Source organism: Pseudoxanthomonas sp. P4_B2, assembly GCF_056402315.1.
Genome location: NZ_JBFUHQ010000007.1, coordinates 1 through 57671, shown reverse-complemented (window position 1 = coordinate 57671; position 57671 = coordinate 1). Strand labels below are relative to the sequence as shown.

Below are 57671 nucleotides of genomic sequence, written 5' to 3'. Positions count from 1 at the left end.
ACAAGCCGGATCAGGGAAGACTTGCGGCACCCAATGGCAGTGCTTGGTGATCTGCTTCGACTCAATGGGCGAACCCGGCCCGCTCAATCTGATTCGACCCTGGTCCGATATACCGCGAACAGCTTTCTGTCCCCATTACTGGGAATGGCCTCAAGATCACCCTTAGGGGTTTGGACGATTTGCACTGAGCTACGATGCGGCGACGGAGTTCTTTTCAAGTACGCTCCAAGTTGAAACTTGCTCGTTCATTACCCACATTTGCATAGACTTGTTACCTTGTTATGGCTCCAGCAATTTGTGGGCCGAGACAGCCCATGGTGGTATCGGAATGCGCCCAGTGGCGACTAGCCACGCCAACCCGAGAGCATTGGCATTTACCAGGGCGTGATGACGACAGGCTCGTTGTTCAGGATGGCTATAGAACCATTCCTCGACAAGCATTCTGGCCGAGCTACGTAAATATTTCACAGCCTTGACGAGGCCGTTTTCGGACAGAAGTGGACTTTAGATTCCCGTCGATGAGGCGCTTGAGTAGGTGCGTAGTAGTTACGTCTGCCTTTTTGGTAGCCGAACTCCATTCCCTGCCTGCATTACTTCTCTGGCGGTTGCTTCAGGCGACCTGATTCGTCCAGCACGTGTCCGTATGCGTCGGTTCCTGTCGTTAGGTGGTAGGTCTGTCGCACAAGCACAGCGGGTCTGGGACCTGCATGGGTTGTAGCACCTGATGGATCGACGCCAGGAGAGGCACGATGATCGAGCATGACAAGGGACCACCACAGGCGTTCGCCAAGGTCTTCGCTGCTTGCCCTGACTATGGGCCGCTGAAACAGCATTTCTGGTACGACTGGGGTCCGGTCTTCTATCGTGGCCGCCTGGATGGCAGTGCCCGTGTGATCTGCGTGGCCTCGGACCCTGGAGCCACTGAGCGCATAGCGGGTCGTACGCTGGTGGGAGATGCGGGGCAGCGGGTCCAGGGTTTCCTTGCCAAAATCGGACTTACGCGTTCCTACCTGTGCCTCAACGCATTCTCCTACGCGCTATTTCCTTCGCAGGCCGATCTGGGAGACGCCATTCTCAGTGACCCGGCCCAACTGGCGTGGCGCAACAAGCTGTTTGATCTAGCGCATACCCCTGCATTGCAAGCCATTGTTGCCTTCGGGGTTCAAGCACGTAAGGCCATCGATCTCTGGCCGGGTAAAGGGACCACGCCGGTGGTGGTGATTCCTCACCCGAGCAGTCATGACGAACTCGAGCTACTTACGCGCTGGCGCGCGGCGGTCGTGCAACTGCGTGGTCTGGCCACCCCGGACGCTGATGCTGCCGCGGGTCTGCCCAACTACGGGCAAGCGTTCCGCGAAAGCGACTACATGCCCATCCCTCGACGTGACCTGCCCTATGGCGCACCGGCTTTCCTCGGCAATGATGCCTGGGGCCGTGCGCAACAGCCGCCACGCCGCACGAGCGCGAAACGCCCGCAGCCCGATGATCGACACACGCTGATCTGGACGGCACCAGCGTTGTGAGCGCGACATGGCTACGGTAGCGAAACTTGCTTTGAGGGGCCGCGTCGTCACCATGGACGCAGGCGATCACGTTCTAAGGAACGCCACTGTCTATCTCAAGGGAAACAAGATCGAGGCTATCGGCAAGGCCAATGCAGCTCCCCCTGCTGGGTTCGAGAATGTCAGCGTGCTCAATACCGGCGGCACGTTGTACCCAGGGTTGATGGATCTGCACAATCATCTGAGTTACGACGCGTTAGCCCTGTGGAAAGTGCCCAAGCAGTACACCAATCGAGATGACTGGGGTGGACATGCGGACTATCGACTTCTGATCAGCGGCCCTATGAACGTGCTGGGCCAAACAGCCGGCTACCCGGAGGCTATTGCACGTTTTGCTGAATGCAAAAGCCTTTTGGGTGGTGTCACTACTTCACAGGGCATTGCATTGTTCAGCAATACCGGTATCCGGCGTTACTACCACGGGCTACTGCGCAATGTGGAAATCTCAGATGGTCCGGACCTGCCTGCAGCCAAGGCTCGCATTGGGGACGTCGAAGCCAAATCGGCGAGTCAGTTTCTTACCCATTTAAAGAGGTGCAGCTGCTTGCTATTGCACCTGAGCGAGGGCACCGACGAACGTGCACGCAACCATTTCCGAACGCTCAGCCTGCCTGATGGCCAAGTGGCCATCACCGACGCTCTGGTCGGCATCCATTGCGTGGCGCTGCAACGCAGCGACTTCAAGCTCCTGGCAGCGCATGGCGGATCCATGGTCTGGTCGCCGCTCAGCAATCTGCTGCTCTACGGCAAGACGGCCGATATTGTTGCGGCCAAGGCAGAAGGAGTCACCATCGGTTTGGGCTCGGACTGGTCCCCAAGCGGCAGCAAGAGTTTGCTGGGTGAGCTCAAGGCCGCCTATGCATATAGCCAGCAGAATGGGAAACCATTCTCTGCCAAGGACATCGTGGCCATGGCTACGCGTAATGCAGCCAAGATGCTCAAATGGGATCAAGGCCTCGGCTCTCTGGAAGCAGGCAAACGCGCTGACCTGATCGTACTGCGTGGGGACAACGGCGATCCGTACCTGCAGTTGATCAAAGCCAAGGAAACCGACATTAGCCTTGTCATGATCGACGGAGTAAGGCGTTACGGCTTACGCCGGATTATGCCCGAGGAAGGTCCGTTAGAAGACTGGACCGTGGGCGGACTGCGCCGCCGCATCGACCTGCGGATCCCTGAGACCCTGACCTCGGCCTCTCGACTGAGTTTACGGCAGGCCGTTGATCGCTTGCGGTCAGGCATGAAAAATCTGCCGGCATTGGCGCATGCGTTGGAACATCCCACGCGCATCCGACGTGCGGCTGCCAAGGCAAAGCCGCAATGGTTCTTGGAGCTTGAACACGAAGAGCCTGCGGGGATGTCGATCCGTACGCGCTTTAACAGTGAGCCCGATGCCCCTAGAAAGATATCGAGAATGGTGAACCGTTCAGCAGCCGCTATTCCCCTGTCCAAACTGCTCAAGCCATTGGCGCTGGATCCCTTGACGGTGGTGGACGACCGCAGTTTTCTCAAGCGTCTAGAGGTGCAGCCGAACCTGCCTCCAACCTTCATGACCGCACTTCGTAATCTGTACAAATAAGACCCGGATTAACTACTGTTGGAGGATTCAGCGCTATGAGTACCACTAAGCCATCCAAAGGGGCAACGGCGCGCACGGCAGCTGCTGTCTCCAAGAAGAAGCAGGCTGTTGAATCCGCAAATGGGTTGAGTGGCTTTTCCCTGGACATGTCGGCAGCCGGAAGCCAGGTCAAGTTCGCTGCCCTGCCCAAGACTCGAAGTGCGTTGCGCCAATTCTCCGGCCCTGCCCTCCAGGTTGGCAGGATCGATCCCGAAACGGCCGCCAAGAGCTATCTGGATCAAGCACTCGAAAGCAACGAGGTACGCCGGTTCTCACGCCCGGTTACCGACGGCGCACCCAGCGACTTCAAGAGCCTTGGGACCGAGGTGAGTCCCCTGACGGAAACGACGTTGGTCAAGTTCCGCCAGTATCTCAACAAGATTCCTGTGTACGGCTCCCTTGTCGTGGTGGAGTTGGGGAGCGACAACGAGTGCCTCGCTATCAATTCTTCCCTGGGTAAACCTGAGGCAGTGGGCAACGTGGCCAAGGTCGCTCCCGCCGAAGCCTTGGCTATCGCCGCTAAGGCTGCAGGGAGCCCGCTTGGAAAGCTGCAGCAGACACCGCGGCTCAACTACTACTTCGATCAGAAAAGCAAAAAATGGAAACTTGCCTACATTGTGGAGAATGTGAAGCAAGGAAAATCTAAGGCGGCACAGCGCAGCGGTGATGCGAGCCTGAAGGACTATGTGGTCGATGCGCTCACCGGAAAGCTCTTGGCCGCCCTGCCGCGCGTTCCTACCATGGCAGCTGTGCAGGAAACTGTCGTCGATGCCCTCGGCCGCTCACGCAGCATCGTCGTGGAAAAGGCGGGAAGTAAACGCAAGCTCCATGACAAGGCACTAAACGTCAGCACCTACGGATTCCGCTTCCGTGATCCTACTGTTGAGTTCGACAAACTGCCTGGCACGCTCTATACGAGTCCGCCCAAAGCCTGGCCATCGGAAGCCATTGGTGCACATGCCAACGTTACACAGATCGTCCATTTTCTACGTGATGTGCTCAAGCGCAACAACATCGACAACCAGGGTGGAGAAATAATATCGACTGTCAATTGCTGGGATCGTGCGGACGGCAAGGATGTCGACCGGGAATGGCGCAACGCCTACTGGAATGGCGAGCAGATGGTATACGGTCAGGTCGTGTTTCCAGACGGCACTATGCTCTCAGTGGCCTCAATGCTCGATGTAGTGGCACACGAGCTATTTCATGGTGTGACCGAAGTGACCTCACGCTTGGAATATCAGACCCAAGCTGGCGCTCTAAACGAATCGTACTCGGACATCTTCGGGGTGATCATAGCCAACTACGGCAAGCCGATTAATAAGTGGACTTGGGAAATCGGGCGTGACTTCAATGGGCCTGGCACCTTTCTGCGCAGCTTCTCGGATCCGCCAGAATTCGAACAGCCCAAGCATATGCGGGACTATCGCACATCTAGTCCGCCCTATACATACGAGCGTAATGATTATGGACACGTTCATGACAACAGTGGGATCCACAACTTCGCTGCCTACAAAATCTTGACCGCAAAGAAAGGAGCGAAGCTTCTGTTCACTGTAGAGCAGGTGGCTGCAATGTTTTTCGTCGCCTTAACCGTACATTTGTCGCGTACCTCTGATTTTTCTGACAGTAGGCGCGCTCTGGTCGCTGCAACGCACTCTATATTCCGTAAAGATTCTCCAGCCACTTTGAAACTGAAGGTCGTCGCAGTTGAACAGGCTTACACGGCTGTCGGAATCAGCTAGTTCGCTAACTAGCATGGGTCGCCAGCAGGCATACGCCCAACCCGCTGGCGGTGACCGCTATCGGCCAGAAGCGGCCATCCGATTCCTGAGATTTACCACCGATTCTGGTCGATTGGAGCCACTCGCATCGCTAGATTAAGGCGACGGGCATCCGAGCGTTATCAACTTCGCTTTGTTCAGATTCAGCGCAGACAAGCTGGGGCCCAACACTCGCGCTCAGCATGCGGCGTTGCCACCAGAGAATCGAGACGCGACGCTACCTCTATTGCTATGTTCGCGACCCTGAAAGCTGGTTCTACAGCACGTCCAATCTTGGTGGTTTCCGCATGCATGACGAATTCCCAATCCTCTCCGGCGGCAGCGGCGCCGCTTTTCTCCTCGATGCGCCTGCGACGGTCTCTTTGACACTGAGCTTTCCCGATGGCCTAGTCTCCATTCGACAAGACGCGCCGTTCGCGACCGTCTCTCTGGTCGAGCATCTGAACCAAGAGGACGCTAAGAACGACGCTTGGCGGGTGCTGCAAGAAGCTTTGGACGTTCTCGCAGCACGAAGGCAGGCCACGCTCCAGACAGCCGAAGGCGATTGCACGTATCTGGTTTGGGTTAAGGACGACGCCGGTTACGAACTCGTATTTGTCGACACGGCCAACGTGCCTTGGTCGATGAGCACGAAAGTCGAAGCGACTGGAACTGTTACACCCACGCCATCGCCGCCACCGCCCCGCCATCCTGCTTTGCGGTTCTACCGCTTGGCCCATGCGTCTGATGACCTGTTCGACGCTTATCGCAACGCATACTTGGCGCTGGAGTGCCTGGTGAGTGAGGCCACTCCGAAAGCTGCCAATGAGAGTGAGCTGAACTGGTTGAAGCGCGCGCTTGCCGGCCCACTGTCGGCCGGCCTGCCGTCGGGCGTAATAGGGCCCGATACCGTCGACGACATCTACAGGGAAGGGCGACTGCCAACCTTCCATGCAAAAATTGGCTCCACATTCTACGCGCCGCACGGCCCCGAGCGTCAGTCCATGCAGGCGCGGTTCGACACGCTCGCGCTGCTAGTTAACTGTCTACTGCAACATTGCCTCGGCGTTACCTTCGTAAGCCGAGGCGCTTCGATGTCCCAGTCCGTATACGACAGCATGGCCTCAACTAGCCTCATGTACGACGAGATCGTATTCCTGGATGGCGAACTGCGAGCATCGGTCCCTGCTGTCGTCCAGGTGGTGTCCTCGCCGCGACGGTTCAATCAATTGTGGGGCCGTACGACCATAGCTCGGCCGGCGAACCTTCAAGGAATCGACACCATTGAGACCCGAAAAGCGGGCGTCCGCTGGATGTCGTCGGTTCTTGATGAGCGTGTGCCGCTGCAGGGTGTGAACAAGATCTCTGTCGAACTCAACCTGCTCCAATACCACAGCCGGTCAAAGCGGCCAGTCCACCGACGCTGAAAACGAGAGTGACCTCGGTGCCAGTAAGAACCGAGCGCTAAAGCCGATATTCCGGGGAAACTAAACGCAGAGCCTGCTCCCCCTACCGAGCGCCTGATTTGCCGAGCCAGAATCAGTGTCGATGTCGGCCGATCTCAGAGCTACCGTTCACGACCAACTGTTTGTGGCGAGGTACCGAAAGACGACCGGAGGTCTGCGACCGGCGGCAATCGGCCAGAAGCGGACGTTCGTGAAGTAGGCATCCGAAGCTGGTCCATTTGCGTCGGACGACCGATGATGCGGGCATGTCCGGATTCACTATCCAGCCCCTGCTGAACACGCCGAGCCGATGCCAGCGGCTCCGCCTGTGATGAGAATGGTGTTTGCTGTTAGGTTCATGTCGACTTTCCTTCTGAATTGGAGATGAGAAGGTGCGCCGACGAAGACCTTAGAGTTCCGGCAGGCACACCTGGACCGCCGGCACAGCCGGCGCAGGTGTCGCGGATACCCTATGGGAGAGCTGCCGCCCGGGTTGGGGCGGTGTCCGGGCTACCATCCGGGCTGCGCTCTTTCGACCCGATATTTGTAGCGCATAACCTGGTGTGTGGCAACGAGTCAATAGCTGCAGCCAGGCACCTAGTGGCGTCATTTCAACAAAAGGAGAGCCCGCTCGCTGGCGGCAATGCATACGCATTCGCGCGGTGCTACGTAGGCGGCACAGGTGAGCTTACTCGCCCGACGCGAAGCTATGCCAACAGCAACCGTGTATGACGGACGGTCAGCCAGGCCAGGCGTTAGCGAGACGATCCAGATCAATAATCCAACGGCCGGGACATGGTTTATAAAGGTACTTGGCGTGTCTGCGTACTCAGGCGTCTCGCTGAGCGCCCGGGTTTTGCCCTGAGCTGAGCGACAGCTAAAAAAAGCCCCTGACCCGCCGTCAGGGCGTTTCTTGGTCAAGTTGACCCACCTAGTGGCCGCCAACCACGGGGACGCACTTGTGGCAGCCTCATGACCGCTTTGGGTCGAGAGCGGACAGCATTGACACTCGATGCAGCTCTGCGCGCGGATGCCCAGACTGCCTGCCTGCGGTTGCTTCCGGCTAAGCTTGCTGGACGTCCATCGAAGTTTGGCCGAAATGGCCAAACTTCGCTGGATCGCGCACCTTCATGTGTGGGAGGAACCATAAGTTGGCCGCCCTTGTGAGGCACAAGTTGGCCGCCTAGCGAAGAAGCTGACGTCCCCTTCACGGACCCGATAAGTAGTAAACCCGACCCCGTTCTTGAAGACGCCCATAAGCGGCCGCTCAATCCTGCGTTCGGCCCGGTTGCAACGAAACGGCTGACCGTATCGCAGCCTCATGCATCCGTGCCGGCCAATAGCCAGCAGCCGAACGCTGGGCCGGCGCTGAAGCCGGTTTCCGGCTCGATGCGCACGCGCAAGATCTTCCCTTTCGTCGTGGCGGCAGGCAACGGGTAGTCGGCATCGACGAAAAGGATGCCGCGGTCGCCGTCCAGCACTTCGTCGGCCACCGGATATCCGTTGGCGAGGATGCGGAAGCGTCGCCGATGCTCGCCTCCCCAGTAGCGCAACCGCAATTTCAACGGACCGGGCCGGCTTTGCAAATCGAATTCGACGAATCCTCCGCTGCGCGCATCACGTCCTTTCCGTCGCCGGTACTCGACGCTGTAGGACAGCTCGCTGCGCAGTGCATGCGCCTTTTCCGAAGTCTCTTCGCCCAGTTCGATCCGATCGACCGCGTCGGCATCCAGTTGTGCCATGGCCTTGGCCTCGGCCGCTTGCCTCGTTTGTTCTTCCCGCCACGCCTGTGGAGCGAGGCGTTCGAAATAGACCGCGCTGCGTCGGTCGTGCTGTGCATAGAACGGCGCGAAAGCCAACGGTCCCGGATGCGCCACGCCGGTCGCCAGATAGCGCCCGGCCGCATCCTGCGGCGCGAATCCGGCCAGGACGTCGCCTTCGGCCACTAGGACCGGGTCGGCCCCTGTCCCGTAGGGTTGTTCCGCAGAACCCAGATCGGCGGCCATCACCAACGGGCCGCGCATCACCGACACAACGTCCGGATCGTCGCTCGGTTCCAGGCGCAACGGCATCGGCAATTCCAGGGTCAGCATGTCGCCTGCGCGCCAGCGGCGGCGCAGGCGCGCGTAACCGTCGGCCAATTCTGCGCGGACGGGCTTGCCGTTGAGCGTAAGTCGCCACGACTGCGCCCAGCCTGGTATCCGCAGCGCAATGCGCTGCGCCGCGTCCGGCGCCGCCGTTATGCGCAGGCGGGCCTCGCCACCCAAAGGCAGGTCGCTGTCCAGCTCCATTTGCAGACCGGAAGGGCCGTCGTCCAGGCTCGAAGGAATAAAGAGATTGACGAACAAGGTTCCGTCCTTGTCATCGCGCCAATAGATCGAATCGCCGAACTGGGCGTGGCTCTCCATGCCGGAACCGACGCAGCACCAGAAATCGCCGAACGGAGTGGAAAACTCGCGCTTGGCCCCTGCCATCAGCGGCATCATGTAGGCGAACATGCCGGTGCCCGGATGCTGCTGCGCCATGATGTGGTTGAGCAAAGTGCGTTCGTAGTAGTCGAAATAGGCGGCCCGTGGCGTCCAGCGATACAGGTGCCGGGTCAGCTTCAGCATGTTGTAACTGTTGCAGTGCTCGCAGGTCTGTTCGGTGACGAACTTGGAGATCGTGTCCGGCGCCTGGAAGTATTCGCGGTCGGCGTTGCCGCCGATCACATAGGTATGGTGCGCGGTGACCGTAAGCCAGAAGAAACGCGCCGCCGCCGCGGGCTCCGGGTCGCCGGTCAGTTCGAACTGGCGCGCCATGCCGATCAGTTTCGGAATCTGTGTGTTGGCGTGCAGCCGGTCGAGTTTGTCCTGCTGCGCGGCCAGCGGGTCCATGACCTCGCGGTGGCGCAGGCGTTCGGCCAACCGGAGCCAACGCGGGTCGCCGGTGCGGCCATAGAGTTCGGCGAAGGATTCGTTGAGCCCACCGAACTCGCACGACAGCACCCGCTGCATCTGCGCATCGTCCAGTTGCGCGAACACCGCATCGAGGTAATTGCCCAAACGCACCGCTACCTCGAGCGCATGCGCATTACCGCAATGCACGTGCGCGTCCAGCAGGCCCGCGAACAGCTTATGCCAGGTATACAGCGGCGCCCAACTTCCATTCAGGCTGAAGGGCTGAGTTTCGACCCTACCCTGCCTGAGGTCATCGAAGACCGCGCGCCCGCTTTCGATCTTTCCATCGCGGTTCTTGCGGGTGAAACCGGCCACATAACCATCGGCGGCTTGGGCCTGGCACAACGCCAGTTCGGCGACGATGTAATCCGCACGCGAGAGGCATTCGGTGTCGCCGGTCTGCGCGTGCATCAGCGATAGCGCGCTGAGGTAGTGCCCGAGCGTATGCCCGGCAATGGTATCCGCTTCCCAGCCGCCATAGACGGGTGCCTTCGGCTTCAGCCCGGCGTATTGGCGGAAATTGTGCAGCAGGCGATCCGGCTCCAACTGCAGCATGTAGCGCCGGTTGGTTTGCAGCGAATCCAGGAACATCGACGGTTTCAACCGTACGTTGCGTAGCGGGACCGCCCGTGCCCGTTGCGGTACGGATGCGGCCGCTTCGAGCGGGAAGCCGACGAAGCCGGCCGCCGACGCCATGACGCTCCAGGCGAGGAAACGCCGTCTCGAAAGACTGATGGTCATGCAGTGAATCCTCGTTTTCCTGCTGACAGTGGCAGAAACGCGTGGCAGCGGCAAAACGCGAGCCGCCCAAGCGAACGGGCGGCTTGCGTTGGCGGTGAGTCAGAACGTTACCGTGACCCGCGCCCACCAGTAACGGCCGAGCACATCGTAGGTGGTCACGTCGGTATTACCATTGTTGGCGTTATTGTTGTAGAACAAGGGCGGCTGTTTGTCGCCCAGATTGTCCACGCCCACGTCGACGCGGGTATGCCAGTCGCTGAAGTCGTAGCCGCCCTGCAGATTATGGTACGCATACGAGCCGATCCCGCGCTCGATCGCCGGCAGCGCCGAATCGGCGGAGAGATTCTGCCTTGCGTCGGTGCTGCCGATCGAGGTGTGCCCCACGTAGCGGATACGCCAGGCGGCGCTCCATGGCCCCTGCTTCCAGGTCAACGTGCCCAGCGCGCGGATGCGCGGGAAATTGCCATAGGAATAGGTGTACTTACCCGCGCTGTGGATCACCACAGTGCCCGGATCGGTGGGATCGGGGTTGATGTCGTAACGCGCCACATAGGTGCCGTTGAGGCTTGCGTTGAAGCTGCCCCAGCGCGTATCGGGCAGACGATAGTTCGCGCCGAAATCCACGCCCTTTGTCCACAACTGGCCCAGGTTCACCGTTGGCTCGCCGATGTAGTAGATGGTGCCGTTGCCGTTGCGGTGGATCAGAGGGCAGAACGCGCTGGCGGAATTGGCGTAGCACTGGTTGAGCACGGTCTGCGCCGATACCGTGGCAATGGTGTCCACCAGATTGATGCGCCATACATCGGCGCTCAGCGAAAGTCCTTCCAGCCACTTCGGATCGTAGACCACACCGAAATCGTAGGACTTTCCGGTTTCGGGCTTGAGGCCATCGTAGCCGGCCACCAGCGCGCCGGAAGTGCGCCCGGAAACCTGTGGATCGGCCTGCTGATAGCTGCCGTCCGTCGGCACGTTGGCGCAGGCGACGTCATTGCCGCCGGTATAGCCGTTGCAGGGATCGATGGCCGAAGCGGCATCGCCGCCGATGCCGGCGTACAGCTCGTTGATATTGGGCGCGCGGAACACTTCAGATATCGTTCCGCGCAGCAACAGGTTCTCCATCGGCCGCCATTCCAACGCCAGCTTGCTGTTGGTGGTGCTGCCCACCGAATCGTAATCGGAGAAACGGGTGCCGATAGACAGGTTCAGCGCGTGCGCGAAAGGTTTGTCGGCCAGCAACGGAATCAGGGTTTCGGCATAGGCTTCCTTCACGTTGAAACTGCCGTTCAGCACCGTGGTGCAGAACTCGACGACGCCGCACAGACCTTCCAGATCGGCCACGGCCAAATCGTCGGTCTTGGTCGAGGTGCTTTCCTTGCGATAGGACAAGCCGACCGCGAGATTGACCGTCCCGGCGGGAAGATCGAACAGATTGCCGTTGGCGTTGGCTTCGAACTGCTTGACCGTGTAAGTGCTGGTGCTGATCGGATTGACGACCATCGCTTTCAGCGCCTCAACGGTGGCCGGATCGTTGGTGTTGAAGATGTCGATCGGAGTGCAGCCGGCAATGACAGCGCCGGCGGCGCCACACTTGACCACTCCATCGCTGTCCAGGAACGAGGGCCCGACCGCCTGATTGAACGCAGCGTAATTCAGGAAACCGTTGTTGATCGACTTCTGCCGGACTTGGCCATAGTTGAAATTGGCGTCCCACTGCCAGGAGCTGTCGCCGAAACCGCCGCGCAGACCAGCGTTGGTCTGCAGATTGTAGGTGTTGTACTCGTACTGGCGGTTGCCCAGCGAAACCAGCCGCGTATTGAAAGTGTTGTAGGTAGTGCCAGTGGCCCGATCGGCGCCGAAATTGATGCCGAAGGGATTGTAGTAGCTGTTCTCCGACACCAGGAAATTGTCGCCGATGGCGAAGATCGGCACCGGCGCGATGATCGATGCCGAATGGGTCTTGGTGAAATAGGCGTTGCCGTAAGCTTCGATGTTGTCGGTCAGGCGGAAGCTGCCCAGCACGAAGGCGTTGGTGCGCTCCTGCGGCGTCTGCAGCAGATTGAAGGGCTGGTAGTTGAAGGAATCCGCCGTCGCGTCGTAGCAGTGATAGTCGCCTCGGGCGGTAGGGCCGCTGCCGGTGGCCGAATCGAGGGTGACGCGCGAGCAACCCGCGCTGGCGGCCAGGGCCGCGGCTTCGGCGGAACCGTCGTTGAAGCTGATCGTCCCGTATGGAGTTGCCGAGGAGCCCTGCTTGACGGCCTCGCCATTGACCAGGTTCAACGCGTCCTTGGAGAACGCACGCTGTGCTGCCGATACTTCGTCGATCTTGTGGTAGGACACGCCACCGACCACGCTGGCCCGATCCCAGGCATGCCCGGCAGTGAGCGAATAATTGCGCCGGCTGCCGTCGCCGCGCGAAGTCTGGCCGAAATCGGCGCTGGCCTGCACGCCTTCGAAGCGGTCGCGCAGAATGAAATTGACCACGCCGCCGATGGCATCGGACCCATAGACTGCCGAAGCACCGTCGCCCAGCACTTCGACACGCTCGACCATCGCGGCCGGAATGCTATTGATGTCGTTGTAGGCCAGGCGCACGCCATTGACCAGCACCAGGGTGCGTTTTTCGCCCAGACCTCGCAGCGAGACTGCCGATGCGCCGGTACCGCCGCCATTGTTGACATTGGGGTTGGTGGCGTTGCCGGCGATCGCAGGCAACTCCTGGATCAGGTCGCCCAGCGTCGCCTTGCCGGTGGCCTCGATGGCCTCGCGGCCGATAGTAGTGACCGGATTGGCGGTCTCGGTATCGACGCGACGGATGCGGGAGCCGGTGACGGTGACGCTGTCGAGTGTCGTGGCGTCGCCGGCACTCTCCGCAGATGGCGCTTCCTGTGCGCGCGCCGCGCAGGCGGCGGCCAGCGTTAGCGCGACGGCGATGGCCCGTACCAGTGGCGCGCGGGAACGAGGAATCGCGGGGAATGGCATCGCGCGATGACGAAGGGGGAAAGGGGAAGGCGTTACTTCGGCGGATCGCATGGGTGTCTCCTCAGACGGCTTCGGTGGAGCGGATACGGATTCGTGGGTAAACAGCGCCCGTGCCGGCTTGCGCCAGCGCAAGAAACGCCTGGGATCGTCGCGCCCGTGCGGATGAGGGTGGCGGCGCGAAAAAACGTCTTTCCGTCCGGTAGCCGAGCATTCGCGCGCGGACGTCCGAACAGGCATTGCCTGATTCGCTGGTGGAGAAAGATGCGGTGCTACGGATCGTTCCGCGCGCTTCCTTGGGACGTCGCCAGCGATATCCGGCGCAATCGCCGATGCTGCCCTTCACTAAGATCATTTATTTTTTGCATCACCTCCGGCTTTGTGCAGACGCGCGGTTCGCTGAATGGAAACGCGACGTGGCGTTCACCGCATTCATTGCCCGCATGTCACCCATGCGTCATGGATCCTGCTTATCCTCATCCTGCATGCACAACAACCGGTGCGTCTTGTCGCAATTGTCGTTTTCGGATGCGGAATACGGCATGTTTTTTATTCCTTGCTGGCTTCGCGGCCCGTAAAAAACATTCGCCGCCCCGCTTCGCGGATCACGGCAGCAACGCGTTTCCGCTCCAACGGCGGCGCGTTCATTCAGGTATAGACCGCCTGCACCGCGACGCGCGTGCCTGCGCGCCCCGCTATGCGCAGTGCGTCGCCGTTCCTACCCGCGACCGCCGCCCCCTTTCCGTCCACCGTAGCTGCGACCAGATGTTTTCCCGCCGGCAGCCGCAGGCTGAGCCAGATGCCATCGGGCGCAGCGGACGGCAGATCGATGTGCCCTTCGATGCGCCGGGTCTGCGCATCGGCGCGCAAACGGAAACCAACCTTGCCCCAGCGCGTGGGCGCACCGGAGATCCCGATGGTCTCGCCGCTGGCCAGCCATTCGCGCGGTACAGCGCGCGCCAGATGCAGCTGTTCACCGGCACTGTCTTCGAATACCAGCATCCAGCGCAGCAGCAGCGGAATGGTCGACTGCGCCGGCATGCAGAACAGCGGCATGCCGCCGGTGATGCCGCTCACCTCGCCCGCCGTCCAACCGCCGCGCGTGTGCACGTGATAGCGGTGTGCGTACAGGAACAGCAGGTATTCCTCGATCCGGTCCAGGCGCAGTAATTGCTGCGCATAGCCGTAGGAAATGAAACCGAGCAGGTCGCGCGCGTCCTTGCTCGGCGGCGCGATGTTGGCGACCACACCCAGGCTGGTGCCACCGTGACCGCGTACGCAGTCGATCACCAAGTTCGCCAGATCGTCGGGCAACACATCGGCCTGCAACAGTTCGGCATAGACGCGGTGCGGCCATCCCTGCTCACTGGGATTTTCCTGCAGCAGCGACTGGCGGAACGTCAGCTTCACGCCCGGCAGCGGGCCGATATAAGGCGGCTTCAGATCGCGACGGACATTGGCACGCAGCGTGCGCTCGGTCTGCGCAGTCAGGCGTTGCGACCGCTGGTTCCAACGCCGCGCGGTCGCCGATGCGTCCGCGCCGCCGATATGCGTCCACACCGGCGCGATATCGGCCAAGCCGCGCGCGGCCAACGCGCTGTTGGCGTAGTAGGGCTTCCACCACAGCGTGGGATCGGGGAACAGGCAGGCGTCGGATTCGTTCCAGCCGTGGATCAGGCCATGGCCCGGCGCATCGGACGGCAGCGCCAGGCTCTGGTCGTGCAATTCTTCCAGGATTTGCGCGGTGGCTTCTATCTTGCCGCGATGCTTGCGCAACAGCGGCGCATCGCCGGTGTAGTGCAGATAGCGCGCCATCAGCGACAGGATCAGGCCGAACTGCCCGGTCTCCGGCCCGCGCATGTTGGGCATGCCGTCGGGCTGCACGAAATCGGTGAAGTAGCCGTCCAGTACCGCCGCGGCCTGGTCGAAGCGGCCCCACTCCAGATTGGCGTACAGCGAACTGGTGAAGGTGTCCTGGAACCCGTCGTACTCGTTGCCGTAATAGTCGCGATCCACCGCACCGTACTTGGGATAAGTACCGCCAGGACGCACTACCAGTTCACGGGCAAAAGCGAAGCGCGCCATGTCGTTCCAGCTCGGATCCGGCAGACTGGCTTCGACGGTGCCGGCAAGCAGGTCCTGCCAGTAACCCGCGAACGCCAGCAGCCCGCGATAGAAATCCTCGGCCGTCGCACCCCCGCGCCGCGGCAGATAGTCGGGATAGCTGTGCGTGTACACCGTCTTCAGCGCCTTGCCGTTCTCCACCAGCACGGTGCGGTGCCAGGTCTGGACGATGAAACGATCCCCGGCGCGTACGTCGGCGAATACCAACAGGTCGTAGTGGCGGTTGGCCGACACCGGCATCACCTTGTGCACCGCCGGCATCCAGCCGCCCAACAGTCCTTCATGCCTGCGCTTGATCAGCGCGACGTCGCCGAGTTGAGCGAAGGCATGCTCCGGACGCCAGGTGCGGCTGCGTCCATTGGGCAGGATGGGCATGGTATCGACGGCTTCACGCGTACCGACGAAGGTGGTCCAAGGCCAGCGCCCATCATGATCCTTGGGATCCAGCAGCGACGCTGGCGGCGGTGCGGCATCGCGCACTTCTTCCGCCGACGGATCGCCGTTCCGCAACAAGTGGTCGGCCAGCAGGTCGGCGTCGGCCAGCGCCACGTCGGCGAGTTTCATGCCGAAATACGGCGGCTTGTCGCTGGGAAACGCCGCTTCCGTGCGCTTGCCCAGGGTCACCATGCCATCGGCGCAGACGAAACTGATCGCACCGTCCGGCGTACGCAGATCCTCGTACACGGTCCAATCGGTGCCTTCCTCGCGGAACGCGCAGACACGGGTGTGGTCTAGCAGTGCGCCTTCCGCCAAAGGCCGCAGCACGGGCTTGGGCAACTTCGCAATTGCACCGGTCTCCGCTACGCTATCGGCGGAGAAGCCGACTCCGGCTACTGCGGTAGTAGCGGTCAATCCATGCTGCAGAAACCGTCTTCTGTCCACTTCCAAGCTCCCGAACTTCCATCCGATATCTGGCCATGCTGCGGCAAGCACCTGGCAGTGTCTTGTTCGCTACCTGGCGCATGCGTGCGGAATTCCGCACAGCTAAAAAGACGCTGGATCAGTAAGTGCCCACGGTGACCTTCAGCACGTGCGGATCGCGAGCGCGGAAATTGAGCCCGTAATCCGTCTCATCGCCGTTCAACCAGCGCACGGTCTGCCATTTCCCGTCCACGTAGCGGCCCTGTTCGACTTTCAGCAATTGCCCGTATCTGCCGTCGGCGGCGTCGCGCTGGAATTCCACCCGTCCCTGCAGTCCGGTGACCAAGAACACTTCCGGTTCCAACTGGACCACCAGCACGCGACCGGCGTGGTCGGGCGTGCCCGGCAGGATCGCCGGCGCATCGCCCCACATCGGCGCGCCGAACGAAACGCGCGCCTGCCAGGGACCGAAACGCAGGTTCTGCTGCGGGGTGCCCGGTTTTTCCACCGCCGCCTGCAAGCGTCCCTCGAACGCGGCGCTGGCCAGCGTCCGCTGCATCGGCGCCAGCAGTCCGAAGCCGGCCGCGTGCGCGTCGGTCGCGGCGCGGTTCTCCGGCGTGTCCTCGTTGCCGTCGACGCCGAAAACCGAGAACCCCAGTCCACCCTTGCCCAGCACATAGAAGTGGTACGGCGCAGTGGCCGCTTCGAAGCCGGTTTCCGATACCCAGGCCGGATTGTCCAGCCGCGCGTACTGATCTACGACCTTGGTGTATTCGTTGTAATCGCTGGTGTAAATGTCGGTGCCGATGAAGTCGACCGACGGCGTGGCCGCGCGCCACAGGTCGAACACGTTCCAGGTCGCGCCGCCGCTGGGGTAGTCCAGCCCCGGATGGATCTTGCCTTTGTAGCGAAGCCATGTGTTCACATACAGCGGCAATGGATATTCGGCTTTGCCCGCCGCCGCCACCTGTTCGATATAGATGGCGTTGCTGTAGGCGCTGAATGCCTCGGCGGCGCCTGGGCCGAAAACTTCGGTCCAGGTACCGGCTGGCTTGGACAGCGCGCGGGTCGCTGCTTCCGGCACCCGGCCGCGGAAAGCGCGCTCGCCGGCTTCGCCATGGTCGCGCACGGTGCCGATCGCGCCCGGTTCGTTCTGCACCTGCACCAGGATGACGGTGTAGGTGCCCTCGTCCACCTTGCGCAGATGGCGCATCAACGCGGCGAACGCACGGCTATCGGCGTCGCGGTTGGTCTGCGCATGCGGCGAGAGCACGTCCACCGGCACGCCATTGTCGTCGAGCATGCGCGGATACGTCGCACGGTCTCGCTTGATCCAGTCCGGCACGTAGTGCATCTGGCCGTTCTTCCAGGTGCCGAACCACAGCAACGCAAGGCGCAGGCCGCGCGCACGCGCCTGCGCGATCAACGCATCGACGTTGGTGTAGTCGTAGCGGCCGGGCTCCGGCTCGAACTGTTCCCAGTACACCGGCGCTTCCACCGTGTTGGCGTGCAGCGCCTCCGCCTGCTCCAGCGCCTGCGGCAGCAATTGCGGCCATGCGCTTGAGTTGTGCAGTTGCGCCGCCATGATGCTGTACGGCGCGCCGTCGACAAATAAGGCATGGCGCCCGTTTTCGCTGACGTAGCGCGGCATCTCGCGCGTAGCCGCATGCGCGGCCACGCCCAGCGACAGGCTCAGCGTTGCCGCCAGCCAGACACCGCCCCGCCGCCTCATGTCACCGGCTCCTGCCGCCCGGCCAGCTTGCTGTGACGGATCCCATAGGAGAAATAGACCACGCAGCCGATGCCCAGCCAGATCAGGAAACGCTCATAGGTGATCGTCGGCAGGCCCCAGATCAGCCAGGCTGAAAAACCGATGCCGATCAGCGGCACCAGCGGCACCAGAGGGGTACGGAACGGCCGCTGCAGCTCGGGCCGCTTCCAGCGCAGCACCATTACCGAAGAGCAGATCACGATGAAGGCGCCAAGTACGCCGATGTTGACCAGCTTGGCCAGTTCGTCCAGCGGGAAGAAGCCGGCGGCGACCGCGGTGACCAGGCCGATCAGCGCGGTGGTGCGGTGCGGCGTGCGCCAGGTCGGATGTACCTTGGCGAACCAACCCGGCAGCAGACCGTCGCGCGACAGTGCGAACCAGATCCGCGCCCCGGCCAGCAGGTTGGCGAAGATCACGCTGGTGATGCCGCAGATCGACGCCAGCGAGATGGCGATCATCACCTTGGGTTGGCCGATGGCGGTGAAGGCGTGGGCCACCGGCGCGTCGTTGTCGAGCGTGGTGTACGGCACGATCCCGGTCAGCACCAGGCAGATGGCGAAATACAAAAGCATCGCGATGCTCAGCGACAGGATCACCGCACGAGGCAGATCGCGCTGCGGATTGATGGCTTCCTCGGCGGCGGTGGTCATCATCTCGTAGCCGAACACGGCGAAGAACACCACCGCCGCACCGGTGACTACGCCGTGCATGCCGAACGGCATGAAGGGATGCCAGCGCGCCGGATCGACGAAGGCGACGCCGGCCGCCACGATCAGTACCGCAGCGCCGATCTTGATCGCCACGATCAAGGTGTTGAAGCGCGCGCCCCACTCCATCCGCATCGCCAGCAACGCGGTGATCAGCGCCGAGATCAGCACCGCCGGCAGATTGATGAAGCGGCCGGGCGCCGAGCCGTAGGCGCCCTGCGCCCATAGCGGCAGGTGCACGCCGGCGGCATCCAGCAGCGCCTGCACGTAACCCGACCAGCCTACCGCCACCACCGCCGCGATCAGCGCGAATTCCAACAGCAGGTCCCAGCCGATCATCCAGCCGGCGAACTCGCCCAGCACTGCGTAGCCGTAGGTATAAGCGCTGCCGCTCACTGGAATCAGCCCAGCGAATTCGGCGTAGCACAGCGCCGCAGCGGCGCTGGCGATACCGGCTATCAGAAACGACAGCACCACCGCCGGCCCGGCCTGGGTCGCGGCGACGGTACCGGTCAGCACGAAGATGCCGACGCCGATGATTCCGCCTAGACCGATCGCGGTCAGTTGCCATAGCCCGAGTACGCGGCGCAACTCACCCCGATTCCGCACTTCGCTCTGCATCGTCTCCACGGATTTCCGGCGGATCATGTCGTTCAGCAAGCCCATAGCGTTCTCTCTCGGTAAGGCCGTCTTGGTGGGGGAAATGCGGTATGCCTGAAAGCTATTTCTTGTCCTTTTCCGGCCAGGGCGACTTGCCGCCTTCGGCGATGAAGCGATCAATGCGCTGTTCGAGTACCGGCAACGGCACCGAACCCTGGGCCAATACCGCATCGTGGAAGTTGCGCAGGTCGAACTTGGCGGCAAGCGCCTGCTCGGATTTTTCGCGCAGCCGGAGAATGGTCAGTTCGCCCAGATAGTAGGACAACGCCTGTCCGGGCCAGGCGATGTAGCGGTCCACCTCGGTGGTGACCTCGTGTTCGCTCAACGCCGTGTTGTCGCGCAGGAACGCCAGCGCCTGCTCGCGGCTCCAGCCGAGGTGATGCACGCCGGTATCAATCACCAGTCGCGCCGCGCGCCACATTTGATAGGTCAGGTAGCCGAAGCGGTCGTAAGGCGTGTCGTACATGCCCATTTCGATGCCCAGGTATTCGGAATACAGCGCCCAGCCTTCGCCGTATGCGGAGATGTAGGCGTAGCGGCGGAAATCCGGCATCGCGTCCTGCTCCGCGGCCAGCGACATCTCCAGCGAATGCCCAGGCGAGGATTCATGCAGGGTCAGCGCGGTGAGGTTGTAAAGCGGCCGCGACGGCAGATTGTAGGTGTTGACCAGGTAGGTGGACGGTCCGCCACGACCGCCGGTGTAGAACGGCGCCAGGTCGGGCGGCACCGGCTCGATCGCGAAGCGCTGACGCGGCAGGTGGCCGACGTACTCGCCGATCTTTCCGTCCACGCGCTTGGCGATCCAGGAGGCGCGCATCAACAGTTCTTCGCCGGTCTTGGGATAGAACTTCGGATCGGTGCGCAGGTAATGCAGGAAATCGGCGAAGTCGCCCTTGAAGCCGACCTGCGCGATCACCGCATCCATTTCTGCGCGCAGTCGAGCCACTTCCTTCAGTCCCAGCGCATGGATTTCGTCTGCGCTCATGTCCAGCGTTGTGAATTCGCGGATCTGCGCCTGGTAATAGGCTTTACCGTCGGGCATGGTTTCGGCGGCCAGGCTGGTCCGCGCTTGCGGGGTGTAGTCCTGGCGGATGAAGGCCAGCAGCTTGGCGTAGGCGGGAATCACCTTTCCTTCGATTGCTTGCAACGCCTGTCCGCGCAATTGGGCCTGTTCGGCCGCGGAAATTCCGGATGGCATCCGCTTGAACGGCGTGTAGAACAGGTTGGCTTCGCCCTTGGCGTCGATCACTTCGGCGATGGATTGGTCGCGCCCTTTCAGCGTCACTTGCGGCACGCTGAAGCCACGCGCCAGGCCGGCGCGCATGTTGTCGATCTGCTCATCGAAATAGCGCGGAATGTCGGCCAGCTGCGCCAGGTAGGACCGATAGCTTTCGGCATCGCGCAGCGGCTTGCGCGCCGTGAAGCCCAGGTTGGTCCAGAAAGCGCTGTCGCTGTTGAACGGCATTTCCCAGGCGTGGAACCGTTGCCGGTCGAGCAGCACTTCTATCTGGTTGCGATAGACCTGATAGTTCACCTGTTCCTGCTCCGGCAGCGCCGAAACCGCAATGGCATCGAGTTGTCGCAGCACGTCCTGCCAGTAGCGCGTACGCTCGGCTTGGGTGGCGGGATCGACTTTCGGCAAGTGGTCTGCCGTCTTTCCCTCGCTGTCTTCGTCGTCGGCGCCGGCGAACTGCGTTTGCCGCCAGTCCCATTCGCGCTCGTACAGCGCCTTGAAGCGCTTCACTGCGGCTGGAGCTGATTCGGCGGCGACAGCGACATTGCCAGCCATCGTCATGCCTGCGAGCAGGGCAAAGCCGATCAAGAATCTGTTCATGAGAATGCCTCTCTGGTCTTCGTCGCGATAGGCGTCGCGGGCAGGGAGTGAATCAACTTCATCGCGCACGCTCCGGGAAGCATCACAAGGTCAAAGGAATGGCCGGTCGATCGCCGGCGAGGGCGGGGTGAACCAGGCGGCACCGTCTTCGGTTACGTAAAAGTGGTCCTCCAGACGCACGCCGAAACGGCCCGGCACGACGATCATCGGTTCGTTGCTGCAGCACATGCCTGGCGCCAACCGCGTCCCATTGCCGCGTACCAGGTAAGGCGTTTCGTGGATGCTCATGCCGCAGCCGTGACCGGTGCGGTGCGGCAATCCCGGCAATCGGTAGTCCGGGCCCAGGCCGGCGCGCTCGAGCACCTCGCGCGCGGCACGATCCACCGATTCGCAGGTGACGTCCGGCCGCACGGCGGCGAAAGCGGCCTGCTGCGCGGCCTTCTCCAGCGCCCAGATCTGCTGCTGGTCCGCATCGGCATCACCGAAAATCCAGGTGCGGGTGATATCGGAGTGATAGCCCTGCACGGTGCAGCCGGTATCGATCAGCACCAGCTCGCCTTCGCGCAGATGCTGCACTCCGGGAATGCCATGCGGAAACGCAGTGGCCTGGCCGAACTGGACGATGCAGAAGGTGGAACCGTTGTCGGCTCCCAGCGCGCGATGTGCGGTGTCGATGAAGCGCACCAGTTCGTCGGTGCCCAGCCCTTCGCGCGCCAGCCCGGCGGCCAGGCGATGCACCTGCAGCGTCATGTCGCAGGCCTGCTGCATCAGCGCCAGTTCGGCTGGCGATTTACGCATGCGGCAACCATCGACGATGGCGCTCGCATCGACCACGCTGGCCGCGCCGAGATGACCGCCCAGGCCGACGGAAATCGCGAAAGCCGCGCCAGGATCGAGCGCAAGCGTGCGTGCGCCTTGCTCGCGCATGGTTTTCGCCACCAGCGCATAAGGGTCCTCGTGTTCTTCCCACAACCGCTTCTCGGCCGGAATCTTCAGAACCGCGTCGAGCGAGCCTTCCTCGAACGCCGGGCAGATCAGGAACGGATCGCCTGACGGCATCAGCAACATCGCCACCAACCGCTCGCTGGCACCCCAGGGTACACCGGCGAAATAGCGCAGCGATGCGCCGGCACCGATCAGCAACGCGTCCGCGTTCTGTGCGCGCAGCAGACCGCGTGCCTGTTCCAGTCGCCGCTGGTATTCGCCGGACCCGATCGGCGGCGCGCGGTGCGGCCAGGGCGCGAGCTGCGCTATGGCCTGCTCCGAACTCAATCCGCCAATTTGCCGAGCCGTGCTCATGACGTCGCTCCGATATCATCGGTGGTCCAGCGACCATCGATCGACCGCTGCACATCGCCGGGATTCCGATCGCGCAACTCGAGCGGCAACAGCGCATCGGGTACGCCGTCGTAGCTGTGCAGTGCGGTGAAGCGGCGGATCGCCGCCGGCATGCCGACCGAGGTGAAACCCGGATGGCCGGTGCTGGGGAAAGGACCGCCATGGTTCATCGCCGCACTAACCGCCACGCCGGTCGGCATCTTGCTGGCGATCAGGCGGCCCACACGCGGACGCAATGCCGCAGCGACGGCCGTCCAGGCGGCATCGTCGTCGCCACTGGCTGCGCGATAGAGCGTGCCGGTCAGGTTGCCTTCGAACGTACGGGCCAACGTGGCCATTTCTTCGAATCCGGCTGCGCGCACCAGCAGGCTGACCGGTCCGAAGGCTTCGGTCTGCAAGGCCTGCGGATTCGCCAGGAAAGTCGCCGCATCCACACTCAGCAGGGTGGGCGAATAGCGGTAGCCGGGACCTTCGGCCGCAGCGCCGCCGGCCAGCACTCGCGCACCGGCCTCGCGCAGCGTCCGTACGCCCTGTTGCAGATGATCGAGCACGCCCTGGGAGAACAGCACGCTGGGCGCTGCCGCGGCGAAATGCGCACTGACCACGGATACGAAGGCATCGCCCGCTGCGCCTTCCGGCACGATCACGATGCCGGGATTGGTGCAGAACTGACCGCTTCCCAACGTGCAGGAAGCGAAGAATTCCTGCGCCAGCGCCTCGCCGCGTTCGGCCAGCGCGCCGGGCAACAGGAACACCGGATTGACGCTGGATAGTTCCGCGTAGCACAGCACGCCGGCGCGATCGGCAGCGGCCTTCAGCGCGAGTCCACCGGCGCGGCTGCCGGTGAAACCGATCGCCCCCAGCCGTGGATCGCCGGCCAGCGCCAATCCCAACGTGTTGTCGAAGTGGTAGAGCATCTGCACCGCCGCCGCCGGCAGACCGACGCCTAGCAGCGCGGTGTGCGCCAGTTGCGCCAGCCGTTGGCTGGTGGCCGGATGCGAAGGGTGCGCCTTGGCGATCACCGGATTGCGCGCGGCGATGGCCGAGGCGAAATCGCTGCCGGCGATGGCGTTGAAGGCGAACGGGAAATTGTTCGGTCCGAAGATCAGCACCGGCTTGGACAGCGGCGCCAGGTGCGAACGCAGGCCGCCGCCGGTATCGATCACCGGCTGGGTCCAGGCATATCCGCGCACCGCCTTGGCCGCCAGACGCAACTGGCCGCTGGCGCGCGGCAATTCGTTGCCGCGCAGGCGCGTCGGCGCCGGCAAAGCGGTTTCGGTATTGGCCAGCGTCACCAGCGTGTCGCCATCGGCATCGATGGCGTCGGCGTAAGCGTCGAGAAAGGCAGCGATCCGTTCCGGTTCGGCGGCGGCAAGTTCATCGGCCACCGCCACCGCGGCGGCCAGCGCGGCTTGCACATCGGCCGCGCCGCAGATCGGAAACGAGGGGCCGACCTCTTCGCCGACGAAGGGATCGCGTGCGCGGAAAGCACCGAGCGATTCCCACGCCAGCTGCCACTGGCCCGCGATCAACAACGGTTCGGTGGCGGCGCTCATCTCAGCGCCACGGATGGGCAGCGATGGCGCGGTCGATGATCTTCAAGGCCTCGTCGCGCTCGGTGCCTCCCAGCGCCAGCCGCGGTGCGCGCACGCGTTCGCTGCCCAGGCCGACCTTTTCCTGCACCAGTTTGATGAGCTGCACGAACTTCGGCACGGTATCCAGGCGTAGCAGCGGCAGGAACCAGTCGTAGAGTTCCTTCGCCGCCGGATAACCGCCATCGCGCGCCAGTTCGAACAGCCGCACCGATTCTTTCGGATAGGCGTTGACCAGGCCTGCGATCCAGCCTACTGCGCCCATACTGAGGCCTTCGACGATGGCGTCGTCCATGCCCACCAGCAGCGCCAGGCGATCGCCGGTGAGTTCGCGGATCGCGGCGAAGCGGCGCACGTCGGCTGAAGATTCCTTGACTGCCTGCAGGTTCGGGAATTCAGTGGCGAGTTCTGCGATCTGCGCAGGACTGAAGTCGGTCTTGTAGGCGACCGGGTTGTTATAAAGAATCGTCGGCAGGTCGGTGGCGGCGATCACCGCACGCGCATGCGCACCCATTTCACGCCAGTCGCTGGAGTACACATACGGCGGCAATACCATCAGTCCGCCTACGCCGATCTCCTTGGCGGCTTTGGCCAGGCGCACGGCCTCGTCGGTGGACAGCGCGGCGATGCCCGGCACCACCGGCGCGCGGCCTTCAAGCGCTTTCACCAGCGTCTTCAGGATTTCCAGCTTTTCGTCGAAGCTGAGCGTGGCCGCTTCGCCCAGCGAACCCAGCGGCACGATGGCGGTGCAGCCGGCATCAATCAGCGCATGCGCGTGATCGGCGAGGAACGTGTGATCGATCCGGCCATCGGCGGCGAACGGAGTGGTGATGGCCGGCAGGACGCCGCGCCAGAAGGAAGCATTGCTCATGAATGTACACCTTGCGAGTCGATGGAAAAGGATTCGGCCAGCGTTGCCAACCGTATGGGAAATAGCGGCGGCCGACGGCAGTCGTCGTGGCCATTGGAGGGAAACAAGCCCAACTCGGCCAGCGCCGCGCCACAGATGCGGCCCTGGCACGCACCCATGCCGCAGCGCGTGGCGAGTTTGGCTTCGCGCAGGCCGGTGAAGCCCTGCAGCGCCGAAAGCGGTACATCTTCGCAACGGCAGACCAGCGTTTCCGAAGCGGCCAGCGCATGCACGCGCGGCTGCAGGTCGAAGCATTCGCGCAACCGTTCGGCGAAAGCGCGCGCATGCCGGCGGCGCGATTGCAGCGCTGCGGCAGCGGTGTTGGCGCCGGCCGCGAGATGGCCGGCCATCTCGCCTTCGATCAAGGCGGTATCGCGACCGCCGATGCCGCAGGCTTCGCCCGCTGCATAGACGTGTTCGACGCTGGTGCGCAGCGCTTCGTCCACCGCCACCTGCACATGCGCGCCGATGCACTGCAGGCGGCAGCCCAGCATTTGCGCCAGTTCGATGTTCGGCACCAGGCCATAGCCCACCGCCAGATGATCGCATTCGATCCGCTCGCGCCCGCGCGGACCTTCGATCTCCACAGCGTGCAAGCGGTCTTCGCCCAGCGCGGCGCATGCGAGTGTCGCAGTGCGATAGGGGATGCCGGCCAGGCGGGCGCGCAGCGCGAGCGCCTGCGCCACCTTGCCCGGCCAGCGCACCAGACTGGCGGCGAAACCCAGCACCGCGCGTTGCGGCGCTTGTTCGAGAATCCCGAGCACTTGCGCGCCATGCGCGCGCAAGGTCGCCGCCACCGCCAGCAGCAAAGGCCCGCTACCGGCGACCAGTACGCGCTTGCCGGTCATCGGCCAGCCCTGCTTGGCCAGCGCTTGCGCGCCGCCGGCGCCAGTCACGCCCGGCAGGGTCCAGCCGGGGAACGGCAACAACAATTCGCGCGCTCCGGTGGCGAGCACCAATGCACCGTAAGAAAGCCGGCGCGCGCCCTGCGGACCATCGACCACCAGGCTTCGCTCCCGCGCCATCAGCACCTGGGTCTGCTCCAGGAAATCGATTCTGTCCGACAACGAATCGATTACCCTTCGCGCGGCGCGCGGCAGCGGCGAGGCGATGTCATGACGCCATACCTGGCCACCGGGCTGCGCCTGCGCATCGATCAAGCCCACCCGCGCGCCATGGCTGGCCGCCGTGCGCGCCGCGGCAAGACCGGCAGGGCCGGCGCCGGCGATCAACACGTCATAGTGTTCGCGCGCGCGCTCAGCCACCGGTGCGCACCTGCATGCCTTCGCGCGCCGGAATCATGCAGGCGCGCAGCTGCCCCACTCCGTCGATAGCGACCCGGCATTCGAAACACACGCCCATGCCGCACAAAGGCGCACGCGGCTGGCCGCTGGGAGAACGGCGGAAATACGGCGTCACCTGGGCGATGGCGGCGGCCACATTGCTGCCACGGCGCACCTCGATCGCTTGCCCGTCGACCTGCAGGCGGATGACCGCCGAACCGCTCATGCCGTCACTCTCGCCGGCGCGTAGGGCGCGGAATCGATAGCCGCGGTGCGGCCGAGGATCAGATCCATCAGCAGGCGCGCGCTGCCCAGTGCGGTAGTTACGCCCAGGCCTTCGTGGCCGGCGGCCACCCAAACATCGCGACGCTCCGGTGCAGCACCCAAGTAGGGTCGGCCATCGGGCGTGGCGGGGCGTAGACCGGTCCAGACCCGGATCGCCTGCAGATCGCGCAGTACCGGCAGGAATTCGAAGGCGCGTTCCAGCATGCGCTGCAGCAGCGCACCGGAGACGTTGTGGTCGGTTGCGTCGAATTCGCGCGAAGAACCGATCAGCAGCTGTCCCGTTGGGCGCGGTTGCACGTTGAACGCCACGCTGCTGCCTGCAGCGCCGTGTGCGCTGTCGGCGTAGCCCAGTTCCAGCAATTGGTGATGTACCTGCGCCGGATAACGGTCGGTGATGACCAACTGACCCTTGCGCGACCGCATCGGCAATTCGGGCAGCAATTCCGGCAGCGCGCAACCGGTGGCGACCAGCGCCGGACCGGACAGGCTACCGCCATCGTCCAGGCGCACGCCATCGGCGGTCAGCGCCAGTACGCGCCGGCCGGCGTACAAATGCGCGCCTTGGGCGCAGGCGCGTTCGACCAGATACCGCGCCATCCGCGGCGGATAGACCACCGCTTCGGCCGGGGCCAACAGGCCACCGGCCAAGCCCGGCGCGAGGTGCGGTTCGAGCCGGTACAACTCCTGCGCGTCAACCATGCGCGCCCGCAGACCCGCTGCCGCCAGACGCGCGACCTTGGCCGGCACGCCTTCCATTTCGCCCGGCACACGCGCCACCCACAAGGTGCCGCAGCGGCTGAACTCGGCCTCGGCCAGATCGGAATACGCATCCCACAGACGCAACGAATACGCCGACAGCGCCAGTTCGGCCGGATCGTCGTCCATCGCCACCAGATGACCCATCGCCGCGGCGGTGGAGCCGCCGCCTATCGGGCCGGGTTCGACGATCGCCACGCGCAGGCCTTCCCCGGCCGCCGCTTCCGCACAGGCCGCGCCGATGATGCCGGCACCGATCACGACCAGATCGTAAGCCTTCATTCCGATTCCGATTCCCCGGGGCGAATGCCCCAGGCGAACGGGTCGTTCTCCTCGATCAGCAATCGCGAACGAGCGGTGATATAGGCCTGGCCGGTGATGCGTGGCGCTATCCCGCGCGCGGTCGCCGTGTAGGTGCCTTCGAACACGCTGCCGAGGATGCCTTCCTGCCGCCACACCCGCCCTTCGGCGAGTTTGCCGTCGGCGGCCAGGCAGGCGAGCTTGGCGCTGGTGCCGGTGCCGCAGGGAGAACGGTCGTAGGCAAGTCCGGGACACAGCACGAAGTTGCGGCCATCGGCATCGGGTGCGGGCGAAACGCCGTTGATCTCGACGTGATCGATCCGGCCGCCATCGGCGCCGGCGATGCCGGCGGCTTCCAGGGCATGGAGGATCGCTTCGGTGTAGGTGGTCAGTTCGCGCTGCCGCTCGAGCAACAACGGCACCGGCGATTGATCGGTGATGAAGAACCAATTGCCGCCCCAGGCGATGTCGCCGCGCACCGCGCCGTAGCCGGGCACCTGGACGACGACGCCGGCCGCATGGCGGTAGCTTTCCACGTTGGCGACCGATACCTGTCCGTCTTCGCGCAGTTCCACGCCGACCGTGCCCACCGGCGTGTCGATGCGATGCGCGCCCGGCCCGATACGGCCCAATTCGGCCAACGTGCGGACCACACCGATGGTGCCGTGCCCGCACATGCCGAGATAGCCGACATTGTTGAAGAAGATCACGCCGGTGCAGGCTTCCGGATCGTCCGCTGGCAGCAACAGCGCGCCGACCATGGTGTCTGAACCGCGTGGCTCGCAGGCAATGGCGCTGCGCCAATGATCGAAATCGCCTGCAAACCGGCGCCTGCGTTCGGCCAACGTGCCGGTCCCGAGATCGGGGAATCCCGAGACGACCACGCGGGTGGGCTCCCCGCCTGTGTGCGAATCGATTACGTCAATGCTGAGCATGGGCCATGCTCACATTCGGCCGCGGCCACGGGCTAGCAACGATTATCGCGAACATATGCGGAAATCCGCACAATTCCTAACTGCGAAAAGCCCGCCCTGAAACGGCTGAATCCTGCCGCGGCACCCCATCACTGGCGGAGCGCGGCCTTGGCGGGGGAAGAGCGGGCCATGCCCATTTCACGCGCCAAACAGAGGAATCGCAGGCGTTTTCCGGCCCATATGGCAGAAGGGTTCCGCCATGCACGACCTCCCAAACGGCGCCCAAACATGCGGCGACCGCCAATACGGTCCCCCCGGTTCATCTCCGGCCCGCGCGACCGCCATGCGCTACGCCATCGCCAACCGACACTGCGGAAGACGGCAGACATGCCGACGGCGGGCTGCCCCGTATGCTCCTATACCCGATGCAGCCGTTGTGCTAACTAGGAACGGTATTCCGTTCCGGACCATTGCCCCGATGGCGCCGCGGGTCATCCGCTATCCAGCGCATCGAAATCGCGACTTGGACCGATGCGGCAAGCGACGGAAGACCGCAGATTCCCGCAGGAGACCCGACCGATGGACACCATGATTTCCGCCGACGAGATGCAAGTCCTGTTCGATGCGTTGCCGGACGTGGTTTTCTTCGTCAAGGACAACCAGAGCCGCTACACCCACCTCAATCTGACCCTGGTGCAGCGCCTGGGCCGCAAGCACCGCAGCGAGGTGATCGGTAAATCCACGGTGGAAGTCTTCCCGCTGCCGCTGGGCGGCAACTACCTGATGCAGGACCGTCGGGTGCTGCACGGCGAGGTGATAGAGAACCAGCTCGAAGTGCACCTGTTTCCCAGCCGCACTCCCGGTTGGTGCCTGACTTTCAAGCGGCCGCTGTGCCACCAGGACGAAGTGGTCGGCGTGGTCGGAATTTCGCGCGACCTGGGGCAACCCGACAGCCGGCATTCCGCCTACGAGCGCCTCAACCGGGCATTGAAGTACATGCAAGCGCACCATGGCGAGAACCTGCGCATAAAGACGTTGGCCGATCTGGCCGGTGTGTCGGTGGCGCAGCTGGAGCGCCACTTTCGGCGAGTTTTCCAACTAACACCGCAGCAGTTGCTGACCAAGATGCGCATCGAATCGGCGATGCGTCTGTTGCAGGACGACAAGAGCATCGCGGCGATCGGCCAGCTCTGCGGTTTCGCCGACCAGAGCGCGTTCGCCCGCCAATTCAAAGCCACCGTCGGCATGACGCCGCGCGATTTCCGCACGCTTGCCAGACAACCCTGAGCGACGCCGATCGGACTCCCTTTCAAGATCGAAGCAAATCGTTCGCAATGAGTTCGCGTAGATGCATTGACTTGTAAATCGTTAGAGTTTCAATACTCTACGACCCGTGGCCCTTCAGTACATTCTCGATCATCGAATACCGGCGTGATTTCGCAAGAGACCACGCCCCTGTGGCTCAATGGTTAGAGCAGCGGATTTATATCCCGTACGCCAGATAAGCAGTTGATCCCGGTTCGAGTCCGGGCAGGGGCACCACCTGTTGCCTATAGCTCACAGGTGACCGAATTGCAGGTCGCCTGTGCGACCAATGGCGTCCGTATGCATTGTCGGCCACACAGCGACAAACATTCGCAGAGGCTTGGCTAGCATGTTGAAACGATGAAACCGCCTGGAGGATAAGCTCCCGCGATGAACGCACTCCGTCGGGCACTTGATGCCATGGTTGCTGCCAAGGGCGAGCACAACGCCCTTTGTCTCACCGTCTGGCGTGAACTGAAAATGGCCGACCCTGGCCTCGCAGAGGAAATCTTACGCTTGGGCTTCGATGAGCCCACGGCGGCGCAATGGGTGTGCAGGCCATTCCAGAAACTCGGCGATTCTCCCGCCGCGCTGGTGGTAGCTAGCTATCGCACCAAAATCCTGGATGCTGTCTATCGGACGATGCACGGGTTTGTCGGCAGGCAAATATAAGTTGGCCGCCCATAGAAAGCATAAGTTGGCCGGCCCGCTGGCGACCATTTGAATCGACCCAGTGTCCGCTTCCGGCCAAAAGCGGACGTTCACTCCCTGAGTACCTACTACGCTGCAACTCCTAGGCTGTATGGCTGGCGCAATAACAAACTACTTTGGCCGCCGACAAGCTTGGCCAGGTTGGGCTGTGACTCTTTGCCACTGCCAAGCATCCACCGTCTCACCGCGTGGCTTGTAGGCGATGGTCAACGTTTCATCGCCGCGCCGGAGTTGAAGCGACAGCACACCTTCCTGCTCGCCCTGAATCGCATCCTGACCGACGGGCACCGTAATCTCGTCGCCATTGCGCACTCCTGCGCTCTCGGCCGCTGATCCGGCGATAAGCCCTCGCACGATACGTTTTGGTTCGGTCAGCACTATAGGTTCGAAGCCGAGCTGATAGCGCCGCATCGGTCGGGAGACGCGCTGGAAGCACGGACCAAACGCGTCGGAAGCAGGAAGCGGTGTTTTCCCTTCCAGCATGTCGCGCAGCGCCACTACTCCAGGCTCGCCTAGATCGCGTCGCAACGCGGCCTCCCAATCAGCCTGACTCACCGTCATGCCATTGCGCTGTCGCCTATGCATCTCCAGCATCAGGTCGTCGAGCGAGCGTTTACCGCCCGAAGCCTTGCGAACCGCGTCGTCGACGGTAGCGAAGTACAGGAAACCGCGATCGTAGGGCAGAGTTCGGATGCGCGTATCTTCCCAGAAGCGCTTGGGAACCTCGCTATTCGGCGCATTGCCCAATGCATTGGTGTAATAGCGCGCAGCGTGATAGTTCAGATCCCGAAGATAATCTTCCTCGCTGACCATCCCATATCGGAACGGCAGCGCACGCTGGTAGAACACCGCCAAGCCTTCATTGAACCAGGACGCGGACAGGCTGTCGTCGATGCCATCCTCGCGTGCCATCATCGGCTGGAAGGTGTGGAACATTTCATGCGCCATCGTGAACTTGAGTTCTGTTGGGTCGCTGCCGCGTTCTTCGCCGTAGGTCACCACGAAAGAACGGTACATGCCTATGCCGCCGCCCGGATTGACCAAGTTGCGGCGAAGGAAGACGCCATAGGGAGTGCGCTCGACCTTGAAAAACCGTTCGTAATGTTCGCGCAGCCTCTCCGTCCAAGCCATCAACCCAGCGGCATCGAATGGCGGTTTTCCTTGCCACGCCGAGAAGAATCCGCTGCTGTTCGGACGTACCGGATACTTGCCCACCATGCCAGCCATGAAATAGGCGCTGTCCAGCGTAGCGACCGGCAGCACTTCACCGGAGACCGTATCCAAACTGCTCACTCCAACGGCGCCGGGCGGCAAAGCGGCAAGGTCCCAATCCATCTGCAATCGATAGGAACCCGAAGGCGGCCGGAGCAGGAAAGTGGCGCCACCGCCGGAGAACGCACCCCCTTCCGTACGTATTTCAATCGGCGGAGCCGCCCCCCGCGTTGCCAGCGCCTCGACCATCGGGACCCGGTAACGCACGTTGACAGAGCCCGCAGCCGGACGATCGGCGAACCATTGGCGGCGCTTGCTCCCGCCTTCATCGCTGTCTCGATAACTGAGGCGCAGAGCACCATCATCGTCGGATGCTTCTATGTTCTCAATGCGCTCGGCGACCGTAGTGACATTGGAAGCGACATGGGGCATCTCAAGCAGAGTCTGGCCCGCGTCCCAGCCTTCGCCAGAGATCGTTTCGCTGACCTCAATGGATTCGATCTTCTTCTCATCTTGGGCTGGCAGGACGCGGATCGTGAACTTCAGTTCAGGCGTAGCTCGATCCGAATCGGCAGCACTTACTGAAGACGCAAGCAGCATCACCAGACCCAATGCGATTTTCTTTGACCTCATTATCTGACCGCTCGCTACTTCAATGGATTTTTCTGGCATCTGCTAGCGAGCGGAATTCCGGTTGCGCATTCGCTCCCTGACGCGGTGCAGATCTCTTCAAGAACGGATAAGCAACTCGCCTTCTATCTCTACGGGAATCCGGAAAGGCAGCTCTGCCATCCCTACCGCACTGCGTACATGGCCGCCGCGTTCTCGGCCGAATATCTCCAGGATGAGATCGGAGCAACCATTGATCACGGTGGGATGCTGAGCGAATCCCGGCGCGGAGTTGACCATCCCGAAGATGCGCTGCCATCGCCGGATGCGATTCAGATCGCCCAAGCCCCGGTGCAGGCTAGCCAGGATCGAAAGCGTAGTGAGCCGCGCCGCGTGATAGCCCTCTTCCACCGTCAGCTCGCTGCCTACTTTTCCGAATGGCCCGACCAGCATGCCGTCGGGCCCCTGTGGACCATGCCCGGAAAACAGCACGCGCTCCCCGTCGACCTGCACCATTTCGAACGGCAACACTACGCCGCTCGGCACCTGCAGTTGCGGCGGCAGGGTCAAACCGAGTTCGTCCAAGACCGCATACACATCAGTCATGTCTATAGTCCTTCCGACGCGTGGGAGACCCTCTGAAGCCTTGTATCGAACTGCTCACGCGGTACTGCCGCCACTGCAGGCATGGAGGCGCTACCTATGAAAAGCCGAAGGTCCTTCCCCAACTGGCGGCGGCTGTCCGTCCCCAAGTACGGCATATGGCCGGAGGCGTAGTACGCCAGTCGCACTCGCTGGGCATCGAATCCGGCATGCGAAACGGTGTACTCCGCAGCGCCCAGCGTAGTCGCCAGATCGTAGTAGCCAGTGCCGATGAACAATTTCAGCTGTGGATTGCGACGCATGGCCGTGGCCATGTCTTCGGCGAAGTCCCGCCCCATCAAAACGCCCGGACCCGATCCCCAGTCCCACTTTGCGTTTATTGCAGCGAACTCGATGGCGTTGTAGCTGAGATCGATACGGGCACCGAGTACGCGTCGGAAGTAGTCCTGCATCGCTCCGATGAAGGCTGGCACGTACTGGCCCATGGCCGGATCGTCCGCCACCGGATCGCCGGCACCATCGTGAGCGGGCAACGTGTAGCGTCCGTCGTACAGTCCCAGTTGCAGCCCCTGTGGTTTCAGCAATTCGCTGGCGAATATCTGCGGGGTGATCCGCAAGTCGTATTGCAGGACCGTCGCCAAGGGCAGTCCCAGCAGGTCCGACAATTCGTCCGCGATCGCTTGCCGTTCTGCGGCCGGCAAGCGGTTGCCGGCAAAAAGCCCCTTCACGTACCGGTCTTCGGCAAAACGGCGCGCTCTTTCCACGTGCGCCTCCAACGTGGTGCGGCGCTTCACCTTTCCGTGATACCACGCGGTCGCGGCCAACGTAGGCAGCGCGGTGATCGCCGTGCGCTCCGGGTTGCCGGCCAGTACGCTCATCGCCTGCCCCAGCAAGATGACCCCATTGAGCGTCACTCCATCCATGCGACCGGTCGCTGTCGGCCCTCCGGACAATTGCTTGGCGACTACGGCGGCGCGCACCGACCCATAACTTTCACCCATGAGAAAGCGCGGTGAATTGCTGCGTCCATGCCGCTGCAGCCAGTCCTTGATGAAGTCGGCCGTGACGCGTGCGTCCGCTTCCACGCCGTAGAACTGGGATTCCTTACCTTCGGGCAGAATCCGGCTATAGCCGGTGCCGGGAGGATCGAACAGCACCACATCGGCCACATCGAGCAGGCTATCTTCGTTGTCGACCAGGCGGAATGGCGGAGCCGTCGGCGGATGAAGCTCTTCCCGATCTTCTGGGCTGCGGGCCATCACTACCCGCTGCGGCCCCGCTATGCCCAGATGCAGCCACAACGACGCCGAACCGGGACCGCCGTTGAACACGAACAGCACGGGCCGCGGCCCGGCATCGCCGATATCCGTACGCAGGTAGCTGGTGGATACCAGGCTTGCAATGCGTTTCCCCTGTGCATCGGTGGCGAAAGTTTCTTCCATGATCGCCTGATAGCGGACCGATTGCCCCGCGATAACGGCTTCGTGCTCGCTTGCATAGCGATGCGCGCCCGGTGCGGCGGCCAGCGAGGCGGCGTAACCAAGACCCAGCAAGACAACACACCCAACTCGATGCCATGCCGGCACAAGGCAGACAAACGGCAAAAATCGCTTTGTGGATGAGCCGTTCATGGTGCTGCAACGAACGTGCGCACGTCGTCCATCATCTGTTTGAGACTTGCTTCGATCGTGTAGGCCATATGTCCTCCTTGGTAGTAGCGCATGGTTACGCGATCGCGCGGCCACGCCGACTGGGCCATCGCGTACTCCGACGCGCCAATCGTGGTCGCGGTATCGTGGTATCCGGCGGCCATCATTACGCGAAACTTCGGATCCCGTTCCATCACTTGGCGTATCGCTTCCATATACGGCCAGTCGCCGAACGGACTTTTGCTCTTTCCCCAATCCCAACCTTCCAGGCCGCTGGTGACGGGTGAATCGATGCGGTACTCCAATGGCGTTTGTACATGAAGCTCATCGCGAACATAGCGGTGGAAGCCGTCGAAGATGGCCGGCAACGGCGTCAGTGAACCGTCCGGCACCTCGTCCTTCTTCTTCGGCGTAGCGACATAACGTCCGTCATAGGCACCCAGTACAAGGTTGCGGTCTCTGAGTAGCTCGACTCGATACGTGTCCTTGCTGACGCGCAGGTTGCGTGCCTCGAAGACGCTGGCCGGAAGACCGGTCAGATCTTCCAGGCTCGCCGCTATCCGCGCGCGCTCCTGCGTTGGAAAATCGCTGCCCTTGAACAGCGCTGGAAGATACTCGTCCTGCGCAAAACTGCGGGATTGCGCCATCAGCTGGTCGAAGGTGCGGCCTTTACGGCTCACTTTGCCGTGATACCACCCCAGTGCGGACAGCGTGGGCAGGGACACGACGTAACTGGTGACATTGCCCGGGCGTTGCGCCATCTCGATGATGTTCAGAGCCTGTCCCATGAGGAATACGCCGTCCAGCCGCAACGCGGGTTGCGATTGAGACAGCTGCTGTGCGGCTGTCGCCGCACGCAACGTGCCGTAGCTTTCGCCGAACAGATACTTGGGCGATGCCCTGCGGCCATGGCGATCGCTCCACGCCTGAATGAGCTGCACCAGCTGACGCGCATCCGCATCGATGGAAAAGTAGGCGTCGGGCTTCACTTCCGCAGCGACGCGGCTGTAGCCGGTGCCCGCAGGGTCGAAGAACACGATATCGGCCACATCCAAAACCGTATAGCGGTTGTCTACCAGCTGGAAGGTGGCTGGATCAGCGGACAGATCGTCGGGAAAAGCGACGCGGCGCGGGCCGAATGCGGCCATATGCAGGTAGATCGACGGTGAGATAGGCCCGCCGTTGAAGACAAAGAGCACTGGCCTGCTCCGCTCCTTCACTCCCTTGGCCAAGTAGCTGATGGCCACCAGGTCTGCAGCCGGGCCATTGCCGCCATCGCTGACCCGGTACGATTCGACATTCGCGGTATAGCTCACGCGCTTACCGTTGAAGATACCGCGATGTTCGGTAACGGAATGAGGCGCAGAAACGGCATTCTGAATGTCCGACGAAGTCGATCCTGCCCATACCGGCATGGCGAGCACGAGCGAGAAGATGCAGGTAAGTATTCTCATGGGTCGGTTGTTCCCTTTGCCTTTTCAAAATTACGGGAGCCTAAGGGACAATGCCCTTCCGCTATACGAACCTTGTTCTATATCAGCCTTCTGTTTTCGCTGATTCCGAGCGGCGCGTCGCCAGAACTGTCTGGATTCGCCCGAACTCGGTCGCGTTCAACGGGTACTTGCGCACCAGCAGAAATCCGATCGTCACGAATACCGCAGGCAGCAACGCCAGGCTGTAGCGCACGCCATTGGCTACTTCCGCATCGGCCAGTTCAACGCCTTTGAATCCGATGAGCGAGAGCATCACGCCTACCGCAAAGCTTCCCAGCGCCATGCCGGTTTGCTGTACGAACACCCAGGCGCCATAGATGGTGCCTTCACGGCGCAAGCCGCTGTTGAGCTCGTCGTACTCGACGGTGTCGGGCACCATCGCATTGGGCAGCAACTGCTCCCCCGCATTGAAGAAGCCGAACACCACCATGAACGGATACAACAACCAGTAGTGTTCTGCCGGCAGTACGATCAGCGTCATCCAGCACAAGCCGAGTCCCGCGTAGGCGGCAAGGCAGGCTTCGCGTTTGCCGAAGCGTTTCGCCAGCCAGGCCCATGCCGGCGTCGCCAGCACGCTGGTGATCGCGCCCAGCGGATACAGCACACCCATGATCGCTGGGCTCTGTTTGGCAACGACCGTGATGAAATAGATCAACATGCCGGCGAATGCGGCATCGGCGATATTGGCCAACAAATAAGCGCCACTGAGAAAAGCTAACGGCCGGTTCTGCCTGAGCGTCCTGAGTTGCTCGCGGAAACTCATCTTCTGCGGTTTGAAATCGACGACGGGTGCATTAGTCGTGGATAGGAACGCGACCACTCCACTGACGATAATCAACCCACCGAACGCATAACCTACATAGCGGTAGCCGGTGAGCGGGTCCGGCGCAGCGGCAATCAGCACCGGCGACACCGCAATGGCCAGCAACACCGCCAGCCGCGCCGCGACTTCCTTGTAGCCGACCAGCGACAGGCGTTCCTGATAATTCTGGGTCATCTCCGGCGCCATGGCCGAATATGGAACGTGATACAGGCTGACGCCGGTATTCACGAGCAGGAACGCAATGCAGAAAACCAATGCCGCGGTATGCGGCTCGGCGAACTGAGGCATGCCGAACATGCCGATGAAAGCGATTCCCCACACCAAGCCGCCAAACAACAGATAGGGCCGGCGCCGTCCCCAGCGCGAACGCGTTCGATCGGAAATGGCGCCCATCAATGGATCGGTGACCACGTTCCAGATGCGGGGTACCAGCAGAACGAAACCGGCCAACGCGGCTGGCACGTGGTGCGCTTCGGTCAGGAAGAACAGCAGATAGATGCTGATGATCGCCATGTGACTGGCGATGGCCCACTGACCGAATGCCCATCCCAGCTTGATTCCATACCCTAGGCGCGGCGGTGGCTGAAAAGTGTTGGCGGTCATGGGCTTTCAGAATTTCCCGGTGGGTCGCGTGCGCAAACGCGCCACGCTGGAGGGTGGTTCATTCATCCTTGATGCGATTCACGATACTCGCGCAAGCCCTTTTGCAGACGTTGCATGCCATCGGCCACATTGTCTGCCTTGCGTCCGAAACCAATGCGCAGATGGCCGGGTGCACCGAAGAAACTGCCCGGCGCGACCGCCAGACTATGGCGTTTCCATAACCAGCCCGCGATCGCGATATCGTCGTCGGCCATGTGCAATCGGGGAAAGTACATGCAGCCATGCTCGGGCAGAGCGCCGCTGAGCAGCCCTTCGCCCTCCATTTCCACGATCTTGGCTTGCATTACCGGCCGCGCGTCTTCCAGCAGCGACCGCCAATGCTGTTCGTAGGGTCGCATATCTTCGAGCACCGACGCCGCCAGGGCATGGGTCACCTTGGAAAGACCGAATTCGAAACGGTCGTAGACCGCATTGATTCGCGCGCGCGCGGCTTCGGACGCAATGATCCAGCCGCATTTCAAAGCGAACAGTCCGTAGACTTTGGTCAGGCTGTTGACGCTGATGAAGGCAGGCGACAGCTTGGCCGCCGGGCCGCTGCGCAGGCCTTCTGTCAGGAAATCCCCGTAGACCTCATCGACCACAATGGAGATTCCCGCTCGCTCCGCGACCTTAGCCAGCGCACGCAGACGCGTGTCGTCCAGTAAGGCCCCGCTTGGGTTGTGCAGGTTGGTCAACACGACCAGACGGGTTTGCGGACGGATCAATGCCTCCAGCTGATCGGGATCGATGGCGTAATCGGGGCCGCTGCGTTCGATGTAGCTGACCTCCGCACCGCGATTGAGGGCCAATGCTGGGATGAACTCGAAGTAGGGCCGCTCGATGATGGCATGGCTGCCTGGGTCCAGATAGGCGTCGAAGATCAAGGACATACCGCTGCTGCAGCCGGTCGTACAGGTGATCGACTCGCGCGGCACACCGTAGCGCGCGGCTAGCGCATCCACCACAAACGGATTGCCGTGGGCAAACGTACTGCGGTACCGGGCGCCCATGCCTGTGGCGAAACTGCGGCTGATCTGCGCGTGCAGCAAAGAAGTCGGCTCTTCGATGGAATTGTCGAACAGCAGGTTCGCCGTCGGGTTTCCAGCAGATGCTTCAACGATATCGCGGCACCAGCCGGTATAGGTGTCGATGGTCATCGCGGTTACGGCCTCCTTGGCATTACTGGACATGCGGATCGACTCGGACCGCATGGGTACGCTTTCCGTGGAATTCCGATGGCGGCTCCATCAAGGGATTTGTCCGGCAATTCGCGGAAGAAATGTTAATTCTTATGCGATTTACTTCGTTCTCGCGCACGTAATACGCTTTATCTGGATAAACCATGTATATTTTTGACACACCTATTTCATTGATTTCAGTCACTCTCGAGTACCTGACATGACCCCGCTTGATTCTTTCGATGTCCGCATCCTGGAAGCGCTGCAGATCGAGGGCGACATGACCATGGCCGAGCTGTCCGAGCGCGTCTACCTCTCGCACTCGCAGTGCTCGCGGCGGGTCAAGCAACTCCGCGACAGCGGCCTGATCCGCAATTTCGCCGCGATTCTGGATCCCCTTGCTCTGGGCCTGGCACTGAAGGCCTACGTCACGGTGGTTCTCAAACACAACTCGCAGACCGCCACCGAGTTCCGCACGTTGATCCGCGACTGCCCCGAAATCCTCGAGTGCACGATGGTCACCGGCGATGGCGATTTTCTGCTGAAGACCTATACCCGCGACCTCAACCACTTCCGAGAACTGCTGGGGAAATTGGCCGCTGTCGATGTGGTATCGACGCTCAAGTCGGTCATCGTGATCGAGGATGTGAAGAACACTTCGGCGCTGCCGGTGTATCCGCCATGCAGCACGAAGTGACCTTCGTGGCCGTTCGCAAGGGGGGCTGGCTGCGGGCGGATTCAAGGGGACACCCGATTCGGCGGAGTGGCGAAGGGCTTCACGCCCAACGCCGCATAGATTTCCGACGGGAAGTAGATCACGCCGTCCTTCATCACTAGCCGCGGCGCCTTGATCGCGGCGATATCGCGGGTGGGATCACCGGCGATCAGGAAGAAATCGGCCAACTTGCCTGTTTCCACCGTACCCAGGTCATGTTCGCGCTTCAGATATTGCTCCGGCCCCAGCGTGCCCAGGCGCAGTGCTTCGGCCGGCGCAAGTCCGGCCCGCGTGTACAACTCCAACTCTCGATGCACGGTGAAGCCGGTGACGTCGTCGGTACCTGGCATCAGGCGGATTCCGTTGTCGTGCAGAAGCTTCAGCGTTTGCAGCATCTTGGCGAAGGCCTGCCGGTACTCCTTGTCCTTTTCCGGGGTCAGTTCCGGCACATAGGTACGCTTGCGATAGCGCTGATAGCCGATCGGCATATGGTCGAAGAAGTACCGGTCGGCTTCGGCGACTTCCCCGGCACGACTCAGCATGAGCCGCTCCAGGATCACCGCAGTCGGGTCCAGCACCGTGCTGTGCCGCTTCATAGATGCCACGGTTTTCTGCACTTCCGGCGAATTCAGATCGAGATTCGCGGCACGGGCCATGCCGGTCAGGCGCAGTGGCGTGCGGGTATCCTCGCCAGGCTTTAGCAGCCAGCCCAGCATTAGCTGGTTGAGGTGCGCGATCTCGTCATAGCCGGCATCGATCATTCCGTCTGGCGTCGCGAAGGCCGGTATGTGCCCCGTCACTCCCATTCCCAGGCGGTGCGCTTCGGCCGCTATCGGCTTCACCCATTCGGGATTCATCGAGTTGTAGATCTTGATCTGCCAGTAGCCGTGTTCGGAGTACCAGCGCACGTCGCGCAGCGCTTCGGGCAAGGTGGCGGGAATGAACCCCGTGCGGGCGGAATAGGCGCTGCGGCCCTCCAGAAATCCATTGCGGACAATGCGAGGTCCAGCGATCTCGCCAGAATCGATACGGGGGATAAGATCGAGCAGGAAATCGTTCTTGTTGCCCATGTCCCGGGTAGCAGTGACGCCGGCAGCCAGATACCACAGCCCCGAATCGAGCGTGGTGTGCGAATGCATGTCGTGCAGACCGGGCACCAGCGCACCGCCCTCGCCGTCATAGACCGTTTCTCCGGGCGAAGCCTTGCTGTCGCCTGCATGCCACGGTTCGATGGCAGCGATTCTGTTGCCCTCTACCCGCACCGATACCAGCTTGCCCAAGGCGCCACTGCGTGGATCGAAAACCCGCACGTTGGTGATCCGTACCGGTCCGTCGTGGCGATGGGCCAGCTTCTTCTGCAAGCCGGTTACGCGTGCCATATCCAGCTCGCCGACCAGCTTGCCCAACGCGTCCGTGTCCTGCTCGTAGCCAGTACGGATTGCAGTGGATTCCTCGGAAATCTCCGCGAACAGGCGTTGCTGCTCATCCAGCAACAGATAGGTCGGAGCTAGTTCGTGCCCACTCAGTCGATAAGCGGTCACCCTGATCTTCGAAGTGCCTTTGCCCATGCTGAGCTGTCGCAACTCTTCCAGCCTGAGTCTTCCCGTCGGCAACACATCGAGTTGGCGGTCTGGCGCCGCCAGCAGGGCACGCGCGTAGATTCCGGTGTCCCAGGGACTGTTGTCGTTGACGATATAGACTCTGGGCGCTGCACCGGACCACTGGCCACTGTCGGCCTGGCTTTTCCAGCTCGCACGTCCATCGCTCCATCGGTAGCTCTCGGCAACGGCACCGCCCATCAGTGAGGTGCCCTGCACCATCCACGACACCGGAATGCCAGCGGCATCCAGCTTGATGGTTTCGCGCAGCTTCGGCCCACGGCCGTTATCGTCCACACGATAGTCCACGACGAACGTATCGCCTTCTAGCGTGCCCTGCACACTGCCGACGACTTCGCCGTTGGCCACAATGGAAAGGCGATCCGCCGATGCGGGTGATGCCGCCGCATATACGGGCAGCACCCACACCAGCGCAACCCAGGCCAACCCATGGCCACGCCACGAACGCGTTCTGGTCGGATATTGAGCTCCGCGTTGCGGTCGGTCATGGGAGGCGTGCATGGATACTCCGGGTGGACTGGCGTTGCGATGGCGCGCAAGAGCGAGAGGTGTTTGGCGGAGAAATCGTGGGCGGTAGCGCCCACGGTCCTCCGGAGTTCTGTCTGCCGGTGCGGTGCCGAAGCCAAGACCCCGGCACCGCCATGGCGACATTGGCTAAACCAGCGTCGCCTAGAAATCCACCGAGAGCGATACGCCGGTGGTGCGCGGCTGCATCACGCCAACGCCGTACGCACTGAGGCCGGTGGTGGAATTGCGGGGCGTGGCGCTCAGGTAGCCTTTCTCGTCGCTCGCGTTCTTGACGTACAAGGTCAAGGTCCAGTTCGTCGCCTGGATGCCTGCCCGCACATCGAGTGCGGTATAGCTGGGCATCAGAAAGCGCGGTGTGGTGGCGGTGTTGTTGAACGGCGCCAGACGATCGCCCACGTAGGTCACGCCGCCACCGACGAAACCATCCAGGGTGCCGCTGATGGCGAAGTCCTTGACCACCGACAGACTTGCCGTCTTCCTGGCCGAATAAGGCAGCCGGTCGCCGCGGAAGCCTGCGGTGCCTTCGGGCGTATCCTCGGTCAGCACCGCATCGGTATAGGCCACGTTGCCGGTGATGGTCAGCAGGTCGAGAGGCATCCAGGCGATGCTCGCCTCGAAACCCTGGCTTTTGGCGGCGCCGCCGTTGGCGTAGAACGATTCGCCGGTGCTCTGATCCACCTGGCGCAACTGGATATCGGTCCAGTCGATGTAAAACAACGAGGCGTCGGCGCTCAATCGATTGTCGAAGAACTGGCCCTTCACTCCGACCTCGTAACTGACCAGGCTGTCCGAATCGTAGGAATCGGGGATAGGCGTGGTCGACAGGCCCAGCGGATTGTTCTGCCCACCGGCGCGGTAGCCGGATGCGACCCGCGCGTAGGTCATCAGGCTCTCCGACACCTTGAAGCGCGGGCTGAAGGAGTAGGTAAAGACATCCTCGCCGGACCTGCCGTTCTCCGACGACGACCCTCCATTGAGCGGTCCGTCTATGTAGGAGGCATAGCTTTCGTCGTTTTCGCTGTAGCGTCCGCCCAGTTGCACATCGAAGCGATCACTGAACTTGTAGGTGAAATTGGCGAACAGCGCCTTTTCCTTGAATTCGCTCGGGGTGGTTCCTTCATAGAGATAGGCGAAGCCCGAATCCACACCGGTCACCGGATCGACCACACGCAGACGCTGGAAGCCTTCGCTCTTTTCCTTGGTATAGAACGCGCCGAACAACCACTGCAGCGCGCGATCGTCGTTCGGCGAGGCCAGACGGAATTCCTGGGAGAACTTGTCGGTCTTCAGCGCGTTGTCGATCACCACACCCTGATTGGGGACGCCGACGAAAATCGCGGTGAGGGCGCCGAACGTGCCGGTCACGTCCTGTGGGCCGTCATGGCGGCTTTCGTTGTAGGCGGTGATCGAGTCGAACGTGGCCCAGCCCAGGTCCGCGTTCAATGTGGCATCGTAGAAGCGCAGCTTGCCCTCGAAGCCATCGGTGCTCGGCAAGCGTTGATGGGTGTAATCGCCATCCAGCGTGGTGTAGTCGAAGGTCACGTCTTCATTCGGCGTGGCGCCGGAACTGGAATCCTGGGACAACGCCGAGAACCGCAAGGTGACCTTGTCGCTGATATTCCATAGTCCGGCAACGCGGCCACCCTTTACTTCGCCGTCGTTGACGTCGCGCTTGCCCTGCAACGGATCGTCGATGTAGCCCGCATCCTCGCGCTTGAACGCACTGACCCGCAGCGCGAACTTGTCGTCGATGACCGGCAGGTTGGCCGACGCGCGTACGCCGTAGCCGGTGCCGCCGTGTTCGGTGCTGGACACGTCGGCCTGTACATGGCCGCTGAAACTGTCGGTGTCCGGCGCCACGGTGACGTACTTGATCAGGCCGCCCATGCTGCTGGCGCCATACAGCGTGCCTTGCGGTCCGCGTAGCACTTCGATGTGCTGCAGATCGGCCGGATCCAAGTCGGGCACCATGAAGTCGCCGCCACCGAGCGAACTGGAAGCACCGAACGGCGTGTCGTCGATGGTCACGCCGACCGTGGGATTACCGCCCGTACCGGTCGAGATGCCGCGCAGGATCAACTGGGTGCGGCCCGCACCACGCGCGTTGAGGGTCAAGCCCGGCACCTTGGCGAAATAGTCGGCCAATTGCACTTGGCCCTGATCGGCCATTTTGCTGGCGTCGATCACCGAAATCGAAAGTGGCACCTCATGGAGCGGCTCGGAACGTTTCTGTGCAGTGACCACCACTTCATCGAGTTGTTTTATCTCCGCATTATCCACGGCGGTTTCCGCCGGTTCTACCGTCTGGGCCATAACCGAAACCGGCAGGAGTACCGTGCCCAACATTCCCCCGGCCATTGCCGACCAGATGCTGTGGGCCAAGCGGCTGGGCTTGCAACACGCTGCAGACTTGTCGATCGCTTGCTTGTTCTTCATTGGCTGGCCCCCGGCCGGTGCTGCGGCTTTACGCCCGCATGGGTGGTATTGGGAAGAGTCCTAATCGCACCGCCGTATCGACCGTGAGCAGCTCAATCAATCGAGAATCTGATGAGCACCTCATGGCCCTACTTCGGGTCACCCAACTCAACCCTGGGGACAAGATGACTTTATCGTTACAAGCGAATCATTTATGTTCTTTTTTTGCCTATTCATCCTCCTAATGCTCACATTTTTCTGTCATTTCCGTTATTTCATGCACAAATTATACAAACCAATAATTTAAGGAAAGGCGGTGAGTTGGGCAAGGGATGCCGTACGAAGCCAGTTTCTCTGATTCCGCCGTGCCGAGCCGCCATAGATTTAGCCCAGCGACCAACTCGCCCCCGATATCGTCGCGGTGGTTCAGGGCCGCATTCGAAGCTCGGCCGGAATTTTCCTACTGGCGGCACAATTGGCGCGGCTTCCGAACGCCCCTCGTTAGGCGACACCGTCGGCCCCATGGCCGAGCGCGGGTTTGCGATTGAAAGTGGATGTCCGCTTCGGGTCGGAGGCGGACATCTCTCGTGTGCTCAGCCGAGGGCCGAACTCAGATCCATCCAGAGATCATCAACGTTTTCGATACCCACACTGAGCCTGAGCAAGGACGGCGGAAGATGTTCCTGCCCCGGGATAGCTGCCCGACGCTCCATTGTGGATTCCACCGCGCCAAGGCTCGTCGCGTGGTGGATGAGTTCGGTCTTGCGACAAACGATGTCCGCCGCCGCGGCACCGCCTGCAACATCAAAAGAGATGATGGTGCCGAAACCCTTGAGCACCCGCTTCGCGGTCATATGCGTGGGATGGCTGGCCAACCCTGGGTAGCGGACGCAGTTCACTCGCGGATGGGACGTAAGCCGTTCGGCAAGGACGGCAGCCGACGCCTGCGCTCGCTCGAGTCGAACGGCGAGTGTTCGGGCACCTCGCACGGCGAGAAATGCTTCGAGCGTGCCTAGTGTTGCTCCGGTGAGCTCCCGGGTCTTCTTAAGCTGGTGCCAGAGCGCCTCCTCGCGAGTCGTGGCGACGCCGGCCAACAGATCGGAATGTCCGCCGATGAACTTCGTCGCGGACTGGATGGAGACCGTTGCGCCAAAGGCCAAGGGCTGCTGATTGAGTGGAGTCGCGAACGTGTTGTCGACCGCCACAATTGCGCCTCGTTTCCTGGGTGCCGCGCAGATCGTCTCGAGGTCGGCCACGGCAAGCAGCGGGTTCGACGGCGACTCCAACCAAACGAGATCCGCTGATCGACAGGCTTCTACCCATGCGGCGGTATCGTCCATCGCCAGGCGTGTGACGGACCAGCGGCCACGCGCGGCACCGGCCGTCGCCAAGCCTGCAACGCCTTGGTAGCAGTCGTCCGGCAGTACGACCTGGGCGCCGACGTCCAGCAGGTCGAACACTGCGGCAATGGCCGCCATGCCCGAGCTGAACACGACAGCCTTGCCGGTTTCCAAACTTCCCACGATGTGCTCCAGCGCCTCCCACGTGGGGGTTCCGTCGTCTCGGGAGTACTCGCGTCCTTGTCCAATGATGAAATTGGATGCCGGAACCAGAGGCACGTTGAGTGGTGAGCCTGGCTCGGTTGGACGACCGGCGCTCACCAGCCACGAATCCTGGTGCCATTTGATGTAGTCGCTCATTGGCTTTACTCCGACGGCGTCCGGGTACGTCTCATGGCGGCTGCCAGTGCCGCGTTGCCACGTTCTTCCAGCGTGCTGACGGTACCCTCGAAGTCGCGGAAGTTCCGGTTCTGGCTGAGCTTGCGCTTGCCTTCAATGCGGCGGAGCTCGATTTCAATGCCCACGATCTGGCTGAGTTCTTGGGTTAGGTAGTCCGCGGGCGCTTCGCCCATCTTCCAAGGCCTCGGTTCGCTCTCCTCACTCTGGCGGGTCAGCTTCGCAACCATGCCTCGCACGAACTCTTCGCCATCCATGACGTTGATACGTCCATGGGCATGGATGACCTCGTAGTTCCACGTCGGCACGTGCCGATGCGTCTCTTGCTTGCTTGGGTACCAGTTGGGCGAGATATAGCCTTGAACACCACGAAAGACGACGAGCACCGGATCGCCGTTCCGGACTTCTTGCCAAATCGGATTCGCCCGGGCCACGTGCCCGAGCAGGGCCCCAGACGCGCCACGACTGGTGTCCATGACGAATGGCAGATGATTGGCTTCTAAGCCTGCAGCTGTGTGGGTGACGAGCATGCCCAACGGGTGCTCTCGAATGATGCGATGCAACTCCTCAGTACGGGATTCAGCAAACAGTTCCGGCAGGTACATACGAAGCTCCGGTTGAAGGCAGGCGGTCAGTCGATCGGACGCAGGAGGAGCAGCAGGGAAAGGGAGAGCATGAACACGGCGACAAAGCCGTCGAGGATTCGCCATGCCCGCAAGCTCTTGAACACCGGCAGCAGAAGTCGTGAGCCGTAACCCAATGTCGAGAACCACGCGACACTCGCCACACACGCGCCAGCGGCAAATGCCCACTGGGCCAGGCCCGCGTAGCGGGTCGACAACCCGCCCAGCAGAATCATCGTGTCCAGATAGACGTGGGGATTGAGAAAGGTAAAGGCGAGGCATGCCAAGAGGATGCGGCGCGAGCTGGCACTGCCCTCTTCAGGCGTCAGGCCGCCAGACCCGGTCCATGCGCGCCGGGCGGCCATCAAACCATAGACGGCCAGGAACATCGCCCCGCCGAATCGCAGAACCTGCAGAAGCGCCGGCCACTCCCGGACCAGCGCACCGACACCCAAGACACCGCAGAGGATCAGCGCGATGTCGCCGAGGGCACAGGTCACCACGACCAAGCCGACATTCCGCTGCAGAAGCCCCTGTCGTAACACGAAGGCATTCTGGGAACCGATGGCGATGATCAGGCCTGCGCTTGCAGCGAAGCCGGCGAGTGCTGCGGCGATGTACATGGGACTGGCTCCTAGCTTCTGGAAGGCAAGGTTGCCAAACACGTCCACTACAGACAATCTAATAATTCTTTATCATCATTAGTATTCCTAATCCTCCTAGGCCTCGTCTATGGACCTCCTGCATCCCCAGCTCGCCGCCTTCGCGGCTGTACTGGAAGAAGGCAGTTTCGAAGGAGCCGCCCAGCGCCTTTCGGTGACCTCGTCGGCCATCTCCCAGCGCATCAAGGCATTGGAGGACCGCCTGGGACAGGCCCTCGTGGTGCGTCAGTTACCGTGCCGACCGACGCCCGCAGGGGAACGCTTGTTGAGACGCGTCCGTCCGATGCAGGTTCTGGAGGCCGAGGCGATGGCTGACTTCCTGCCGGCCAATGACGCCGCTGCTCGGGCAATCCCGATCGCCATCAACGCAGACTCGCTCCAGACTTGGTTCCTTGAGGGGCTGGCGCGGCTCCATCACGCTCACGGCTACCTGTTCGATGTGCGGGTGGACGACCAGGACCACACTCAGAAAATGCTTCGCAACGGCACAGTGCTCGGCGCCGTTACGGGCCAGTCCAAACCGATCCAAGGCTGCAATGTGGATGCCTTGGGGAAGATGCGTTATCACGCCATTGCATCGCCAGCCTTCGCTGACAAGCATTTCAGCGATGGCCTGACTGCCCAAGCACTGGCTGCTGCGCCCCTCATCGTCTTCGACCGAAAGGATGATCTGCAATGGAGATTCATTCGACGAGTCTCCAAGGCACGCATCGCTCCACCGGTGCATTACTTACCCACGTCTATCGGTTTTGTTGAAGCTGCTGCTCTTGGCCTCGGCTGGTGCCTTGCACCGGAAACGCTCATTAGCTCGGCAGTTGCGTCAAAGCAAGTAGTCGCGTTGGAGGCTGGGCGCTGGCTGGACGTGCCCCTCTACTGGCAATACGCGGCTGTCGGTTCTGAGACGCTCGAAAATGTAGGCCGCGGTTTGTACGAAGCGGCGGGCAAAGCATTGAGGCGCTAGGCGTCTGCTATGGGTCGGAAGCTGCCACTGGCTACTACGTGGATATCCGAGATATCGATGTCTGCTATCGGCCGCCGATTCAATTGATCGACGCAACAGTTTGTCGATATCGTTCGGCCGGTTGAATTCTCAACTGAAAGAAGCCTGATCCTTTAGGCCTAGCTCACAGCTCGGAGCCGATTCGGAAATAAGCTAAACAAGCGCTAAATGACAGGCATAGTTGTCGGGTTGTCGACACCGTGCCATTTCAGAACGCACAAGGATCTGAGTATCTCTGCGTGTTGACGGTAACTTTGACGGTAACTGCAAAAATTTAAATTTAATAATTCTTTGCAGTATCAGGGTTTAGGTCTGTTTTTCGAGTCCACCCATAGCCACCACATCAAGCAACTTCTTGAATCCGGTATTGAATCATCTAACCCCGCGTAATTGCGGGGTTTTTTGTTGCCGGTCGAGTCTGGTGCGGACAGGGGTCCAACGGCTTTTCCGCCCCCAGACTTGCGCCAGATGCCATTCCGTCACGGGCAGCGCTCCAGGTTGGCTGCGTGTCCTGCAGATCGTCGTCCCGCGCGAAGCGTGGGGGCGACCCTGTCCTGCTCCGCCCAGCGCAGCGCTGGTCGCGTCGACGCCCGTGGCAAGGGCGCCAAGCTTCCCAAGTTGACCCGGAGCAGTCCGTTTGCGGGCGTAGATGCTTGGGCGACGCGCTGTTCATCGCGTGCGACGACCTCAGCTGAGATCAAAACCGTCAAGCATCGGAATAGAACCGGTCACCGGCATCGGTGCGGTTTTAACGACCGAGACACCGGCTAGAAGCAAAACGAAGCATGCGGATTAACCAGGAACGAACGTCGTTCCGACCGTGTTCCGACGGATCGCTAGGCACCCTTACTCGACTCTTTCGAGCCAACGTTGATGAAGAGTTCAAACATGGCGGTTGCAGAACGCGGCGGGCGAACTGAAGGCGATAGGCAGATCACCGCCTACCCGCGACTTTTCCGGATATTCGCTGGATCGACCATCGTCGCAGCTCTATGCGGTCTCACCGCCCTGGCGACGGACGGCAGCAAGAGTCTGCATCCTGCCCCGTTTCTTGCGTTGGCTGCGTTATTGGCCATTGCGGCGGCCTGCGCGTTCCTCTCCATGTTGATGTGCCTGTCGGGAGAAGCGGTCGTTCGCTGGTGGAGACGCTAGAGCGGGAAATCACTATCGTCGTTTTTCGGCGCCGCGCTTTTCTATTGCCTGCTACGGCACTTCGCGAACAGATCGTAAGCGGGTTGATACTCGCGGGTGCTTACTTGCATTAGTCCCAGGATGGAGGGAAACAGGTTGTCGTGGCTGGCCGGTTCCACCGCCTCGTGCCGCAGGCATGCAGTGTCCAGCTTGGCGGCCTGCACGAACCCTGGCGAGAACCACATCGCCATCGGCACCCGGGTCTGTTCCGCCGGTGCGATGGAGTAAGGCACGCCATGCAGGAACAAGCCCTTCTCGCCCAGCGATTCGCCATGATCGGAAACGTAGATCAAAGCCGTGTCGTAGTCGGCCTGTGATCTGAGTAGGCCTATGGTCTGGGCGAGGAAATGATCCGTGTACAGCAACGCGTTGTCGTAGGCGTTTACGATTCCCTGGGGCTCGCACTCGCCCAGCTCGGAGTTTTCACAGGTGGGCGTAAAGCGCTTGAAGCGTGAGGGGTAACGCTCGAAATAGCTGGGGCCATGATTGCCCAACTGGTGCAGCACTACTACCTGGTCGCCTTTGGAAGGCGAAAGCTGCGCGCGCAGGTCCTTGAGCAGAATCTCATCCAGGCACCGCTTGCCGTTGCACAGATCGGGATCTTTGGCGTCCGCAAGATGCTGGATCGTCAGCCCGTCGCACACCCCCTTGCAGCCGGACTGGTTGTCGCGCCACAAGGTAGCCACGCCCGCATGATCCAATACGTGCAGCAAGGACTGGTGGCTGCGGATTTCCTTTTCGTCGTAATTGCGGCGGCCATAGGGAGAAAACATGCAAGGCAGCGACACTTCGGTACTGGTCCCGCAGGAACTCACCTGGGAAAAATTGATGAGTCCGTCGACCTTGGCCAGTTCGGGGGTGGTCTGGCGTGCGTAGCCGTTCAACCCCCAGTTCTGTGCGCGTGCGGTTTCTCCGACCACCAGCACCAGCAGCCTTGGTTTGCCGCCACTGATGCGTGGCGTCTCCCTGGCATCGGTTCCGATGGGCAGGAGCGCTTGTTTGGGCCCGGGAGGCGACGCCAGCGCCACATTGGACAACGCCACCACGTAATTGGCCGGTGTCACCAGATACCGCACCTCGCGATGATTCCGCACCAGCGAAGAGATGTCCTGAAATGAAAGCAAGACGCCGGCGGCGGCTATGGTCGCCATCGCCGCCAGGAAGACGGAACGGATGGCCAGCGCGCGCGGCCAGCTACGCTTGGGCAGACGTACACGCCACAGCGCTATCACCGGAATCAAGGTCAGCGCGATGGGAATGAGCAGTTGCGGAGACAGCAACTCACTGGATTCCTTGCTGTCGGTATGCAGCACGTTGCGCAACATGTCGGCGTCCAGGTACACGCCGTACGCGCTCATGTAATGGGCCGCTAGCGCGGTGACCAAAAAAAGTACGGTCAGCAGCGGCTTGGCCGTCCAGTGATTGACCACCAGCCCCAGCAGCAGCGCATGTAGCGCGGTTATCACCAGGAACAACGACACCGCCAACCGCCACTGCTCCAGCGGATGGGCAAGCGCGCTATGCCAGAACGCGCCGTTGCTGAACATGGAAAAAAACAGACTGCAAAGCAGAATCAGCACTTCGCTTCCGATGATCGGACGAAGTTTCCACCAGACGATAGGCCGATCGTCTTTCCGACTGAGCGCTTCGTGGCTCGCGGCGATGGCGCTCACGGCGCGGTCTCCGCCCACTGACCGTTTTGGCGATGTCCCAACATCAACAGATAAAGCGACAGCGCGATGAGCCAGCAGATCATCAGCGCCCAGAGATCGTGGGAAAGAAAGTGCGCGCCGCGAAGCTGTTGCGCGACTCCAAACATGGCGCCCAGGCCCAATGCGAAGCTAAGCCCCCACCAGCGCCAACGCGGATTCGTGCTCAGGAAGAAGAAATACAGCGCGATCCATGCATAGCCGGCGCTGGCATGGCCGGCGGGAAAGCACTTCGCATGACCCAGTATCGACGGCCGATGCATGAACAACCCGTAGTAGGCGTTGCCGCCTCCGTAGCGCAGCAAATCCCAAGGGCAGTCCACGTTGGTCGAGCGCTTCAACAGACTGACGGCAGCCGTAGAGAGCGCCGTAGCAAGCAGCAGGTAGGTCAGCGGCAGCCGCCATTGCGTTGCTTGCCGCACCAGCAGCGATATTCCGGTCATCAGCGCCAAGGTGAACCACATGTCCTTGCTGGCCTGGCGGCCTGAGGCGTGCAGCAGATCCTGGGTGAGGTACCCGGTCTGCAGATTCCAGGCGTGGCCTTCCATCGCGTACAAATGATCCGCGAGCCAGAGATCTCCATGCAGACCCATCAGCAGCAACGACAAGCCGGCGAAGATCGCCAACGGCATCCACAAGTGCTGAAAATAGAACCGCGAGCCGATATTCGGCCATTCGCGTACCGGATTGCCTCCCAGCGCGCGGGGTCCGATCGCCCACCATGATCGTGGGGTGGGTAGAGGAGTAGAAGATTGCATCCGCGCGCGCATGGGATCAGTTGGCGCGAATGATTGGAGTTGCTCTGTCGGAGAGCGGTCGGAGCGGAGTTCGCTGGCCGTTAAGAGCCTGGATCGGTTAGCTGGGATTCAAGGAGCTTCGCCGTCCTCCTCCTTGAACGCGGGCGTCGTGCACCCCGGTTTCCACGCGCTACCCGGCACCAGCAACCAGCGATTGCGATTGGATTGGCCGATATCGATCGCGCGCGTGCGGTTCACGCAGGGGCTCAGGGCCTTGTCCAGCACGAACACCCAGCGTCGTGACGGATCTTCCAGCAACCAGGGCCCGGCCCCGGCCCACTGGTCCTGCCATGAGTGCTTGAAGCCGAAATCGACGGTAGGCCGGTCGCTCTGCAACGCGTTCTGTTCGCGCCAAGCCACCATGCCCAGTTGCGCTCGCGGACCGATGCGCTGGCTCACCCGCTGCATCAGCTTGCGGGCGGAACTGTCGGCATCCAGCGTAGGCGCCAGACCGAAGCCATAGGTCATCCACAACAAGGCGGTGACCACTACTACCGCCGTACCCACGCGCCGGCGCCCGGCCCAGAGGATCACCGCCATCGAGGCCACGCCGAAGGCGAGCAGCCAGAACAGGAAGGTGCGCAACGTTGCCGTATCGATGTCGCGTTGGGCGGCCAGTCGGTGAGCCCATTCGCTCGCACCCAGCAACCCGGTCAGGGCCATAGCGCACATTGCCAACGACAAGACCAACAGGTAGCTCAGCAGCGTCCGCTGCACGGCGACGCGCCGCATCAACGCCTGCAGCAGTGGCGCAGCCGCCACGCACAAGGCCGGCAACATGGGGAAAATGTAAACCTCGCGCTTGCCGGGACTGGCGCTGAAGAACAGCAGGACCAATGCGCTCCACCCCAGCAGCAGCCAGAAACGCCGATCGCCGCGGCGCAGCCGACGCCACCAAGCGGGTACCAGCCAGGGCAACAACAACGCGCCCGGCAGCCACAAGGTCACGATGACCTGCGCGAAGTACCAGAACGGCTGCACGTGGTGCCAGGCCCCCGCATAGCGCTTGCCGGTCTGCTTGAACAGGATCTCGTTGGCATAGGCCTGGAATGAGGGATCGGAGCTGTTGTAAACCGCCCACAGCATCGGCACTACCCAAACACCCGTACCTGCGATGAAGCACAGCGCGCCCAATAGCCAACGCCATCCATCGCGCGCGGGCAGCGTAGTGCGCGGCGCTTTGCGGTCCCGCCATAGCAGCGCAGCCCAAGGCAACAACACCAGCACGGGCAGGAAACCCACCCCTTTGGTCACTGTGCCCAGCCCCGCGGCGAAGAAGCCCAGCCATGCCAGCGGCCAGTGCGGTCCATGCAGCAAATGGCGCAACAGCCCGTAAAGCGACAAGGTGGTCATCGCCACCAGGACCATGTCGATCTGGCCGCGCTTGGCTTGCAGACCGAACTGCAGGCAGACGAACAATGCCAGCGCCGCATACTGCCCTGCCCTGCGGTTCCACAATCGCGCGGCCAGGTCGTAGGTCAGCCACAAGGTCAGCAGTGCGGCGAGCAACGAAGGCAGCAGGAAAGCGATCCTCCAATTGCCGATCGCTTCGTACGCCGCTGCCTGCATCCACATGAACACAGGCGGTTTTTCGGCGTAGAACTCGCTTCCGCGATGCGGAAACAGCCACTGCCCCGACGCGACCATGTCGCGTGCCGCCAGGACGAAACGCGGTTCATCCGGAGGCGAGGGGTCCCGCATACCCAGTCCGGCTAGCAGACTGATCGCGATAAGCACGAGCAGCAGCGCTAAACGGGACGAGGGCAAGGACATTGGTGACAGGCGGGTCATGGGTGCGCGGCGCTCGCGGAAACCGTGGCAATAGTGGATTTTGCAATGTAGGAAATATGTAAGAACAGGCTCTGACGTTTTTCCGACCGGGGCGGTGAAAACATCTCGTGCGCTGCTTCCCAGCGACCCGGAGGGCTGAGTCGTGCGACTGCTGGTGGTGGAGGATAATGCGAGCTTGGTCGCCAACCTGTTCGATTACTTCGAGGCGCGCGGCCACACCTTGGATGCGGCCCCGGACGGCGTCACCGGCCTGCATCTGGCCACCCGCCAATCCTATGACGTGGTGATTCTGGACTGGATGCTGCCGGGCATGGACGGTCGCGAGGTATTGCGCCGACTGCGCAACGAGCGCCCCGCTCAGCCGGTAGTCTTACTGACCGCACGTCACGAACTGGCGGACAAGATCGCTGGCTTCCGTGCCGGTGCAGACGACTACCTGACTAAACCCTTCGCCCTGCCTGAACTGGAGGTCCGACTCGAAGCGCTGCTGGGGCGGTGCAGCGACCGTGAACGCGACCGAGTGCTCGAAGTGCACGGCCTACGCCTGGACCTGCACGCGCTGGAAGCGCACCGCGACGGACAACGGCTGCATCTGTACCCCGCCTGCCGTAGGCTGCTCGAGACGCTAATGCGGGCCAGCCCTGCTGCCGTTCCCCGTGAGCGACTGGAGCAGGCGCTTTGGCCGGATCGCCCGCCGGATGGCCATCTGTTGCGCTCGCACATGTACGAGTTGCGACGCAGTGTCGATGGTCCGTATGCGGTGAAGCTGATCCATACCCTGCCGAAGATCGGTTATCGACTCGCGGCGCTCGGAACCAACGATGACTCCCATCCGGATGCCCGGCACCAAGTCGAATAGACCCCCTTTACAGGGGACCGGCTAATGCGTTGCCCGGTCCCGCTTCCAGCCGCGGTGGCGGATATCCAGATACAGGCTGTAAATCGCGGTGAATGCCGGGAACAGGTTCTGGATGACCCCTACCGAATCCTGCTTGGAGGAAAACAGGAAGTAGCTCAAGGTCATCAGGCTGCCGACGATGCTCATGTACCAGAACAATCGCGGGATCACCGGCTTGCGGGCGCGGCGCGAGGCGATGAACTGCACCAGCCAGCGCGCGCCGAACATCAGCGCGCCGACCATGCCGATCACCTTCCACGGAGTCATGTGCAGGCCGGTCCAGCTCAGCCACAGGATTTCCTGGTTCATCGAATGCATGTTCTGCTCACAGTTCCTCTGCGCGCGGATTCCTGCTGCGCTTGATCAACCAGGCTACGCCACGCAGATCGCTGATGCCCACCCAAGCGCGATGGAGGTTGTTGTACTTTGAAACGCCAGCCGTACGGCCGCGGTGATGAACCGGGATGCTGACAGTGCGCCAACCGGCGCGCTGCATCAGTGCGGGCAGGTAACGATGCATGTGATCGAAATAAGGTAGCTCAAGGAAAGCTTCCCGTTCGAACAGTTTGATGCCACAGCCGGTATCGGGCGTGTCGTCGCGGAGCAGGCGGGAACGAATGGCGTTGGCCCATCGCGAGGCCCAACGCTTGCTGGCGCTGTCCTGTCGATTTACCCGCCAGCCGGCGAACAGACGTACCTCAGCCGTGGCCGAGGTGCGCGCCTCCAGCAGTTTGGGAATGTCGGCAGGGTCATTCTGCCCATCGCCATCCAGGGTCGCTATCCAGCGCGAGCGCGCCGCCTTCACCCCAGTGCGAATGGCCGTGCTCTGCCCGCTCTGCACCAGATGGCGGATTACCCGCAACTCAGGCACTTGTTCCTGCAACGACTTTAGCTGCTGCACGCTGTCGTCGGTGGAATGGTCATCCACATAGACGATCTCGAAAGGCAGCCGCGAGCGCAGCGCTGCGACGATCTCGCGAACCAGGGGAGCGATATTGTCGCGCTCGTTGAACACGGGCACGACCACGGAAAGTTCGGGAGTCACGACAAAATGCGTCTCGGTCATAGGGCCTGGCAAACGAGGTTGGAAGGCGCGTCGGAAAACCAGCGCGCTGCGGGCATGCCATACGCTAGCCGCCCTCCGACTCCACAGTCGGCCAAGCCTGGAAAAAGGGCTGTCGGAAATTCGTCAGAACTCCGTTAGCCCGGCGTTAACCGTTCACTTCCACTGCCAAGGCTACGATACCGACCGTTACGGGTGCTTTGACAGAAAGGTCCCGATACTGGGAGCATCAATCCCTCATCGCGCGCCGCGACCTGCTTTCAGGATTCTTCCATGCGACTGCTGGTGATCGAAGACAACCGCAGCCTGGTCGCCAACCTGTTCGAATATTTCGAAGCCCGCGGCCACACGCTGGATGCGGCCCCGGACGGCATAACCGGGCTGCATCTGGCCAGCAAGGGCGCCTACGACGTGGTCATCCTGGATTGGATGCTGCCCCGAATGGACGGCCGTGAAGTGTTGCGGCGGCTGCGTGAGAACGAGAATTCCGGGGTACCGGTCATCATGCTGACCGCGCGCGACGAACTTCCCGACAAGATCGCCGGCTTCCGCGCCGGCGCCGACGATTACCTGACCAAGCCCTTCGCCCTGCCCGAACTGGAAGTCCGTGTGGAGGCGTTGATCGCGCGCGTGGCCGGTCGCGGTCGCAGTCGGGTGCTCGAAGTCCAGGATCTGCGCCTGGATCTGGCTACTTTGGAGGTGACGCGTGGTGGGCAAGCCCTTCACCTGTATCCGGCCTGCCGCAAATTGCTGGAAACATTGATGCATGCCAGCCCTGCCGCCGTCAGCCGTGAACGCCTGGAACACGCCCTGTGGGGCGACGAACCGCCCGACGGAGACATGCTGCGTTCGCATATCTACGAATTGAGGCGCAGCGTGGATGGCCCGTTCCCGGTCAAGCTCATCCACACCCTGCCGCGTGTGGGATATCGACTGGCAGCCCTCGCCCAGGAAACGAATCATGGAAGCTAGGACGCCGCTGAAGCAACGCATCCTGCGCTGGCTGGTCGTCTACGCCGTATTGCTGTCGGCCGCGGTGTTGATGGGCGGTTATTTCATCCATGAGCGGGTGGAACACCTGGCCTGGGAATCGCTGCTGCGGGCGGAGCTGGATTACTACGGGCAACGCATCCAGGCTAATCCCGCTTATCGCTGGCACGACACCGACACATTGCGCCTGTTCGGAGTGCCCGGCGCTCCGCAGTTGCCGGCCAATCTGTCGTCCCTTGAGGCGGGTTTGCACGACGACATGACCCTTGACGGGGTGAACAGCGTGGTGCTGATCGAGCAGATCGACGGAAAACCCTTGGCGATGGCGCTCAACCTGACCGAGTTCGAGGGCGTGGAGGGAACCATCAGCGCGGCCGTGGCCGCCGGGACCGTCATCGTCATCCTCATCCTGGGACTGGTGGTGATGTGGCGCCTGGGACTGGTGATCCAACCGCTGGCGGCGCTGGCCAAACAGGTGGAAGCGCTGAAACCGGCGCAACCGAACCAGGAAGTGAGCCTGGATGCCAACGCCAGCACCGAACTGGTAGTCATCGCCGATGCGTTCAACGACTACCTGCGCCGCAACCAGAGTTTCGTGGAGCGCGAACATGCTTTCATCGCCAGCTCCAGCCATGAACTGCGTACCCCTATCGCGGTGATCGCCGGCGCTTCCGAGCTGGTGCTTGAACAGGCCGATGTGCCCGCGGCCGCACGCAACCAGGTGGCCCGCATCCACCGCACCGCGCGCAACGTGGAACAGTTGATTTCGCTGCTGCTGACTCTCGCCAAGGATCCCGCGCGGCTTGCCGATTCCAGCGACCGGGTTGCGCTGGATCAGCTGTTGCCGGAAATCGTCGAGGACCATCAGCATCTGACCCGCGACAAAGACCTGGTACTGGTGCAGCAGGCCGTGCCCGCTTGCGAGATCGTGGCGCCCCTGACCATCGTGCAGGCCGCTATCGGCAACCTGTTGCGCAACGCCATCGAAAACAGCGATCGCGGCGAGATCCGCATCAGCCTGCAAGCGGATGCGACGGTGGTGATCGAGGATCCGGGCCACGGCATGTCGCCCGAGGAGATCAGCGAAATCTATGCGCGCATGGCGCGCGGCGGCGGGCGGGACGGCGGCGGCATCGGCCTGGAGCTGATCTCGCGCCTGTGCGAACACCTGGGTTGGAATCTGGCCTTCTCGTCGGTGCCCGGCCGCGGTACCCGCACTACCCTGCGCCTGCGCTAGAGATGCGAAACATAAGAGCAGCAACGTGAGAGCGGAGTGGTGGTGGGAGCGGCGTCTCGCCGCGAGCTCTTGGAGTTATTCACAAGTCAAGAG

The 57671-nt window shown here is 62.1% G+C and carries 43 protein-coding genes and 1 tRNA gene; 15 read left to right on the top strand and 29 right to left on the bottom strand.

Going from position 1 to position 57671, the window contains the following annotated elements; genetic code table 11:
- Positions 1–749: 749 nt before the first annotated feature.
- From AC1DTQ_RS16285 to AC1DTQ_RS16265, 5 genes are all read left to right on the top strand, one after another.
- Positions 750–1523, top strand: a complete 774-nt coding sequence (locus AC1DTQ_RS16285; RefSeq protein ID WP_477850913.1) for a uracil-DNA glycosylase family protein — start codon at positions 750–752, stop codon at positions 1521–1523.
- A 7-nt stretch (positions 1524–1530) separates the two neighbouring features.
- Positions 1531–3141, top strand: a complete 1611-nt coding sequence (locus AC1DTQ_RS16280; RefSeq protein ID WP_477850912.1) for an amidohydrolase family protein — start codon at positions 1531–1533, stop codon at positions 3139–3141.
- A gap of 35 nt (positions 3142–3176) precedes the next feature.
- A complete protein-coding gene (locus AC1DTQ_RS16275) occupies positions 3177–4925 on the top strand; it encodes a M4 family metallopeptidase (RefSeq protein WP_477850911.1) in 1749 nt (582 codons plus the stop codon).
- A 326-nt stretch (positions 4926–5251) separates the two neighbouring features.
- Positions 5252–6370, top strand: coding sequence for a hypothetical protein (locus AC1DTQ_RS16270; protein ID WP_477850910.1), 1119 nt, complete (start codon positions 5252–5254; stop codon positions 6368–6370).
- A gap of 727 nt (positions 6371–7097) precedes the next feature.
- Positions 7098–7253 (top strand): PPC domain-containing protein, encoded by a 156-nt coding sequence (locus AC1DTQ_RS16265; RefSeq protein WP_477851077.1) that lies wholly within the window; start codon positions 7098–7100, stop codon positions 7251–7253.
- A 454-nt stretch (positions 7254–7707) separates the two neighbouring features.
- On the opposite strand, the gene AC1DTQ_RS16260 is transcribed toward AC1DTQ_RS16265, so the two are convergent.
- Together AC1DTQ_RS16260 and AC1DTQ_RS16255 are read right to left on the bottom strand one after the other, a co-directional pair.
- Entirely contained in the window at positions 7708–10068 is a 2361-nt protein-coding gene (locus AC1DTQ_RS16260; RefSeq protein ID WP_477850909.1) for a beta-L-arabinofuranosidase domain-containing protein, read from the bottom strand.
- Between the two features lie 99 nt (positions 10069–10167).
- Positions 10168–13047, bottom strand: a complete 2880-nt coding sequence (locus tag AC1DTQ_RS16255; RefSeq protein ID WP_477851075.1) for a TonB-dependent receptor — start codon at positions 13045–13047, stop codon at positions 10168–10170.
- Between the two features lie 236 nt (positions 13048–13283).
- Between AC1DTQ_RS16255 and AC1DTQ_RS16250 the strand changes: the two genes are divergently transcribed.
- A complete protein-coding gene (locus AC1DTQ_RS16250) occupies positions 13284–13622 on the top strand; it encodes a hypothetical protein (protein WP_477850907.1) in 339 nt (112 codons plus the stop codon).
- Positions 13623–13692: 70 nt separating this feature from the next.
- Here the strand turns inward: AC1DTQ_RS16250 and AC1DTQ_RS16245 are convergent, their stop codons facing one another.
- From AC1DTQ_RS16245 to AC1DTQ_RS16195, 11 genes are all read right to left on the bottom strand, one after another.
- On the bottom strand, positions 13693–16050 hold the full coding sequence (locus AC1DTQ_RS16245; protein WP_477850906.1) for a Tat pathway signal protein: 2358 nt from the start codon (positions 16048–16050) through the stop codon (positions 13693–13695).
- Between the two features lie 118 nt (positions 16051–16168).
- A complete protein-coding gene (locus AC1DTQ_RS16240; protein WP_477851074.1) occupies positions 16169–17680 on the bottom strand; it encodes a DUF5597 domain-containing protein in 1512 nt (503 codons plus the stop codon).
- Positions 17681–17757: 77 nt separating this feature from the next.
- On the bottom strand, positions 17758–19173 hold the full coding sequence (locus AC1DTQ_RS16235) for an amino acid permease (protein WP_477850905.1): 1416 nt from the start codon (positions 19171–19173) through the stop codon (positions 17758–17760).
- 55 nt (positions 19174–19228) lie between these two features.
- Positions 19229–21001, bottom strand: a complete 1773-nt coding sequence (locus AC1DTQ_RS16230; RefSeq protein WP_477850904.1) for a DUF885 domain-containing protein — start codon at positions 20999–21001, stop codon at positions 19229–19231.
- 90 nt (positions 21002–21091) lie between these two features.
- Positions 21092–22300: a M24 family metallopeptidase gene (locus AC1DTQ_RS16225; RefSeq protein ID WP_477850902.1), complete on the bottom strand. Its 1209-nt coding sequence runs from the start codon at positions 22298–22300 to the stop codon at positions 21092–21094.
- Positions 22297–23895 (bottom strand): aldehyde dehydrogenase family protein, encoded by a 1599-nt coding sequence (locus tag AC1DTQ_RS16220; RefSeq protein ID WP_477850901.1) that lies wholly within the window; start codon positions 23893–23895, stop codon positions 22297–22299. Before AC1DTQ_RS16220 ends, AC1DTQ_RS16225 begins: the two co-directional genes overlap by 4 nt.
- 1 nt (position 23896) lies before the next feature.
- Positions 23897–24802 (bottom strand): dihydrodipicolinate synthase family protein, encoded by a 906-nt coding sequence (locus AC1DTQ_RS16215; protein ID WP_477850900.1) that lies wholly within the window; start codon positions 24800–24802, stop codon positions 23897–23899.
- Positions 24799–26106: an FAD-dependent oxidoreductase gene (locus AC1DTQ_RS16210; protein WP_477850898.1), complete on the bottom strand. Its 1308-nt coding sequence runs from the start codon at positions 26104–26106 to the stop codon at positions 24799–24801. The genes AC1DTQ_RS16215 and AC1DTQ_RS16210 overlap by 4 nt, the downstream gene beginning before the upstream one ends.
- Positions 26099–26350 carry a (2Fe-2S)-binding protein gene (locus tag AC1DTQ_RS16205; RefSeq protein ID WP_477850897.1) on the bottom strand — a complete coding sequence of 84 codons (252 nt, stop codon included), beginning with the start codon at positions 26348–26350 and terminating at the stop codon, positions 26099–26101. Before AC1DTQ_RS16205 ends, AC1DTQ_RS16210 begins: the two co-directional genes overlap by 8 nt.
- Positions 26347–27447, bottom strand: a complete 1101-nt coding sequence (locus tag AC1DTQ_RS16200; RefSeq protein WP_477850896.1) for an NAD(P)/FAD-dependent oxidoreductase — start codon at positions 27445–27447, stop codon at positions 26347–26349. The genes AC1DTQ_RS16205 and AC1DTQ_RS16200 overlap by 4 nt, the downstream gene beginning before the upstream one ends.
- Positions 27444–28400 carry a proline racemase family protein gene (locus AC1DTQ_RS16195; RefSeq protein ID WP_477850894.1) on the bottom strand — a complete coding sequence of 319 codons (957 nt, stop codon included), beginning with the start codon at positions 28398–28400 and terminating at the stop codon, positions 27444–27446. The genes AC1DTQ_RS16200 and AC1DTQ_RS16195 overlap by 4 nt, the downstream gene beginning before the upstream one ends.
- A 558-nt stretch (positions 28401–28958) precedes the next feature.
- Between AC1DTQ_RS16195 and AC1DTQ_RS16190 the strand changes: the two genes are divergently transcribed.
- The 3 genes from AC1DTQ_RS16190 to AC1DTQ_RS16180 all read left to right on the top strand — a co-directional run bounded on the left by AC1DTQ_RS16190 (position 28959) and on the right by AC1DTQ_RS16180 (position 30356).
- The gene (locus AC1DTQ_RS16190) at positions 28959–29666 is read left to right on the top strand and encodes an AraC family transcriptional regulator (RefSeq protein WP_477850893.1); all 708 of its coding nucleotides are present in this window, start codon (positions 28959–28961) and stop codon (positions 29664–29666) included.
- Between the two features lie 164 nt (positions 29667–29830).
- Positions 29831–29921 (top strand) — tRNA-Ile (locus AC1DTQ_RS16185).
- A 153-nt stretch (positions 29922–30074) separates the two neighbouring features.
- On the top strand, positions 30075–30356 hold the full coding sequence (locus AC1DTQ_RS16180) for a hypothetical protein (RefSeq protein WP_477850892.1): 282 nt from the start codon (positions 30075–30077) through the stop codon (positions 30354–30356).
- Between the two features lie 150 nt (positions 30357–30506).
- On the opposite strand, the gene AC1DTQ_RS16175 is transcribed toward AC1DTQ_RS16180, so the two are convergent.
- The 6 genes from AC1DTQ_RS16175 to AC1DTQ_RS16150 form a co-directional block, all read right to left on the bottom strand.
- Positions 30507–32279: a M61 family metallopeptidase gene (locus tag AC1DTQ_RS16175; protein WP_477850891.1), complete on the bottom strand. Its 1773-nt coding sequence runs from the start codon at positions 32277–32279 to the stop codon at positions 30507–30509.
- A 57-nt stretch (positions 32280–32336) separates the two neighbouring features.
- On the bottom strand, positions 32337–32822 hold the full coding sequence (locus tag AC1DTQ_RS16170; RefSeq protein ID WP_477850890.1) for a RidA family protein: 486 nt from the start codon (positions 32820–32822) through the stop codon (positions 32337–32339).
- A 2-nt stretch (positions 32823–32824) separates the two neighbouring features.
- A complete protein-coding gene (locus AC1DTQ_RS16165; protein ID WP_477850889.1) occupies positions 32825–34372 on the bottom strand; it encodes a S10 family peptidase in 1548 nt (515 codons plus the stop codon).
- A gap of 74 nt (positions 34373–34446) precedes the next feature.
- Positions 34447–35922 carry a S10 family peptidase gene (locus AC1DTQ_RS16160; protein ID WP_477850888.1) on the bottom strand — a complete coding sequence of 492 codons (1476 nt, stop codon included), beginning with the start codon at positions 35920–35922 and terminating at the stop codon, positions 34447–34449.
- Positions 35923–36004: 82 nt separating this feature from the next.
- Entirely contained in the window at positions 36005–37387 is a 1383-nt protein-coding gene (locus AC1DTQ_RS16155; protein WP_477850887.1) for an MFS transporter, read from the bottom strand.
- 62 nt (positions 37388–37449) lie between these two features.
- Entirely contained in the window at positions 37450–38637 is a 1188-nt protein-coding gene (locus AC1DTQ_RS16150) for a pyridoxal phosphate-dependent aminotransferase (RefSeq protein ID WP_477850886.1), read from the bottom strand.
- Positions 38638–38824: 187 nt separating this feature from the next.
- On the opposite strand from AC1DTQ_RS16150, the gene AC1DTQ_RS16145 reads away from it, so the two are divergent.
- Positions 38825–39301 carry an Lrp/AsnC family transcriptional regulator gene (locus AC1DTQ_RS16145; RefSeq protein ID WP_477850885.1) on the top strand — a complete coding sequence of 159 codons (477 nt, stop codon included), beginning with the start codon at positions 38825–38827 and terminating at the stop codon, positions 39299–39301.
- Between the two features lie 41 nt (positions 39302–39342).
- Here the strand turns inward: AC1DTQ_RS16145 and AC1DTQ_RS16140 are convergent, their stop codons facing one another.
- The 5 genes from AC1DTQ_RS16140 to AC1DTQ_RS16120 form a co-directional block, all read right to left on the bottom strand.
- The gene (locus tag AC1DTQ_RS16140; protein WP_477850884.1) at positions 39343–41439 is read right to left on the bottom strand and encodes an amidohydrolase family protein; all 2097 of its coding nucleotides are present in this window, start codon (positions 41437–41439) and stop codon (positions 39343–39345) included.
- Between the two features lie 168 nt (positions 41440–41607).
- Positions 41608–43902 carry a TonB-dependent receptor gene (locus AC1DTQ_RS16135; protein WP_477850883.1) on the bottom strand — a complete coding sequence of 765 codons (2295 nt, stop codon included), beginning with the start codon at positions 43900–43902 and terminating at the stop codon, positions 41608–41610.
- Positions 43903–44474: 572 nt separating this feature from the next.
- Positions 44475–45581: a trans-sulfuration enzyme family protein gene (locus AC1DTQ_RS16130; RefSeq protein ID WP_477850881.1), complete on the bottom strand. Its 1107-nt coding sequence runs from the start codon at positions 45579–45581 to the stop codon at positions 44475–44477.
- Positions 45582–45586: 5 nt separating this feature from the next.
- Positions 45587–46222 (bottom strand): FMN-binding negative transcriptional regulator, encoded by a 636-nt coding sequence (locus tag AC1DTQ_RS16125; RefSeq protein WP_477850880.1) that lies wholly within the window; start codon positions 46220–46222, stop codon positions 45587–45589.
- A 26-nt stretch (positions 46223–46248) separates the two neighbouring features.
- Positions 46249–46863 carry a LysE/ArgO family amino acid transporter gene (locus tag AC1DTQ_RS16120; RefSeq protein WP_477850878.1) on the bottom strand — a complete coding sequence of 205 codons (615 nt, stop codon included), beginning with the start codon at positions 46861–46863 and terminating at the stop codon, positions 46249–46251.
- A 109-nt stretch (positions 46864–46972) separates the two neighbouring features.
- Here AC1DTQ_RS16120 and AC1DTQ_RS16115 point away from each other — a divergent pair, with 109 nt between their 5' ends.
- Entirely contained in the window at positions 46973–47863 is an 891-nt protein-coding gene (locus AC1DTQ_RS16115; RefSeq protein ID WP_477850877.1) for a LysR family transcriptional regulator ArgP, read from the top strand.
- A gap of 912 nt (positions 47864–48775) precedes the next feature.
- Complete coding sequence (locus AC1DTQ_RS16110) at positions 48776–49054, top strand: hypothetical protein (RefSeq protein ID WP_477850875.1); 279 nt, start codon at positions 48776–48778, stop codon at positions 49052–49054.
- Positions 49055–49095: 41 nt separating this feature from the next.
- Here AC1DTQ_RS16110 and AC1DTQ_RS16105 read toward each other — a convergent pair whose 3' ends face one another.
- The 3 genes from AC1DTQ_RS16105 to AC1DTQ_RS16095 form a co-directional block, all read right to left on the bottom strand.
- Positions 49096–50757: a phosphoethanolamine transferase gene (locus AC1DTQ_RS16105; protein ID WP_477851073.1), complete on the bottom strand. Its 1662-nt coding sequence runs from the start codon at positions 50755–50757 to the stop codon at positions 49096–49098.
- A 5-nt stretch (positions 50758–50762) separates the two neighbouring features.
- A complete protein-coding gene (locus AC1DTQ_RS16100) occupies positions 50763–51560 on the bottom strand; it encodes a phosphatase PAP2 family protein (RefSeq protein ID WP_477850874.1) in 798 nt (265 codons plus the stop codon).
- A gap of 108 nt (positions 51561–51668) precedes the next feature.
- The gene (locus AC1DTQ_RS16095; RefSeq protein ID WP_477850873.1) at positions 51669–53390 is read right to left on the bottom strand and encodes an ArnT family glycosyltransferase; all 1722 of its coding nucleotides are present in this window, start codon (positions 53388–53390) and stop codon (positions 51669–51671) included.
- Between the two features lie 142 nt (positions 53391–53532).
- On the opposite strand from AC1DTQ_RS16095, the gene AC1DTQ_RS16090 reads away from it, so the two are divergent.
- The gene (locus tag AC1DTQ_RS16090; protein ID WP_477850872.1) at positions 53533–54249 is read left to right on the top strand and encodes a response regulator transcription factor; all 717 of its coding nucleotides are present in this window, start codon (positions 53533–53535) and stop codon (positions 54247–54249) included.
- A 21-nt stretch (positions 54250–54270) separates the two neighbouring features.
- Here AC1DTQ_RS16090 and AC1DTQ_RS16085 read toward each other — a convergent pair whose 3' ends face one another.
- Both AC1DTQ_RS16085 and AC1DTQ_RS16080 read right to left on the bottom strand, forming a co-directional pair.
- Positions 54271–54597, bottom strand: a complete 327-nt coding sequence (locus AC1DTQ_RS16085; protein WP_477850871.1) for a lipid-A-disaccharide synthase N-terminal domain-containing protein — start codon at positions 54595–54597, stop codon at positions 54271–54273.
- A 16-nt stretch (positions 54598–54613) separates the two neighbouring features.
- On the bottom strand, positions 54614–55333 hold the full coding sequence (locus tag AC1DTQ_RS16080; protein ID WP_477850869.1) for a glycosyltransferase family 2 protein: 720 nt from the start codon (positions 55331–55333) through the stop codon (positions 54614–54616).
- A gap of 291 nt (positions 55334–55624) precedes the next feature.
- Between AC1DTQ_RS16080 and AC1DTQ_RS16075 the strand changes: the two genes are divergently transcribed.
- The gene (locus AC1DTQ_RS16075) at positions 55625–56323 is read left to right on the top strand and encodes a response regulator transcription factor (protein WP_477850868.1); all 699 of its coding nucleotides are present in this window, start codon (positions 55625–55627) and stop codon (positions 56321–56323) included.
- Complete coding sequence (locus AC1DTQ_RS16070; RefSeq protein ID WP_477850867.1) at positions 56313–57578, top strand: sensor histidine kinase; 1266 nt, start codon at positions 56313–56315, stop codon at positions 57576–57578. The genes AC1DTQ_RS16075 and AC1DTQ_RS16070 overlap by 11 nt, the downstream gene beginning before the upstream one ends.
- The last annotated feature ends 93 nt before the right edge of the window (positions 57579–57671 follow it).

What these genes read in the sequence shown, in the direction of transcription:
- AC1DTQ_RS16285 (WP_477850913.1), top strand. Translation starts at nt 750, where the DNA reads ATGATCGAGCATGACAAGGGACCACCACAGGCGTTCGCCAAGGTCTTC.
- AC1DTQ_RS16280 (WP_477850912.1), top strand. Translation starts at nt 1,531, where the DNA reads ATGGCTACGGTAGCGAAACTTGCTTTGAGGGGCCGCGTCGTCACCATG.
- AC1DTQ_RS16275 (WP_477850911.1), top strand. Translation starts at nt 3,177, where the DNA reads ATGAGTACCACTAAGCCATCCAAAGGGGCAACGGCGCGCACGGCAGCT.
- AC1DTQ_RS16270 (WP_477850910.1), top strand. Translation starts at nt 5,252, where the DNA reads ATGCATGACGAATTCCCAATCCTCTCCGGCGGCAGCGGCGCCGCTTTT.
- AC1DTQ_RS16265 (WP_477851077.1), top strand. Translation starts at nt 7,098, where the DNA reads ATGCCAACAGCAACCGTGTATGACGGACGGTCAGCCAGGCCAGGCGTT.
- AC1DTQ_RS16260 (WP_477850909.1), bottom strand. Translation starts at nt 10,068, where the DNA reads ATGACCATCAGTCTTTCGAGACGGCGTTTCCTCGCCTGGAGCGTCATG.
- AC1DTQ_RS16255 (WP_477851075.1), bottom strand. Translation starts at nt 13,047, where the DNA reads ATGCCATTCCCCGCGATTCCTCGTTCCCGCGCGCCACTGGTACGGGCC.
- AC1DTQ_RS16240 (WP_477851074.1), bottom strand. Translation starts at nt 17,680, where the DNA reads ATGCCGCGCTACGTCAGCGAAAACGGGCGCCATGCCTTATTTGTCGAC.
- AC1DTQ_RS16235 (WP_477850905.1), bottom strand. Translation starts at nt 19,173, where the DNA reads ATGGGCTTGCTGAACGACATGATCCGCCGGAAATCCGTGGAGACGATG.
- AC1DTQ_RS16230 (WP_477850904.1), bottom strand. Translation starts at nt 21,001, where the DNA reads ATGAACAGATTCTTGATCGGCTTTGCCCTGCTCGCAGGCATGACGATG.
- AC1DTQ_RS16225 (WP_477850902.1), bottom strand. Translation starts at nt 22,300, where the DNA reads ATGAGCACGGCTCGGCAAATTGGCGGATTGAGTTCGGAGCAGGCCATA.
- AC1DTQ_RS16220 (WP_477850901.1), bottom strand. Translation starts at nt 23,895, where the DNA reads ATGAGCGCCGCCACCGAACCGTTGTTGATCGCGGGCCAGTGGCAGCTG.
- AC1DTQ_RS16215 (WP_477850900.1), bottom strand. Translation starts at nt 24,802, where the DNA reads ATGAGCAATGCTTCCTTCTGGCGCGGCGTCCTGCCGGCCATCACCACT.
- AC1DTQ_RS16205 (WP_477850897.1), bottom strand. Translation starts at nt 26,350, where the DNA reads ATGAGCGGTTCGGCGGTCATCCGCCTGCAGGTCGACGGGCAAGCGATC.
- AC1DTQ_RS16200 (WP_477850896.1), bottom strand. Translation starts at nt 27,447, where the DNA reads ATGAAGGCTTACGATCTGGTCGTGATCGGTGCCGGCATCATCGGCGCG.
- AC1DTQ_RS16195 (WP_477850894.1), bottom strand. Translation starts at nt 28,400, where the DNA reads ATGCTCAGCATTGACGTAATCGATTCGCACACAGGCGGGGAGCCCACC.
- AC1DTQ_RS16190 (WP_477850893.1), top strand. Translation starts at nt 28,959, where the DNA reads ATGGACACCATGATTTCCGCCGACGAGATGCAAGTCCTGTTCGATGCG.
- AC1DTQ_RS16180 (WP_477850892.1), top strand. Translation starts at nt 30,075, where the DNA reads ATGAACGCACTCCGTCGGGCACTTGATGCCATGGTTGCTGCCAAGGGC.
- AC1DTQ_RS16175 (WP_477850891.1), bottom strand. Translation starts at nt 32,279, where the DNA reads ATGCCAGAAAAATCCATTGAAGTAGCGAGCGGTCAGATAATGAGGTCA.
- AC1DTQ_RS16170 (WP_477850890.1), bottom strand. Translation starts at nt 32,822, where the DNA reads ATGACTGATGTGTATGCGGTCTTGGACGAACTCGGTTTGACCCTGCCG.
- AC1DTQ_RS16160 (WP_477850888.1), bottom strand. Translation starts at nt 35,922, where the DNA reads ATGAGAATACTTACCTGCATCTTCTCGCTCGTGCTCGCCATGCCGGTA.
- AC1DTQ_RS16155 (WP_477850887.1), bottom strand. Translation starts at nt 37,387, where the DNA reads ATGACCGCCAACACTTTTCAGCCACCGCCGCGCCTAGGGTATGGAATC.
- AC1DTQ_RS16150 (WP_477850886.1), bottom strand. Translation starts at nt 38,637, where the DNA reads ATGCGGTCCGAGTCGATCCGCATGTCCAGTAATGCCAAGGAGGCCGTA.
- AC1DTQ_RS16145 (WP_477850885.1), top strand. Translation starts at nt 38,825, where the DNA reads ATGACCCCGCTTGATTCTTTCGATGTCCGCATCCTGGAAGCGCTGCAG.
- AC1DTQ_RS16140 (WP_477850884.1), bottom strand. Translation starts at nt 41,439, where the DNA reads ATGCACGCCTCCCATGACCGACCGCAACGCGGAGCTCAATATCCGACC.
- AC1DTQ_RS16135 (WP_477850883.1), bottom strand. Translation starts at nt 43,902, where the DNA reads ATGAAGAACAAGCAAGCGATCGACAAGTCTGCAGCGTGTTGCAAGCCC.
- AC1DTQ_RS16130 (WP_477850881.1), bottom strand. Translation starts at nt 45,581, where the DNA reads ATGAGCGACTACATCAAATGGCACCAGGATTCGTGGCTGGTGAGCGCC.
- AC1DTQ_RS16125 (WP_477850880.1), bottom strand. Translation starts at nt 46,222, where the DNA reads ATGTACCTGCCGGAACTGTTTGCTGAATCCCGTACTGAGGAGTTGCAT.
- AC1DTQ_RS16120 (WP_477850878.1), bottom strand. Translation starts at nt 46,863, where the DNA reads ATGTACATCGCCGCAGCACTCGCCGGCTTCGCTGCAAGCGCAGGCCTG.
- AC1DTQ_RS16115 (WP_477850877.1), top strand. Translation starts at nt 46,973, where the DNA reads ATGGACCTCCTGCATCCCCAGCTCGCCGCCTTCGCGGCTGTACTGGAA.
- AC1DTQ_RS16110 (WP_477850875.1), top strand. Translation starts at nt 48,776, where the DNA reads ATGAAGAGTTCAAACATGGCGGTTGCAGAACGCGGCGGGCGAACTGAA.
- AC1DTQ_RS16100 (WP_477850874.1), bottom strand. Translation starts at nt 51,560, where the DNA reads ATGCAATCTTCTACTCCTCTACCCACCCCACGATCATGGTGGGCGATC.
- AC1DTQ_RS16095 (WP_477850873.1), bottom strand. Translation starts at nt 53,390, where the DNA reads ATGACCCGCCTGTCACCAATGTCCTTGCCCTCGTCCCGTTTAGCGCTG.
- AC1DTQ_RS16085 (WP_477850871.1), bottom strand. Translation starts at nt 54,597, where the DNA reads ATGAACCAGGAAATCCTGTGGCTGAGCTGGACCGGCCTGCACATGACT.
- AC1DTQ_RS16075 (WP_477850868.1), top strand. Translation starts at nt 55,625, where the DNA reads ATGCGACTGCTGGTGATCGAAGACAACCGCAGCCTGGTCGCCAACCTG.
- AC1DTQ_RS16070 (WP_477850867.1), top strand. Translation starts at nt 56,313, where the DNA reads ATGGAAGCTAGGACGCCGCTGAAGCAACGCATCCTGCGCTGGCTGGTC.